Raw genomic sequence first — 43,439 nt, 5'->3', positions numbered from 1 at the left:
TGGGGCATCTACAGCGGCTACGAACTGTGCGAGAACACCCCGCTGCGCGAAGGCAGCGAGGAATACCTCGACTCGGAGAAGTACCAGCTCAGGCCACGCGACTGGGAAGCCGCCGAACGCGAGGGCCGCACCCTCGCCCCGCTCATCACCCGCCTCAACGCCATCCGGCGGGCCCGGCCGGCGCTGCGCCAACTGCGCAACCTCCGCTTCCATCGGACCGACAACGACGCCCTCATCGCGTACAGCAAGCGCTCGGGGTCCGACGTCGTCCTGGTGGTCGTCAACCTCGATCCGCACCACACGCAGGAGGCGACGGTCTCGCTGGACATGCCGCGACTCGGCCTGGACCGGGACGAGTCCGTGCCGGTGCGCGACGAACTCACGGGAGAGACCTACCACTGGGGCCGGACGAACTACGTGCGACTGGAGCCCGGCCGGGCCCCCGCGCACGTCTTCCACGTCCAGCGGTCGTCCACCGCGCCCCGGAACGGAGGGTCGACCACCTCATGACCGTCAACGAGCCCGTACCGGACACCTTCGAGGACACGCCCGCCAAGGACCGCGACCCGGACTGGTTCAAGAGGGCCGTGTTCTACGAGGTCCTGGTCCGCTCCTTCCAGGACAGCAACGGCGACGGCGTCGGCGACCTGAAGGGCCTGACCGCCCGACTCGACTATCTCCAGTGGCTCGGCGTGGACTGCCTGTGGCTCCCGCCGTTCTTCAAGTCGCCGCTGCGGGACGGCGGTTACGACGTCTCCGACTACACGGCCGTGCTGCCGGAGTTCGGGAACCTGGCCGACTTCGTGGAGTTCGTCGACGCCGCCCACCAGCGCGGCATGCGGGTGATCATCGACTTCGTGATGAACCACACCAGCGACCAGCACCCGTGGTTCCAGGAGTCCCGCAAGAACCCCGACGGCCCCTACGGCGACTACTACGTCTGGGCCGACGACGACAAGCAGTACCAGGACGCCCGGATCATCTTCGTCGACACCGAGGCGTCCAACTGGACGTACGACCCGCTGCGGGGGCAGTACTACTTCCACCGGTTCTTCTCCCACCAGCCGGACCTCAACTACGAGAACCCGGCCGTGCAGGAGGAGATCCTGGCCGCGCTCCGCTTCTGGCTGGACCTGGGCATCGACGGCTATCGGCTGGACGCCGTGCCCTACCTGTACGCCGAGGAGGGCACCAACTGCGAGAACCTGCCCGCCACGCACGCCTTCCTCAAGCGGGTCCGCAGCGAGATCGACGCGCTCTACCCGGACACCGTGCTGCTCGCCGAGGCCAACCAGTGGCCGGAGGACGTCGTCGACTACTTCGGGGACTACTCCACCGGCGGCGACGAGTGCCACATGGCGTTCCACTTCCCGGTGATGCCGCGCATCTTCATGGCGGTGCGCCGCGAGTCCCGCTACCCGGTGTCCGAGATCCTCGCCAAGACCCCCGCGATCCCGTCGGGCTGCCAGTGGGGCATCTTCCTGCGCAACCACGACGAGCTGACCCTGGAGATGGTCACCGACGAGGAACGCGACTACATGTGGGCCGAGTACGCCAAGGACCCCCGGATGCGCGCCAACATCGGCATCCGCCGCCGGCTCGCCCCGCTGCTCGACAACGACCGGCACACCATCGAGCTGTTCTCCGCCCTGCTGCTCTCCCTGCCGGGCTCGCCGATCATCTACTACGGCGACGAGATCGGCATGGGCGACAACATCTGGCTCGGCGACCGCGACGCCGTACGCACCCCCATGCAGTGGACCCCGGACCGCAACGCGGGCTTCTCCACCTGCGACCCCGGACGGCTGTCGCTCCCCACGATCATGGACCCGGTCCACGGCTACCAGGTGACCAACGTCGAGGCGTCGATGGCCTCGCCGTCCTCGCTGCTGCACTGGACCCGCCGGATGATCGAGATCCGCAAGCAGAACCCGGCCTTCGGCCTCGGTACGTACACCGAGCTGCCGTCCTCCAACCCGGCGGTGCTCGCCTTCCTCCGGGAGGCGCCCTCGAACGGGGAGGACGGGGACGACCTGGTGCTGTGCGTCAACAACTTCGCGCGGTTCGCCCAGCCCACCGAGCTGGACCTGCGCGAGTTCGCCGGGCGGCACCCGGTCGAGCTGTTCGGCGGGGTGCGATTCCCGGCCATCGGCGAACTGCCGTATCTGCTGACCCTCGGGGGCCACGGCTTCTACTGGTTCCGGCTCACCCGAGTCGCATCCCGCATCGGCCGCCGCGCGTGAGCGCGGGCCGAGGAAAGGACGCGTCACCATGCCGAACACCGCATCCCTGCGCCCGAGACCGGCGCAGCTCACCGAGCCCATGGCGTCGCTCGGCGAGTTGCTGCGGGACTGGCTGCCCAGGCAGCGCTGGTTCGCGGGCAAGGACCGGCCCGTCACCGACCTGGGTCTGCTGTCGATGACGGAGCTGTTCCCCGGCTGTCTGCATCTGCTGGTCCACGCCGGTCACGGCACGGTGCCCGCGCCCGGCGGCGCGCCACCGGCCGGCGACTGCTACCAGTTGCTGCTCGGCGTGCGCGAGCACCCCTCCCCGAGGCTGGGCCGGGCGCTGATCGGCCAGGTGAGCGACGGTTCGCTGGCCGGTATGACGGTGTACGACGCGTTGCGGGACCCCCGGATGGCCCAGTTGCTGCTGGAGCGGCTGCGGCATCCGGGCAAGGCGGGTCCGCTGCGCTTCGAGGCGGACCCGGCGCGGCCGGTGCCCGCCGGGCTGGCGCCGCGGCTGCTGGACGCCGAGCAGTCCAACTCCTCGCTGGTCTACGGCGACGAGTTCATCCTCAAGCTGTTCCGGCGCATCCAGCCCGGGGTCAACCCGGATCTGGAGGTGCCGGGGGCGCTGGCCCGGCAGGGGTGCGGCCGGGTGCCCGCGCCGGTGGCGTGGTTCCGCACCTCGCATCCGTGGCAGGCGACGCTGGGCGTGCTCCAGCCGTTCCTGCACGACGCCACCGACGGCTGGTCGCTGGCGCTGGACGCGCTGGCGGCCGGCGACGACTTCACCGCGCAGGCCCGCGAGCTGGGCCGGGCCACCGCCGATGTGCATCTGGCGCTGGCCTCGGCGTTCCCGTCCGGGGCCGGCGCGGAGAACGCGCGGACGGCGGCGGCGATGACCGAGCGGCTGACCGCCGCCGCGCACTGCGTCCCGGCGCTGCGCCCCTTCGTGCCGAAGCTGCGGTCCGCGTTCGCCGCGCTGACCACCTGCGACCTCGGGCCGCCCGCCCAGCGCGTCCACGGCGACCTGCACCTGGGGCAGGTGCTGCGGGCCGGCCGGGACTGGTTCGTCATCGACTTCGAGGGCGAACCCTCCCGCCCGCTCAGCGAGCGCCGCAGCGTCCACTCCCCCGTGCGGGACATCGCCGGCATGCTGCGCTCCTTCGACTACGCCGCCCGTCAGCGCCGGCCGTGGCGCCCGCAGTGGGCGCGCCGCTGCCGCGAGGCGTACTGCGCGGGCTACGCCGTCCGGGCCGGCTGGGACCCGCGCAAGAAGCACGGTCTGCTGCGCGCCTACGAGACGGACCGGGCCGTGTACGAGGTGCTGTACGAGGCCCGGCACCGCCCCGACTGGCTTCCCGTACCCATGGCGGCGATCGAACGACTCGCCGTGAGAGGAGACTGACATGGCCCTCCGCGACACCTCGCTCCCCGAGCCGTCCGGTCCGGTCCCGCACCCCGCCGGGCCGGCCGGTGCCGCGCCGCCGCTGGGCGCGGCCGACCGGGGGCGCCTGCTGGCGGGCGCCCACCACGATCCGCACGCGCTGCTCGGCGCCCACCCGGTGCCCGGCGGGATCGCCTTCCGGGTGCTGCGGCCCTGCGCCCGCGCGGTGAGCGTGGTCACCGGCGGCGAGCGGCACCCGCTGGTCCCGGAGGGCGACGGCCTGTTCTCCGGGGTGCTGCCGCTGCCCGAGATCCCGGCGTACACGCTGCTGGTGGAGTACGAGGAGGGCGAGCAGGAGACCCACGACCCGTACCGCTTCCTGCCCGCGCTCGGCGAACTCGACCTGCATCTGATCTCCGAGGGCCGGCACGAGCAGCTCTGGCGGGCGCTCGGCGCGGAGCCGATGGTCCACGAGGGCGTCACCGGCACCCGCTTCACCGTCTGGGCGCCCAATGCCCAGGGCGTGCGGGTCGCGGGCGACTTCACGTACTGGGACGGCACCGCGTTCCCGATGCGCTCGCTGGGCTCGTCGGGCGTGTGGGAGCTGTTCCTGCCGGGGATCGGCGAGGGCGCCACGTACAAGTTCGAGATCCACTCGCGGTACGGCCGGCGCTTCCTCAAGGCCGACCCGATGGCCCGGCGCACCGAGGAACCGCCGGACACCGCGTCGGTGGTGACGGCCTCGCACTACCAGTGGGGCGACGAGGAGTGGCTGCGGGGCCGGGGCGCGACGCCCGTGCACCAGGCGCCGTTCTCGGTGTACGAGGTGCACCTGCCGTCCTGGCGTCCGGGGCTGACCTACCGGCAACTGGCCGAGGAGCTGCCCGCGTACGTCAAGGACCTGGGGTTCACCCACGTCGAGCTGATGCCGGTCGCCGAGCACCCCTACGGGCCGTCCTGGGGCTACCAGGTCACCGGGTTCTACGCGCCGACCGCGCGCCTGGGCACCCCGGACGACTTCCGGTACCTGGTGGACGCGCTGCACCGGGCCGGGATCGGGGTGATCATGGACTGGGTGCCGGCGCACTTCCCGAAGGACGACTGGGCGCTGGCCCGCTTCGACGGGGACCCGCTGTACGAGCCCGGGGACGAGCGGCGCGCGACCCACCCGGACTGGGGCACGTACACCTTCGACTTCGCCCGCACCGAGGTGCGCAACTTCCTCGTCGCCAACGCCGTGTACTGGTGCGAGGAGTTCCACATCGACGGGCTGCGGGTCGACGCGGTCGCCTCGATGCTGTACCTGGACTACTCGCGCGACTGCGGGCAGTGGGAGCCCAATGTGTACGGCGGCCGGGAGGACCTGGCGGCGATGGCGTTCCTCCAGGAGATGAATGCCACCGTCTACCGGCGCTGCCCCGGGGTGGTGACCATCGCGGAGGAGTCCACCGCGTGGGGCGGGGTGACCCGGCCCACCGACGCGGGCGGCCTCGGCTTCGGGTTCAAGTGGAACATGGGGTGGATGCACGACTCGCTGGAGTACGTCGCGCACGAGCCGGTGCACCGCAAGTACCACCACCACGAGATGACGTTCTCGATGGTGTACGCCTACAGCGAGAACTTCGTCCTGCCGATCTCCCACGACGAGGTCGTGCACGGCAAGGGGGCGCTGGTGTCGAAGATGCCCGGCGACTGGTGGCAGCGGCGGGCGAACGTCCGGGCGTACCTGGGCTTCATGTGGGCCCACCCCGGCAAGCAGCTCCTGTTCATGGGGCAGGAGTTCGCGCAGGGCGCGGAGTGGTCGGAGAAGCAGGGCCCGGAGTGGTGGCTGCTGGACGACGGGTACCACTCGGCGGGCGACCACCGCGGGGTGCGGGACCTGGTCCGCGATCTCAACGCCCGCTACCGGGAGGTTCCGGCACTGTGGCAGCGGGACACCGATCCGGCCGGTTTCCGGTGGGTCGCGGTGGACGCCGCCGACGACAACGTCTTCGCGTTCCTGCGCCACGGCACCGACGGTTCCCCGCTGCTCGCGGTGTCGAACTTCTCGCCGGTGGTGCGGCACGAGTACCGGCTCGGCGTCGGCACGGACGCGGACGCCTGGCAGGAGGTCCTCAACACCGACGCCGCCCGGTACGGCGGCAGCGGTCTCACCGGCCCGGACCCGGTGAAGCCGGAGGACGGGAGCATCCGGCTGACCCTGCCGCCGCTGGCCACGGTGTGGCTGATGCCGTACGTCCCGTGAAGCCATGCGGCGCGGCCAGGTGTCCGACCGGCCCATGAGGGGCAGGCGGGGTCCTGCGACCGAGGAACCCCTCGTCGTCGCCGCAGGCTCACAGAAAGGGCGGCATCACGTGCGCACCGTCGGAGTGGAGGAAGAACTCCTCCTGGTCGATCCCGAGACCGGCGAGCCCCGGGCGATGTCCGCGGCGGTACTCGCGCGGGCCGCGCGGGAACCGGGCGATGAGGATGTCTTCGAGAAGGAACTGCACGACCAGATGCTGGAGTTCGCCACGCATCCGCAGGAGGACATGGAGAAGCTGCACGCGGAGATCGTCCGCTGCCGCGAGGAGGCCGCCCGGCACGCCGGGGGCATCGGCTGCGCGGTCGCGGCGCTCGCCACCTCTCCCCTGCCGGCCAGCCCCGCCGTGGGCGTTAGCCGGCGCTACCAGTGGATGACGGAGCAGTACGGCGTCGTGGTCCACGAGCAGCTCGTCATGGGCTGCCATGTGCATGTCGCCGTCGACTCCGACGAGGAGGGCGTCGCCGTCGTCGACCGGGTGCGGCCCTGGCTGCCGGTGCTCACCGCGCTCAGCGCGAACTCGCCGTTCTACCAGGGCAAGGACTCCAGCTACAGCAGTTACCGCAGCCGGGTCTGGCAGCGCTGGCCGTCGGCCGGGCCGACCGAGCTGTTCGGATCGGCGGAGACGTACCACCAGCGGGTCGCCGACATGGTCGCCACCGGCACCCTCCTGGACGAGAAGATGGTCTACTTCGACATCCGGCTCTCCGAGCAGTACCCGACCGTGGAGTTCCGGGTCGCCGACGTCTGTCTGCGCTCCGGCACCGCCGTGCTGGTGGCCACCCTGGCGCGCGCACTGGTGGAGACCGCCGTCCGGCAGTGGCGGGCGGGCGAGGAGCCGGCCGGCCCCAGCGTGAGCCTGCTGCGCCTGGCCGCCTGGCGGGCCGCCCGCTCGGGGCTGACCGGGGAACTGCTGCACCCCGCGACCATGCGCCCGGCGCCCGCCGAGACCGTCGTAGGCGCCCTGCTCGAACACGTCGAGGAGGCGCTGGCCGACAACGGCGACCTGGAGCGGGCCCGGAAGGGCTGCGCGGAGGTGCTGCGCGACGGCAACGGGGCCATGGTGCAGCGGGAGCTGCTGGAGCGCACGGGCAGCCTGCGGGACATCGTCACGGAGTGCGTGCGCCTCACCCAGGAGTGAGCGCCCCAGGGCCCGCGGGGCGCCGGAAAGTGCTCCCGGGCCGCCCTGGGCTCCCGCGGCTCCCGGGCGGCCCGGTCAGAGCATCAAGGCGATGGCGTACGCCAGGAAGCCCGCCGCGATGAGGACGACGAGGCCCAGGATCACCGCCAGGGGTGCCTTGGCCCAGCCCTTCGTGGGGTTGTGCGTCTCCTGGGGGCCCGCCTCGGGAAGGCTGCTCTCCGCGGGCGGGGTCTCGCCGGGCGGCACACCGCCGCCCGGCTCCAGGCCGGTGGTGCGCTCGGGTTCGGGGTCGGGGTTCGTATAGCTCATGCCCTACGGGTCCCCCGATCGGGCCGGGATCACCGGGCCGGGCACACTTCTGCCGTCCCGCCCCCCGGCCGGGCCCTCCTCGGCTAGATTCGAGCACCGCCGACGGACGGTATGCGTCGGCCGTCGCCGCCGCCCGTACCCGTCAGGAGCAGTGCATGCGCGAAGCTCTCGCTCCCTCCGCCGCCCCGCCGCTGACCGGCGGGCTCGCCGACTCCCTGTTCGAGACGGCGGCCCGGACGCCCGACCTGCCGCTGCTGGCCCGCCGCCCCGACCCGGCCGCGGCCCGCTGGGAGGAGGTCACGGCCGCCGAGGTCCGCGACGAGGTGGTCGACCTGGCCAGAGGGCTGATCGCCTCCGGAATCCAGCCGGGCCGGCGCGTCGCGATCATGGCACGGACCCGCTACGAGTGGACGGTGCTCAGCTACGCGCTGTGGGCGGTGGGCGCCGAGGTGGTGCCGATCTACCCTTCCTCCGCCCGCGACCAGGTCGAATGGATTCTGCGGGACGCCGGGTGCGTGGCCGTCGTGGTCGAGGACGAGCAGGGCGTGATGACCGTCGGCTCGGTGTGCGCGACCCTGCCGTCGCTGCGCCATGTCTGGCAACTGGACGCGGGCGCCCTGGCCGAGCTGACCGCACGCGGCGCGCCGGTCCCGGCGCCCACCGTGGACTCCCTGCGCCGCATCGTCCTGCCGGACGCCACCGCGGTGGTCGCCTACACCTCCGGCACCTCCGGCCGCGCGCTGGGCTGCGCCCTGAGCCACCGGGGCCTGGCCAGTCCCTGCGACATCCTGCTGGCCGGCTGGGGCCACACCGCCGCGCCCCAGGGGGAACAGGGCTCCGTCCTGGCCTTCCTGCCGTTCTCCCATGTGTACGGGCTGATGATCCAGAGCCTGTGCGTGCGCGGCGGCCTGCTCATGGGGCACGAGCCGGAGATGAACGAGGCGGCGCTCGTCCCGGCGCTGCGCTCCTTCCGGCCGACGTACTTCTACGCCGTCCCCTCGGTACTGGAGAAGATCTACAAGAACTTCCTGCGCGCGGCCCAGCAGGCCGGCCGGGGCGCGCTGTTCGAACGGGCCGCGGCGACCGCCCGGGACTTCGCCGCGGCCCTGGAGCGCCGGAAGCTGGGCACCGGGCCGGGGCCCGGCCTCGACCTGCGGCTCCAGCACGCCCTGTACGAGCGGACGGTCTACCGCGGGCTGCGGGAGGCGCTGGGCGGCCGGGTGCGCCGCGCGACCTGCGGCGGCTCCCCGCTCAGCCGCGAGCTGTCGCTGTTCTACGAGGGCATCGGCATCTACGTGCACGACGGCTACGGGCTGACCGAGACCAGCGGCGGGGTGACGATGCAGCCGCTGGGCCGGGAGAAGTCCGGCACCGTCGGCACGGCGCTGCCCGGCACCGAGATCCGGGTCGCCGACGACGGCGAGATCCTGGTGCGCGGTCCGTCGGTCTTCCAGGGCTACCTCGGGGACGCCGCCGCCACCCGGTCCGCGCTGCGCGGCGACTGGCTGGCCACCGGCGACCTCGGCCACCTGGACGACGAGGGCTATCTCACGATCACCGGCCGCAAGAAGGACATCATCATCACCTCCGGCGGCAAGAGCGTCGCCCCGGCCGCGCTGGAGCAGCGCCTGCGGACGCACCCGCTGGTCCACCAGGCGGTCGTGGTCGGCGACAACCGGCCCTGCGTCGGTGCGCTGATCACGCTGGACCCGGAGTTCCTCACCCACTGGCGGGCCGCCCTCGCGCTCCAGGGCGACGCCCCGGCGCGGGAGGCCCGGGAGGAGAACGCGCTGCGCGAGGAGATCTCCCGCGCGGTGGCCGTCGCCAACAGCGCGGTGTCGCGGTCGGAGTCGATCCGGGTCTTCCGGGTGCTGCCCCGGCCGTTCGACGTGGCGGGCGGGCTGCTGACGCCCTCGATGAAGCTGCGCCGGGACGAGATCGTCCGGACCTACGCCTTCGAGATCGACGCGATGTACGCGGCACGCTCCCGCCCCCGGGAGCGGACCGCGGCCGACGAGACGGATGTATGGGACGACTCGGACAATGTCTTCCTGCGCTGACCGCCCCGCGCCGTGTCACCCTCGCCCATCTCTTCGAGGTCCCGTGCGGACAGGCGCGTAGGCTCTGCCCGCACGGGAACTAGCAGACGAAGGGGGCGCACGGGAAAGGACGAGACAGCCGGGCTGATGCCGGGCCGGGAAGGCGAAATGGCAGCCGAGTCGCGTTGGGACAGGACACTGGCTTCCGAGGAGATCACGAACCGCACCGCCAGCTTCAACGGGGAGCTGCACAATGTGACCGGTGCGCGGCTGGTCGCGGAGGAATTCCTCTACGACCTCGCGCGGGTGTCACCACCGACGGCCCCCGAGCACTGGGACGACATCCTGCTGGTCGTCACCGAGCTGGCGGCCAACGCGGTGCAGTACGCTCCGGGACCGTTCCGGCTGCGGCTGCGCCGCACCTTCGACGGGGTGCACGTGGCCGTGCACGACACCAATCCGACCCCGCCGACGCCACGGCCGTTCCATCCGAACCACGGCGGCGGCGGCATAGGGTGGCATCTGATCCACACACTGTGCGACCAGGTCAGCGTGATCCCCGACGAGCAGGGCAAGGACATCCACGTCTTCCTGCCCTGGTGACCGCCCCGGCCGGCCGGGCCCGGGGCGGCCCCTTGCGGAGAGAAGCCGCGCTCAGGACGCTGAGGCGGTCCGGGGCGGCAGGGTGGCGTAGTACTCGCCGACGGCCGCGAGGTACTCCGGGTCCATCGTCTCGCTGTCGGTACGGAACCGGGGCGCGGCCTTCACCTCGGCCCGGGTGCAGGAGACCGTGACCTTGCGGGCGGCGGTGTCGATGTCCGTGACCACCCCGACCGGCACCAGCACGCTGCGGCCGAAGACCCAGACGCCGGTGTCGACGACCAGGTGGCGCATCCCGAAGTGGTCGGCCTGGCGGTCCACCTGGCCGATGGTTCCGTCGGGCGCGACGACGGTGCAGTCCGTCAGGTCCTCTCCCTCGACGTGGCGGCTGTCCGGCGCGTACGACCAGATTCTGTCCATCGGCACAGTGCTCCTTCCCTCCCGGGCGGTGACGGGTCGTGGTCCGGGGCCCGGCCACCGCGGCCGGCCCGGTCTTACACAGCAGCAACTACCCTCCCGGCGCACCGCCATTCGGCGGGCGCCGCCCCACCTGCCGGACCCGGGCACGCGGCCCGCGTGTCGACAGCGTAAACCAGGTCGCCTACCCTGTTTACCGCGATCCATGCGGGGCCCTACCCGGACGCGGGAGGGCCGGACCCGGGCGGGTGCCGTCTTTTTGTTCCCTACTGCGCGCGTGCGTTAGCCTTCGGCGTATTTTCTCATCGGGCAGCTCCGCTGAACTGCGGAAATGCACGCACGACATACCAGGGCCGGCACCGTCGGTCCGGTGGTTCCGAGTCCTCGGTGGCGAGGGCTCCTGGGGAGCGGAACGAGGGTGCGCATGACCAGCGACAGCACCGGGACCGTCGACGCGGTGCCGGGCGACCAGGAGCTTCGACGACTCCTGGCCGGTTTGACGGCCGTCCGCGACGGCGACTTCGGCACCCGGCTGCCGGACGACGCCGACGGCCTGCTGGGCGACATCGCCAAGGTCTTCAACGGCATGGTGGACCAGTTGTCCGTGTTCACCTCCGAGGTCACCCGGGTGGCCCGCGAGGTGGGCACCGACGGCCGGCTCGGCGGGCAGGCGAAGGTGCCGGGGGTCTCGGGCACCTGGTCCGACCTGACCGACTCCGTCAACGCCATGGCGGGCAACCTGACCACTCAGGTCCGGGACATCGCCCAGGTGGCCACGGCGGTAGCCCGGGGCGACCTGTCCCAGAAGATCGACGTCGACGCCCGCGGCGAGATCCTGGAGCTGAAGAACACCATCAACACGATGGTCGACCAGCTCTCCGCCTTCGCCGACGAGGTCACCCGCGTCGCCCGCGAGGTCGGCACCGAGGGCCGGCTCGGCGGCCAGGCGGACGTCCAGGGCGTCCGCGGCACCTGGCGGGACCTGACCGACTCGGTGAACTTCATGGCGGGCAACCTGACCAACCAGGTCCGCAACGTCGCCCAGGTCGCCACCGCCGTGGCCAAGGGCGACCTGTCGCAGAAGATCACCGTGGACGCCCGCGGCGAGATCCTGGAGCTGAAGAACACCATCAACACGATGGTCGACCAGCTCTCCGCCTTCGCCGACGAGGTCACCCGGGTGGCCCGAGAGGTCGGCACCGCCGGCAACCTGGGCGGGCAGGCACAGGTGCGGGGCGTCTCCGGCACCTGGAAGGACCTCACGGACAACGTCAACGTGATGGCGTCCAACCTGACCCACCAGGTCCGCTCCATCGCCCAGGTCGCCACCGCCGTGGCCAAGGGCGATCTGTCGCAGCGGATCACGGTGGAGGCCAAGGGCGAGGTCGCCGCCCTCGCCGAGGGCATCAACACCATGGTCGACACCCTGTCGGCGTTCGCCGACGAGGTGACCCGGGTGGCCCGCGAGGTCGGCACCGAGGGCCGGCTGGGCGGCCAGGCGCACGTGCCCAACGTGGCCGGCACCTGGAAGGACCTGACCGACAACGTCAACTCCATGGCCAACAACCTCACCGGCCAGGTGCGCAACATCGCGCTGGTGACGACCGCCGTGGCCCGCGGCGACCTGTCGAAGAAGATCGACGTCGACGCCCGCGGCGAGATCCTCGAACTGAAGACGACCATCAACACGATGGTCGACCAGCTCTCCGCCTTCGCCGACGAGGTCACCCGGGTCGCCCGCGAGGTCGGCACCGAGGGCCGGCTCGGCGGCCAGGCCGAGGTCGAGGGCGTCTCCGGCACCTGGAAGCGGCTGACGGAGAACGTCAACGAACTGGCGGGCAACCTGACCCGGCAGGTCCGGGCCATCGCCGAGGTCACCAGCGCGGTCGCCGAGGGCGACCTGACCCGCTCCATCAACGTGGAGGCGTCCGGCGAGGTCGCGGAGCTGAAGGACAACATCAACGCGATGGTGGAGTCGCTGCGCGAGACCACCCGGGCCAACCAGGAACAGGACTGGCTCAAGACCAACCTGGCGCGGATCTCCTCCCTGGTGCAGGGCCACCGGGACCTGCCCGTGGTCGCCGAGCTGATCATGGACGAGCTGGTGCCGCTGGTCTCCGCCCAGTACGGCGCCTTCTACCTCGCCGAGGACGGCCCGAGCGGCCCCGAGCTGCGGCTCGTCGGCTCCTACGGCTCCCCCGACGACGAGCGGCCCACCCGGATCCCCTTCGGCCGCACCCTGGTCGGACAGGCCGCGCGCAGCCGCCGCACCATCATGGTGGACGAGCTGCCGCCCGACTACGTCACCATCTCCTCCGGCCTCGGCCAGGTGGTGCCCTCCGCCCTGGTGCTGCTGCCGATCGTGGTCGAGGGACAGGTCCTCGGCGTGATCGAGCTGGCGTCGGTCACCCCCTTCACCCAGATCCACCGGGACTTCCTGACCCAGTTGATGGAGACCATCGGCGTCAACCTCAACACCATCGTCGCCAACGCCCGCACCGACGAACTGCTCGCCGAGTCGCAGCGGCTGACCGCCGAGCTCCAGGCCCGCTCCACCGAGCTGCAGGTGCAGCAGGACGAGCTGCAGCGCTCCAACGCCGAGCTGGAGGAGAAGGCGTCGCTGCTGGTCGCGCAGAACCGGGACATCGAGGCGAAGAACCTCCAGATCGAGCAGGCCCGGCAGGAGCTGGAGGCCCGCGCCCAGCAGTTGTCGCTGGCCTCGAAGTACAAGTCGGAGTTCCTGGCCAACATGAGCCACGAGCTGCGCACCCCGCTCAACAGCCTGCTGATCCTCGCCCAGTTGCTCGCCCAGAACCCCTCGCGCAACCTCACCCCCAAGCAGGTCGAGTACGCGGGCATCATCCACTCGGCGGGCTCGGACCTGCTCCAGCTCATCAACGACATCCTGGACCTGTCCAAGGTCGAGGCCGGCAAGATGGACGTCGCGCCCGAGCGGGTCACGCTGCGCCAGCTCATCGAGTACGTGGAGGCCACCTTCCGGCCGATGACCACGCAGAAGGGCCTGGAGTTCACGGTGGCCACCGCGCCCGGCGCGCCGGCGGACCTGCTCACCGACGACTCCCGGCTCCGCCAGGTGCTGCGCAACCTGCTGTCCAACGCGGTGAAGTTCACCGAGCGCGGCGGGGTCGAGCTGCGGGTGGAACCGGCCGCGGACGAGGAGGTCCCCCAGGGCGTGGTCCGGGGCGGCGCCGTGGTGGCGTTCCGGGTCCGGGACACCGGCATCGGCATCCCCGAGCAGCACCTGGAGACCATCTTCGGCGCGTTCCAGCAGGCCGACGGCACCACCAGCCGCAAGTACGGCGGCACCGGCCTGGGGCTGTCCATCACCCGGGAGATCGCCCAGTTGCTGGGCGGCGCGGTGAGCGTGGACAGCACGCCGGGCCAGGGCAGCACCTTCACGCTGTTCCTGCCGGTCTCCCGCCCGGACTTCGAGGAGCTGCTGGGCCGCGGCCGGGACACCGAGCGCGCCGCCGCCGAGCTGGACGCCGGCGCCCCGGCCCGGCCGGTGCCGGTGCCGGAGCTGTCGGCGGGCAAGGGGCAGCGCCCCCGGCGGCTGCTGGTGGTGGAGGAACGGCCGCGCGGGCTGCTGACCCTGGTCGCCGAGAGCGTCGTCACCGACCTCACGCACGGCCGGGACGACGCCGGCTCCCGCCCCCCGCTGGACGTGATCACCGCCGTCGGCGCCCAGGAGGCCGCGGGCGCCCTGGCCGCCGACCCCTGCCACTGCGTCGTCCTGGAGCTGGGCATGCCCGACGGTGAGGCGTCCCGCTTCCTGCGGGCGCTGCGCGGCGACTCGGCGCTGGCCAGCGTGCCGGTGCTGGTGCACAGCGGGCACCGGGTGGACGAGGCGCTGGAGGAGGGCCTGCGCGCCGAGGGGACCGGCGGGGCGCTGGAGTTCCTCTCCAGCCTGGACGAGCTGCGCGAGCGGATCGCCCTGCACCTGTCCGCCGAGGAGCCCGGCGACGTCCTGTCTCTGGTCCGCTCCGAGGAACCGCAGCGCCTGGTGCCGCCGCTCACCCAGGAGCCGGCCGCCGGCCGCACGGTCCTGGTCGTCGACGACGACGCCCGCAACCTGTTCGCGCTGAGCGGCATCCTGGAACTGCACGGCCTGCGGGTGCTGCACGCCGACAACGGCCGCAAGGGCATCGACACCCTGCTGAACAACCCCGACATCGCGCTGGTGCTGATGGACGTGATGATGCCCGAGATGGACGGATACACGGCCACGGCGGAGATCCGCGCGATGCCCCAGTACGCCGAGCTGCCGATCATCGCGGTGACGGCGAAGGCCATGCCGGGCGACCGGGAGAAGTCCATCGCCGCCGGGGCCAGCGACTACGTCACCAAGCCGGTGGACACCGGCGACCTCATGGACCGCGTACGACGGTGGCTGCCGGCATGAGTGCGCCCGTCACCGTTCCGTACCCCGGCGGGCCGTCCGGCGCGCACCGCAGTCGAGGAGCAGTCACCCCGTGAGCATCTCCGAGCAGCCCCAGGACCCGGCCGACGGCAAGCTCCCCGGCGCGGAACTCGCCGGGGTCTCCCCCGAGTCGCCGGTCGGGCGGCTGGCGGCCACCGTGGACCGGCTCAGCCGGGAGGTCAGCCGGGCCCAGGCCGAGGCCGAGGGCCGGGCCCTGATCGAGCTGGCCAAGGGCATCCTGGTCGAACGCCTCGGGTGCGGTCCGGCGCAGGCCGCCCGGCAGCTCACCGAGCTGTCCGAGCAGGCCCAGATGACGCCGCTGGAGTTCGCGGTCGACGTCATCAACCAGGCCGCCCGGGACCGGATGTCGGAGGTGACGGACGCCTTCCTCGCGGCCACCGCCGCCGCGGAGAGCGAGGAGCAGGCCGCCGAGTCGGCCGCCGTACGGCTGCGGGCGGCCGAGAGCGGCGCGCTGGCCGCCGACGACACCCAGGCGGTCGCCGACGCGCTGCTGGAGCAGGCGCTGCGCCCGCTCGGCGCGGTGGCGGTGGCGATCTGGTCGGCGGGCTCGGACGGCTCGCTGGCGCTGGCCGGCAGCGCGGGGTTCTCCCCGGCCGAGGCGCTGCGCTGGCGGTACGTCCCGCCGGACGTGGCCACGGTGGCGCGGCGCGGCCTGACCGAGCGCGACGGGCAGTGGATCAGGTCCCTGGCGGAGACCGGGCTGCCCACCCTCGGCCGGCAGCGCTACCCGGAGGGCGGCCGGGCCGCGCTGCCCGCCGGGACGGGCGGACGGGTGCACGGCGTCCTGGAGATCGCCTGGCCCGATCCGCTCCAGCGGCAGCCGCCGCAGGTGGTCCGGCAGGTGGAGGCGCTCGCGGAGCTGTGCGCGCACACCCTGGAGACGGCCACCGGGGCCGGTCCCGGCGCCGGTGCCGAGCCGCGGGTGCTGCCGGACGCCGCGGAGCTGATGGACCTGGCGGACGGGCTGCATGACCCCGCGCTGGTCCTGGTGCCGCACCTGGACGGCTCCGGGAACCTGGTGGACTTCCGCATCCAGCACGTCAACGACCGCTTCCTGGACCCGGCCGGCCGGCCCCGGGCCGTGGTGGGCGGCGCGCTGCTGCTCCAGGCGTACCCGATGGCGGCCGGGGAGAGCGAGCTGTTCCAGCGCGTGGAGCGGGTGTACGCCACCGGGGAGCCGTTCCGGGCCCGGCGGATGAACCTGACCGCCCTGGTGGACCAGGTGCCGCTGTCGGCGGTCGCGGACATCAGCATCAGCCGGCACGGCAGCGCCGTCCTGCTGATCTGGCGCATCGAGGACGAGACGGCCCGGCTGGCGAGCCTGCTCCAGCACGCCCAGCGCCTGGGCCGGATCGGCGGGTTCGAGGAGAACCTGCTGACCGGGGAGATCACCTGGAACGGCCAGTTGTTCGACCTGTACGGCCGGCCGCAGTCCAGCACGCCCGTGCCGCTGGAGCAGTTGCCCGCGCACGCCCACCCGGACGACGCGGTCACCATCGGCCGGTTCGTGCGCACCCTGCTGCACCGCCGGCGGCCCGCCTCGGCGGCGTTCCGGCTGGCCCGCCCGGACGGGGTGACCCGGCACATCCGGGTGGTCGCCGAGCCGGTCCTGGACACCGACGGCCGGCCGCTGCTGGTCCGGGGCGCCTATCAGGACATCTCCGCGCAGCACTGGACGGAGGTGGCGCTGGCGGCGACCCGCGACCAGTTGGCGCACACCGAGCAGCAGGCCCACGAGCGCAACCGGCTGACCCTGCAGTTGCAGCACGCCATCATGCCGCCCGCGCAGGGGCCGCTGAAGCTGGACGGCCTCCAGGTCGCCGTGCGCTACCGGCCGGCGGAGACCGAGCAGTTGGTGGGCGGCGACTGGTACGACGTGGTGGTGCTGCCCAACAAGCTGGTGCTGCTGTGCGTGGGCGACGTGGCCGGGCACGGCATAGAGGCCGCGACCAGCATGGTGGTGCTGCGCAACGCGCTGCGCGGCCTGGCGGTGACCGGCGCGGGGCCGGGCCAGCTCCTGTCCTGGCTGAACATCGTGGCGCACCATCTGACCGGCGCGGTCACCGCCACCGCCGTGTGCGGGCTGTACGACCCCGCCCGGCGCACGCTGACCTGGGCCCGCGCGGGGCATCTGCCGCCGGTGCTGGTCCGCGACCGGCAGGCGGCGCCGCTGCCGCTGGTCAAGGGCCTGCTGCTGGGGGCGGTGCCGGAGGCGGTGTACGAGGAGGCGGAGATGCAGCTCGCGGCCGAGGACACGCTGCTGATGTACACCGACGGTCTGATCGAGCGCCGCGACCGCTCGGTGGAGGAGTCGCTGGCCCATCTGCTGACCACCGCGCGGAACGCGCCGAGCACCCTGGACCAGCAGTTGGACCGCCTGCTGACGTACAGCAGGTCCGACACGGACGACGACACCTGTCTGGTGGGCGTGCGCCTCGCGTGACGACCGGGACGCATGACGGGCCGGATCGGGGGTAAGCGCGCGGGCGCAGGCCACGAACGCGCACCGGAAGGAGGCGCACACCATGAGATCTTGATCACTGCGCACGCCGGAAAGAGGCGTGCGTCGAAGTGGCCTACGGGGGTAAGCAGCCCTGGCTGTCCGCATTCGTTGGAGGTACACGTGCCCATTGCCCAGGATCCACTGTCCGTCGAGGTGACCCTGCCTCGCGAGGACGTGGCACTGCTCACGGTCGAGGGCTATCTGGACGTCGACACCGCGACGGAGTTCCAGCACCATCTGGCCAATCAGCTCCACCATGGCAGGCGGCACTTCCTGCTTGACCTGTCGGCGGTTCCGTTCATGGACTCCTCCGGCATGAACATCATTCTCCGCGTGTACCAGGAGGCCCGGGAGCTGCCGGGCAGCGTGCACATCATCCGGCCCGCCTCCGCGGTGCGGCGAATACTGGATCTCACCGGTGTCAGCATCACCGTCCCGGTCTCCGAGAGCGTCGAGGAGGCGCTCGCCCGCGTCGACGGGGAGCCGGGCCGGACCGGGCAGGAGCCTGATCCCGCCGAGTCGCGGGGGGAGTGAGGACCCGGTCCGTCCCTCCTCGGACGCCGGCCGCGGCGGCTCCCGCCGTGCCTGCCGTCCCGCGCACCCGCCCCGGGGGAGCGGGTGCCCCACGCGGTGTCGTACGAGGTCGGCGGGTCGTTACAGTTGACGCCCGGCAGAGTTACGTCGTCGGCCCGTTGCCGCAGAGGTGCGCCCGACGCAGTGCGGATGAGGAGTGGATCAGGTGCCGGAGCACGCAGCGGACGGGACTTTCGTCAACCCGACGGGCGAGGTGCGGGACTTCCTGCGCCGTCGACGCGAGCAGATCGCTCAGCGGTGGGCGGACGAGCCCCTGTTCCGGACGGTGTTCACCGTCTCCCGGGACGAGGCGGTGGAGGCGGCCAAGGCGGTCGTCAACGCCATGGCCGAGGTGGCGGACGCCGCCCGGGTGGACGACCCGGACGCCGCGGGGTTCTCCTCGGTGCGCGATCAGCTCGGGCGGATGGGCACGGCCCGCTCCCGGGCGGGGCTGAGCGCCGGGCAGATCTCCAGCGAGCTGGCCTCGCTGCGGCTGCCGCTGGAGAACCCGCTGCTGGCCGACCTCCAGGAGGCCCCCGAGGGGCATGTGCGGGCGTGTATGACCACGCTGACCGTGCTCATCGGGACGCTGCGGGTCGTGGTGATGCAGACCGCGCTGCGCGAGGGACAGGCCCTCATCGACCGGCAGCGGCTGCAGTTGCTGGAGGTGGCCACGCCGGTCATCAAGCTGTGGGACGGCATCGTCGCGGTGCCGCTGATCGGCACCCTGGACAGCGCCCGCAGCCAGGTGGTCATGGAGACCCTGCTGGAGTCCATCGTCGAGCAGCAGGCCCGGTACGCGATCCTGGACATCACCGGTGTGCCGACGGTCGACTCGCTGGTGGCCCAGCACCTGATGAAGACGGTGGCGGCGGCCCGGCTGATGGGCGCCGAGTGCGTGGTCTCCGGCATCCGGCCGGCCATCGCGCAGACCATCGTCCACCTCGGCCTGGACCTGGGCACCGTGGTGACCCGGACGGGTCTGGCCGACGCCCTCGCCTACGCCCTGCACAAGCTCGGAGCCGGCATCGTGCTCGACGCGGATCAGCGGTGAACGAGATGTTCCCCGGTGCCGCGACCGGGCGCGTGCCCGTGCTGAGACTGGGCGAGGTACTCCTCGTCACGATCCAGGGCGACCTGCACGACAGCACGGCCGAGCAGCTCCAGCAGGACCTCTCCGAGACCATCGCCCGCAGTGGCGCCACCGGTGTGATCATCGACATCTCCGGGGTGGAGATCGTCGACTCCTTCCTCGGCCGGGTGCTGGCCGAGATCGCCGCGCAGTCCAGCCTGCTGGCGGCGCGGACCGTGGTGGTCGGCATGCGCCCCGCGGTCGCCATCACCCTGGTCGAGCTGGGCCTGACACTGCCGGGGCTGCGCACCGCGCTCAGCACCGAGCAGGCCATGGAACTGCTGACCGGCTCCCCCCGCCTCGGCGGCCGGCGCCAGGAGAGTGCGTGATGCACACTGCCGAGGGCGTCGAGGCCCGGCTGCCGATCCGTTCGGACATGGACCTGGTGTGGGTGCGCCAGCATGTGCGGCAGGCGGCGGCCCAGCTCGGCTTCGGCCTGGTGGACCAGACGAAACTGGTGACCGCGGCCAGCGAGCTGGCCCGCAACACCCTGGTGTACGGCGGCGGCGGCACGATGGAGGCCCAGCACCTCGTGGACGGCTCCTCGCACGGGCTGCGGCTGGTCTTCAGCGACCAGGGCCCCGGCATCGCCGACGTGGAACAGGCCCTCAGCGACGGCTACACCTCGGGCGGCGGCCTGGGCATGGGCCTGGGCGGCGCGCGCCGGCTGGTCCACGAGTTCGCGATCGACACCGCCCCGGGGGCCGGTACCACGGTCCGGGTGACCTCGTGGACGGGGCGGGCGCCCCGGCCGCGCGAGGAGTACTGATGCCGAAGCTGTGGGAGGTCCCGGTCCACGACTCCACCCGGGTGCGCGACGCCCGGGTGGCGGCCGAGCAGGCGGCGTCGCTGGCGAAGCTGGACGAGCGGCGCGGCGCGACGGCGGCGCTGGTCGCCACCGAGCTGGCCACCAACCTGCTCAAGCACGCGGGCGGCGGGCGGGTGCTCATCGACGTGGTCGCGCCGCCCGTGCTGCGGGCCGACCGGGACCCGGAGCCGGTGGTGCAGATCGCGGCGGTCGACCACGGACCGGGGATCGCGGACGTGTCCGCCGCCCTCGGGGACGGTTTCTCCACCGCCGACTCGCTCGGCGCGGGCCTGGGCACCTGTCTGCGGGTCGCCGACGACTTCGCGCTGCACAGCGTGCCGGGCCGGGGCACGGTGGCGCTGGCCCGCGTCGGCGCCGCCGCCGCCCGCACCCGTGCCCCGGAGGCCGGCGGGGTGGCCGGGGTGCGGGCCGGCGGGGTGAACGTGCCCTTCGGCGAGGCGGAGTACTCCGGGGACGCCTGGGCGTGGGTGCGGGCGGCGGACCGGGTGACGCTGATGCTGGCGGACGGGCTGGGGCACGGCCCGGAGGCGTCCCGTGCCTCGGCGGCCGCGGTCGACGCGCTGCGGGAGGCCGCCCACGTCCCGCCCGCCGAGGTGCTGCGGCGGCTGCACGGAGCGCTGGGCGGCACCCGGGGCGCGGCGGTCGCGGTGGCCCAGGTCGACCTGCGCGCCGGACGGCTCGCGTTCGCCGGGATCGGCAACGTGGGGGCGCGGCTGTGCGCGGACGGGACCTGGCGGGCGCTGGTGTCCAGGCCCGGCATCGTCGGCGTGCACCGGCCGACGACCCTGCGCGAGGAGGTGACGGACTGGGCGGCGGACCGGGTGCTGATCCTGCACAGCGACGGGCTGCCCAGCCGCTGGACGCCGTCGCCCGAGGCGTGCCGTCCCGATGTCGACCCGGCCGTGACGGCCGCGGTGACGGTGCGTGACGCCAGCAGCTCCGCGCGCCCGGTGCGGGACGACACCGCCGTGGCCGTGCTGACCTCGACCCCGCCGGAAAGATCATGAAGCATACGTGGCAGATCTCCACCGTCACCGACGCGGCGCGGGCCCGGATCGCCGCCGCGCGACTGGCCGCGGCGTGCGGGGCGCCGCCGCTGGAGCGGACCCGGCTGACGGCGGCGCTCAGCGCCCATCTGCGGCAGTGCCTGACCAAGGGCGGCACCTGGCGGCTGGTCCTGACGCTATGCGCGGACGGCGGGCAGGGCCTGCTGGAGGCGGAGGTCGCGCCGACGCACGACGCCGACGCGGCCGGTGAGCCGCCGTGGCGGACGACGCTGCTCTGCCCGGAACCGGCCGGCTCCGGCGCGGCGGGCGCGGTGTCCGAGGACCCGGACGCGCTGGCGGAGGCGCTGCTCGGCGCCGACGAGGACACCGCAGTGGTGCTGCGCGAACTCACCGAGCAGGAGGAACTGGTCGCCTTCCACCGGGAGGAGCTCCAGCAGACCAACCAGGGCGTCGTGGCGCTGCACGCCGAGCTGGACGCGGCCGGCCGGGCGCAGCGGGAGGCGTTCGCCGCGGAGCGCAAGGCGCGCACCGAGGCGGAGGACGCGCGCCGGCGGCTGACCTTCCTGGCCGACGCCAGCGCGGTGCTGACGACCTCGCTGAACCACCACGAGATCGTCCGCCGCCTGCCTGACCTGCTGGTGCCGCAGTACGCGGGCAGCGTCGACGTCTGGCTGTTCGACGACGAGGACCCGCGGGAGACGACACCGCACCCGGCGCCGGCGGTGGCCGCCGCCCGCACCGGCCGGCCGCAGTACGCCGCCGACCGTCCCGGCGGGCTGCCCGGCGTGGACGACCACCCGCCCTCGGCGCTGCACCCGGGCCGGCCGCTGCTGTGCGTCCCGCTGCCGAGCCGGCAGGCGCCGCTGGGCGTGCTGACCCTGACGCCGCCCGGCGAGCGCTGGGACCCGGACGACGCGGTGATGCTGCTGGAGCTGACCCGGCGGGCCAGCATCGCCATCGACAACGCCCGCCGCTACGAGCACAACCGGGACATCGCCGAGACCCTCCAGCGGGCCCTGCTGACCGAACTGCCGACCACCCGGGGGCTCGGCCTCGCCGCGCGCTATCTGCCCGCCACCCACGGGCTGAACATCGGCGGCGACTGGTACGACGCCTTCCGCCAGCCCGACGGCGGGGTGATCGCCGTGGTCGGCGACGTGACCGGGCACGGGCTGCACGCGGCGGTCATGATGAGCCAGTTGCGCACCGCGCTGCGCGCCTACGCCGTCGACGGCGGCAGCCCCGGCAAGCTCCTGACCCGGCTGCACAACTTCCTGCACCACCTCCAGCCGGACCTGTACGCCACCGCCGTCATCGCCCGGTTCCACCCGGACGACCCGACGATGACCTGGGCGGCGGCCGGTCATCCGCCGCCGGTGCTGCGCGGGGCGGACGGGCGGGTGCGGGTCCTGGACGCCAAGCCCGGCGCGATGCTGGGCATCCCGCTCAAGCAGGAGATCGCCGACCACACCGTACGGCTGTCCCCCGGATCGACGCTGGCGCTCTACACGGACGGTCTGGTCGAGCGGCGGGCCCGGGGCATCGACCCGGGCATCGAGCGGCTCGCGGACGCCCTCGGCACCTTCGGTCCGGCGGAGCTGGACATCGATCTGGGCGGCGCGGCGGACGGCATCCTGCATCCGCTGCTGAGCGACTCGGAGCGGGACGACGACGTCTGTCTCCTCCTGTGCCACTTGCGCGGCGGCGGCTGACGGACCCCGCGCGGTCCCCCCGACGGCCGCCGCCGAGTGGCGGGGCCCGCCGCCGCGCGATGAGATCGGTGGGTGCGAAGCAGCGATCCAGGGGCAGGCGAAGGACGTATTCGGCAGACCGCCCGGAGCCGCAGAAAGGGATGAACACCGTGACACGACCCAGGATCCTGGTGGTCGGCGCAGGTTTCGCCGGCGTGGAATGCGTCCGCCGCCTGGAGAGGCAGCTCACTCCCCAGGAAGCCGACATCACGCTGGTGACTCCGTTCGCCTACCAGCTCTATCTGCCTCTGCTGCCCCAGGTCGCCTCCGGTGTGCTGACACCGCAGTCGGTCGCCGTGTCGCTGCGGCGCAGCAGCAAGTACCGCACCCGGATCATTCCCGGCGGCGCCATCGGCGTGGACCTGAAGTCCAAGGTCTGCGTGGTGCGCACCATCACCGACCGGATCGTCAACGAGCCGTACGACTACATCGTGCTGGCTCCCGGCAGCATCACCCGTACCTTCGACATCCCGGGCCTGACCGATCACGCCTTCGGCATGAAGACGCTGGCGGAGGCCGCGTACATCCGGGACCACGTCATCTCCCAGTTGGACCTGGCCGACGCCAGCGACGACCCGGCGGAGCGCGCCTCCCGGCTGCAGTTCGTGGTGGTCGGCGGCGGCTACGCGGGCACCGAGACCGCGGCCTGTCTGCAGCGGCTCACGCACGCCGCCGTCAAGCGCTATCCGCGGCTGGACCCGAGTCTGATCAAGTGGCACCTGATCGACATCGCGCCGCGGCTGATGCCCGAACTGGGCGAGAACCTCGGCCGCAGCGCCCAGGAGGTGCTGCGCCGGCGCGGCATCGAGATCTCCCTCGGCGTCTCCATCGAGAAGGCCGGCCCGGAGGAGGTCACCTTCACCGACGGCCGGGTGGTGCCGACCCGCACTCTGATCTGGACGGCCGGAGTGGTCGCCAGCCCGCTCATCGGCACGCTCGGCGCGGAGACCGTCAAGGGGCGGCTCGCGGTCACCGCCGAGATGTGCCTGCCGAACCACGACGGGGTGTTCGCCCTCGGTGACGCGGCGGCCGTGCCCGACCTCGGCAAGGGCCAGGAGGGGGCGGTCTGCCCGCCGACCGCGCAGCACGCGATGCGGCAGGGCCGGCACGTCGCCGACAACGTCATCGCCTCCTTGCGCGGGCAGCCGCAGCGGCCGTACGTCCACAAGGACCTGGGGCTGGTCGTCGACCTGGGCGGCACGGACGCGGTGTCCAAGCCGCTCGGCGTGGAGCTGCGCGGGCTGCCCGCGCAGGCGGTGGCCCGCGGGTACCACTGGTCGGCGCTGCGCACCGGAGTCGCCAAGACCCGGGTGATGACCAACTGGCTGCTGAACGCGGTGGCCGGCGACGACTTCGTGCGCACCGGCTTCCAGGCCCGCAAGCCCGCCAAGCTGAAGGACTTCGAGTACACGGACGCGTATCTGTCCCCGGAGCAGGTGCGGGAGCAGGTCGAGGGGGCCGGTCTCCGGACCTGACCCGGCACCGGGGGTCCGCTCGCGGCATGACATGCTGAGAAGTGGATCTCGGCGTTCGAGCAGGGGAGAGTACGGCGGCGTGAGAGCAGCGGGACGCTCGGTGCGGACACGACTGCGGGACCGCGTCGCGGCGTCCGACCCGGGACTGCTGAGGCTGGTCGCCGGGCTGCGGACGGTGGGCGCCATCGCGCTCGCGCTGGCCGTGCTCGCCCTGCTCGGCTCGGACGTCACCCATCTGGTGGCGGGGGCGATGGCGGCGATGGTCGCCACCTTCGCCATCCGCGAGAAGCAGCCCGGCGCGCAGGCGGTCACGCTGGCGCTGGGCCTGCCGGTGGCGCTGGCCTCGGTGTCCCTGGCCGCGCTGCTCAGCTCCCGGGTGGTGGCCGGCGATGTCTTCTTCGTCGTACTGATCTTCTGTGCCGTCTACGGCCGCCGGTTCGGTGACCGGGGCACCGCGCTGGGCCTGATCGGTTTCCAGCTCTACTTCGTCTCCCTGTTCGTCGGCGCGAGCGTCGGCGCGCTGCCCGAGCTGTACCGGGCCGTGGCCCTGGCGTTCGGGTGCAGCGCGCTGGTGCGGTTCGCGATCGTGCCCGCGAAGCCGGCCGGCGTCCTCCAGCGGCTGCGGCAGGCGTTCCGGGCCCGGCTGGCACAGTTGATCTCCGCCCAGTTGGCGCTGCTGGACGCCGGGCCCGACGACATCGACAAGGCGCTGGAGGACCTGCGGGAGGGCACGGCCCGGCTGCACGAGACGGCGCTGATGATCCAGAGCCGCCTGGAGGAGGGCACCCCGGACGCGTCCACGGCCCGGCTGGTGCAGCGCCGTATCGCGGACGCCGAGATCGCCGCCGAGCGGCTCGGGCTGCTGCTGCTGGGCGCGCGCAGCGCCCGCCGGGCCGACACCCTCACCCTGCACCTGCCGGGCGCCCCCGCCCCGACGGTGCGGCGACTGCCGGGCGCCGACGAGGCGACGGAGCTGCTGCGCCGGGACCTCGGGGCGCTGCGGGCGCTGGTGCTGCGACCGCCCGCCGAGGCCCGCGGCACGGCCCTGTCCCACCTGCGCAACCGGCTGCTCGGCTACCGCGAGGAGGAGAACCTCCCGGCGGCGACACCGGCCGTGCAGGACGTCTTCCGGGGCATCGGCGAGACCGCGCGGGCGGTGCTGGGTCTGCGGGTCGCCCTGGACGGGCCGCAGGACGAGTCGGACGACTCCCCCGCGACCGCCCGCTCGCGCGAGGAACTGGACGCCGAGGACGCCGCGATCGACGCCGGTGAGGAGGAGATCCCGGCGGCCGAGCCGACGGGGCTGCGGCGGCCGACGACCCGGGCCGCGGTGCAGGTGGCCGTCGGGTCCTCGCTGGCCATCGTGGGCGGCGAGCTGCTGTCCACGCAGCGCTGGTACTGGGCGGTGCTGACCTGCTGGATCGTCTTCCTGAACACCGCCTCCACCGGCGAGATCCTGGTCAAGGGCTACCGGCGGCTGCTGGGCACGGTGTTCGGGGTGGTGGCGGGCATCGTGCTGGCCGGGCTGGTCGGGCAGCACACCTGGACGGCGTTCGCGCTGGTCCTGGTCTTCATCTTCGCGATGTTCTACACCGCGCCGCTGTCGTACACCCTGATGTCGTTCTTCGTCACCGCCATGCTGGGGCTGCTCTACACCCTGCTGCACACCTACAGCATGTCGGTGCTGCTGCTGCGGGTGGAGGAGACGGCGCTGGGCGCGGCCTGCGGGGTCGTCGCGGCGGCGCTGGTGCTGCCGGTGCGCACCGACCGCCGTACCGACGAGCTGCTGGGCACGGTGCTGGAGAAGCTGGTGGACGTCACCGAGGGGGCGGTGGAGCAGCTCAGCGGTGGCCCGGCGGCGGATCTGCTGGACCGGGCCCGCGATCTGGACCAGGCGCTGGGGGATCTCCGGGCCGCCACCCAGCCGCTGACCCATCCGATCACGCCGCTGCGCACGCGGCGGGACACCGCCCGTTACGTGGTGGCGCTGCTGGAGACCTGCGCGTACCACGCGCGGTCGCTGGCGGCGACGGCGGAGCTGCTGCCGACCCATCCGTCGATCGCGGCCGACCCGAGGCTGCGGGGGGCGGTGCGGCGCACGGTGCGCAACATCGAGGCGATCGCGGCGCGGGTCGCGGACGAGCGGGCCGCCACCGAGGTGGAGACCGGTCCCAGCATCGCCTCGCTGCTGGAGCCGGACGCCGGCGGCGTCCCGCGCTACGGCAGGATCACCGGCCGGGTGCTGCGGCATCTGGAGCGGCTGGACGAGGCGGTCACCGGCCTCGCCCGGCCGCTGGGCGTGCCCGTCGCGGCGCCGCGGCGCTGAGGCGGGCCGGGGCGGGTCAGAAGTCGGTGGGCAGGCCGCTGGCCTCGGCGATGCCGCGCAGCTCCTCGTTCTGCCGGTGGCGTTCCTTGAGGTAGTCGGCGATCTCGCCGAGCCGGTCGGGATCGGAGGCGGTGGCCGCGTCGGTCACCACGCGGACCGGGCCGGTCTCCTCGGTACTGATCTCGATCACCTCGTTGTCAAGGCGGCCGGTGACGGCGGTGGCGATGACGAGGGCGGCCTCGTCGCGGATCTCCTGGGGCAGTTCGTCGGCGCCCTGCCCGTCGAGGGAGAAGTCGATGGTGGGGAGCTGGTGCTCGTCGATCGCCCGCAGCACCGGTTCCACCACGCTGAGCAGCAGCCGGTAGTCCTCGGTGTCCATGCGGATGCGCAGGAGGTCGAGGTAGACGTCCACGGGACGGCCGTCCGGCGGAATCTCGTGTTCGTTCATCCGCACCGTGTTCCCCCTTCCGCTCGGATCAGACGCGCCGCCACCGGGCCAGCGCGAAGGAGAAGACGCCGAACAGCACCAGCCCGGCCGCGACCAGTGCCAGCAGCCAGGGGCCGAGCGGGGTGTCGGCGAAGGAGCGCAGGGTGTCGTCGAGGCCCTTGGCCTTGTCGGCCTGGTAGTCGACCGCGGCCCGTACGGCGAAGACGCCGGCCGTGGCGAAGACCAGTCCGCGTGCCACTCCCCCGGCGACGCCCGTGACGTCCACCAGCTTCCGGGACCACGGGGCCATCTCGCCCGTCTTGAGCTTCTTGCGGAAGCTGCGGCGGGCCGCCTGTACGCCGATCACCACTCCGGCGATCACGATGGCCGCGCCGGCCGCGCCGACCAGCCACCGTCCGGCGGGCACCTCCATGACCCGGGCGGTGACGTCCCGGGACTGCTGGTCGCTCGATCCGCCGGAGCCGTGCGAGGGGCTGGCGGCGAACGCGAGGACCGAGTAGGCGACGAAGCCGTAGAACACGCAGCGGGCGGCGGCCGACAGCCGCTTCTTCGCCTTGTGGCCGTCGGCGCCGACGGAGCCGAACAGGGCCTCGGACAGCCGCCACAGGGCCATGCCGACCAGGCCGATGCCCAGCGCCCACAGCAGCACCGAGCCGAACGGCTTCGCGGCGAGTTCCTCCAGCGCGCCGGAGCGGTCCGCCTCGCGTCCGCCACCGCCGCCGAAGGCGATCTGCAGCGCCAGCAGCCCGACCAGCAGGTAGATCACCCCGCGTGCGGTGAGGCCCGCGCGGGCCGCGCCCTCCCTGGCCGATCCGTGGGCCAGCCGCCGGGCCTTGTTCCGGCCGGTCGTTCCCGTCAGCACTCGTGTGGCCATGTCCTGGCTCCCCTCCCGGTGTGTCGCGGATCGGATGCCCCGGCCGGGGCCCGGCACACCCCCGGCCGGGCCGCCGCTCCGGCCCGGCGTTCCGGTTCCGGACACGCCGCTGCCGTGGCTGTGGGGTCACAGCCACGGCAGGCGGGGGGCCTCCTCGGTGCCGGCCGTGTACGGCCGGCCGGCGCGGCGTCAGTCGCCGACGGCGACGGGGGCGGGTTGTCCGGGGCCGGGCGCGACGGCGAGCCAGTGGCGCGCCGCCTCCAGGGCCAGGCGTACGTCGCGGGTACCGGTGGACACGCACAGCGTGTACGCCAGGTCCCGGGCCCGGGGGCTCGGTCCTCCGTCGGCGGGCTCGCCGGCCAGGGCCGTCTCGTACTCGTCGACGAGCCGGCGCAGTACGGCGGGGTGGGGCCTCAGCATCGCTCTCGTTTCCTCCTTCACACCGACGCGGGCCGGCCGGGGCCGCCGCGCCGGTTCGGCCGCTGGCCCAGCGCCTCGTCGCGCACCCGGGCGCAACTGCGGCTGATCAGGCGGGAGACGTGCATCTGCGAGATGCCGAGCCGGTCCGCTATCCGGCTCTGTGTCATGTCCTCGAAGAAACGCATGTAGAGGATGGCGCGTTCGCGCTCGGGCAGCTTGCGCAGCCCTTCCTTGGCGGACTCGCGGTCGACGACGGTGTCGAACGAGGCGTCCGAGGCGCCGAGGGTGTCGGCGAGGCTGTAGCCGTCGTCGCCGGCCGACAGCTCGGCGTCCAGCGACAGGGTGCTGAAGCTCTCCAGCGCCTCCAGGCCGGCGCCGACCTCTTCCTCGGTGAGCCCGGTGTGGGCGGCGATGTCGGCCACCGAGGGTTCCGGGCTGCCGGGGTTCTGGGTGAGTTCGCGCCGGGCGACGCGGACCTTGTTACGCAGTTCCTGGACCCGGCGCGGGACCCGCAGGGCCCACATCCGGTCCCGGAAGTGCCGCTTGACCTCACCCGTGATGGTGGGTACGGCGTAACTCTCGAAGGCGCCCCGCTCCGGGTCGAAACGGTCGATGGCCTTCACCAGTCCCAGGGCCGCCACCTGCCGCAGATCCTCCACGGACTCCCCGCGGTCGCGGAAGCGGCCGGCGATCCGGTGGGCCATGGGCAGCCAGGCGGTGACGAGTTCGTCGCGCACCGCGTCGCGCTCGGGCCCGTCATCGAGGGTGGCGAGCCGGGCGAAGAGCGCCGCGGTGTCGGGTGCGTCGTCGTGCCGGCGCCGGGCGGACCCGGGGGCCTGCTCGGGGGACGGTTCGGTGGCGGTCGTGGGCTCGGCGGTGGCGGGACGGTCGGTGGGCGTGTCGATGAGCATGCGGATTCGCTCCTGAACGGTGGTCTCAGGGGACTTACCGCGGGAACGACGCCGGCCGGATCACATGGGTCCGAGCGGCCATGCCGCTCCCGCTGCTGCGCCTCCGGTCCGAAGCACGAAACTGCGACTGCCCTCACTTGGGGGGAACAAACTCCGCTTTTCCAAAAGTAACTAGGACAGCGGAACGAGAACGCTTATGCACTTGCCTCCGGAGGGCAGATCGCACACGTGGACGTCGCGGGCCAGCCGGCAGACGATCGGCCAGCCCCGGCCGCCCACCCGGCGGCGCCCCTGCGGGTCGGTCCGGTCCACGGCGACCGGCAGCCGGTCGCTGCGGTCGCTCACCGAGACCCGTATCTCGGGGCCGGTGACGTCGACCCGGAAGTCGGTGATGCCGCCGCCGTGCAGGATGGCGTTGGTGGTCAGCTCGGAGGCCACCAGCACGGCGTCGGACAGGGCGTTGGCGTCGTAGCGGGCGCGGCCCTGGCGGCAGCACTCGGCGACCGCGCGTTCCACGGCCCGGCGGGCCTCGGCGGGTTTGGGCGGCCGCGGCAACTGGCGCCGGCCGGTGCCGGCCCGCTCCGCGGCGGTATCAGTGGGGTGCCATTCGCACATCCGTCAGCTCCCTGGTCGATGGGCCAAGCCGGATACGGGCCGCGCTGTCGCGGCCTGCCATGAGAACCGGCTGACCTCTCCCCGCACCCCCAAACCTCCGGGCCCCCGTACGGCCCAACGGCCATTTCATGGGCGAGCGGGGGTACGCGAGTGGCATGACGGATGTTGTGGACTCGGACGAACTGCTGCGGCGGATGCGACGTGCGCGGGCCTGCGCGGCCCAGGAGGAGCAGACCTGGCGGGCCCGGCGGGAGGAACTGGACGGGGCCGATCCGGCGGCCGCCCGGGAGGCGGAGGTGCGCTCGCTGGCCTACGAGGCCGTCGTCCACGTCCTGGACGAGGTGCTGACCCCGGGCAACCGCACCCGGCGGAGCTGACCGGCCGGTCCGGCCGGGCGGGCGGCGGCGCGGTCCGATTGCGCGGGCGGCGACGGGGAAGCCGCACCGGCATGGCTGTCGATCACACCCGCGCACCCGTCCTGGAAGCCCTCGCCGAGTACCGCCGCGAGGGGCGGCTGCCGTTCACGCCCCCGGGGCACAAGCAGGCGCGCGGCGCCGATCCGGCGACGCGTGAGGTGCTGGGCGACGCGGTGTTCCTCGGGGACGTGCTGGCGACCGGCGCGCTGGACGACCGGCTCACCCGGGGCCGGGTGCTGGAGCGCGCCGAGGAGCTGATGGCCGACGCCGTCCACGCCGACCACGCCTTCTTCTCCACCTGCGGCAGCTCGCTGTCGGTCAAGGCGGCGATGCTGGCGGTCGCCGGGCCGCACGAGAAGCTGCTGATCGGCCGGGACGCCCACAAGGCGGTGGTCTCCGGCCTGCTGCTGGCGGGCATCGAGCCGGTCTGGGTCGAGCCGCGCTGGGACCCCGACCGGCACCTGGCGCACCCGCCGTCCGCCGAGGAGTTCGACCGGGCCTTCGCCGCCCATCCCGACGCCAAGGGCGCGCTGATCACCAGCCCGACGCCGTACGGGGCCGCCGCGGACCTGCGGGCGGTCGCCGAGGTCTGCCACCGGCGGTCGCGGCCGCTGATCGTGGACGAGGCGTGGGGCGCGCACCTGCCCTTCCACCCGGATCTGCCGTCGTGGGCGATGGACGCGGGCGCCGACATCTGTGTGACCAGCATCCACAAGATGGGCAGCGGCCTGGAGCAGGGTTCGGTCTTCCACCTCCAGGGCGACCTGGTGCCGCCGGAGCTGCTCGGGATGCGCGCCGACCTGCTCGGCACCACCAGTCCGTCGTCGCTGATCTACGCGGGGCTGGACGGCTGGCGCCGGCAGATGGCGCTGCACGGGCGGGAGCTGATGGGCGCCACGCTGGAGCTGGCGGCCGAGGTGCGGGCGGCGATCGAGGAGATCGACGGCCTGCACGTCAACGACCGGGCGGACTTCTGCGGGCCGGGCCGCGCCGACGACTTCGACCCGCTGCCCGTGGTGATCGACCTGTCGGGGCTCGGCGTCTCCGGCTATCAGGCGGCCGACTGGCTGCGCGAGCACCGGGGCCTGATCGCCCACATCACGGACCACCGGCGGATCGGCGCGCAGCTCACCCACGGCGACGACCGGGAGACCGCCGGGGAGCTGCTGGCCGCGCTGAAGGACCTCGCCCGGGTGGCGCCCTCGCTGCCGGCCGCGCCCGAGGTGGCGGTGCCGGTGCCGGACGAGCTGCGGATGGCGCAGGTCGCACTGCCCCGGGACGCGTTCTTCGGGCCGACCGAGGACGTGCCGCTGGAAGGGGCGGCGGGGCGGGTCGCGGCGGAGATGATCACGCCGTATCCGCCGGGCATCCCGGCCGTGCTGCCGGGCGAGCGGCTGACCGAGCCGGTGCTGCGGTACCTGAGCACCGGTCTGGCCGCCGGGATGTATCTGCCGGACCCGAGCGACCCGTCGCTGAAGACGGTCCGGGTGGTGGCGGAGTGAACGCGCGGGCAACACGGCCGTAACCCGCGTGAAACACGTCACGAATCCGGGTCCGGCGTTTCCGGAACCGCCCGAAATGGTTTAGCGTTCATCCATACGTGGTGACGGGGTCGACCTCCGCGGTCCCCCGGTACCACCGCTTACGGCCCTGGCTGGCTTCCCCCGTCCAGCCAGGGCTTTCTCATGCCCGCACCCGGCCCGCTCCCGCTCTCCACCGGCGGCCGGCGTGCCCGGCGAGACGGCAGCCGCTGAAATGGGCACAGGGTAAGCACCGGAACCGAACCGTCGGCGAGGAGCCCCGCCTCATGACCAAAGCGATAAAACTGCTCACCGCCCTCCCCCCGCCGCAGCGTGCGCGGCTGACCGCCCTCGCCCGGGAGGTCTCCTTCCCGGAGGACGCCAAGATCTTCGAGGCCGAGGCTCCCGCCGACCGCTTCTGGGTCATCCGCTCCGGCGCGGTCTCGCTGACCCAGAGCGTCACCCCGGTGCAGCAGGTCACGGTCGCCAGCCTCGGCGCCGGCGATCTGCTCGGCTGGTCCTGGCTGTTCCCGCCGCACCGGTGGGACTTCGGCGCGGAGGCGTTCAGCCCCGTGCGCGCCTACGAGTTCGAGGCGGCCCGGGTGCTCGCGCTGTGCGAGGAGGACCCGCGGCTCGGCCTCACCCTGGTCCGGTCGGTCGCCGAGATCCTCGCCCACCGGCTGGAGATGACCCGCGGCCAGCTCATGGAGCAGTACGCGCTGCACCGGCGCGGCTCCCTGTGAGGGCTCAGACCCGGTAGCGGCGCAGCCCCGGCACGGCGAGGGCCAGGCCCAGCATCACCGCGACGACCAGCAGTCCGCCGCCGGTCACGGCCGTGCGGGCGCCGAACGCCGAGCCCGCGGTGCCGTGCAGCACGTCGGCCAGGCGGGGGCCGCCCGCCACGACGACCGTGAAGACGCCCTGCATCCGGCCGCGCATCTCGTCGGTCGCGGCGGAGAGCAGGATCGCCCCGCGGAACACCATCGAGACCATGTCGGCGACCCCGGCCAGGGCCAGGAAGACCACCGCGAGCCACAGGTTGCCGCTCAGCCCGAACCCCGCGATGGCCGCGCCCCAGGCGACGACCGCGCCGATCACCATCCAGCCGTGCCGCCGGGCCCGCGAGAACGTGCCGGAGAACAGGCCCCCGGCCACCGCCCCGATCGGGATCGCCGCGAACAGCAGCCCGAGGGCGAGGCCCTCGCCCCAGGGGGCGTACGTCTCGGCGGCGAGCTGCGGGAACAGGGCGCGGGGCATGCCGAGGACCATGGCGACGATGTCGGCGAGGAAGGAGAGCAGCAGCACGGTGTGCCCGGCGATGTAGCGGAAGCCCGCCACCACCTCCCGGACGCCCGCGCGCCGCTTCGCGCCCGTCAGCGGCGCCAGCGCGGGCAGCCGGTACACCGCCCAGACGGTGACGCACAGGGCGAGGGCGTCGATGAGGTACAGCTCCGGCAGGCCGATGACCGGGATGAGCACACCGGCGAGCAGCGGGCCGACGACCTGGCCGGTCTGCATGACGGTGGAGCCGAGGGCGTTCGCGGCGGGCAGTTCGTCCTCGGGGACCAGCCGGGCGATGGAGGCGCTGCGGGCGGGGGCGTTCAGGCCCCAGAACGCCTGCTGGAGGGCGAGCAGCACCATCAGGACGGCCACCGACTCCAGGCCGGTGACGGCCTGGACCCAGAACAGCAGCGAGGTCACGGCTATGCCAGTGTTGGTGATCAGCAGCAGTTTGCGGCGGTCCATGGTGTCGGCGACCGCGCCGCCCCACAGCGCGAACACGATCAGCGGCAGCAGTCCGGCGAGGCTGGCCGCGCCGACCCAGGCCGAGGAGCCGGTGATGTCGTAGATCTGCTTGGGCACGGCGACGGCGGTGAGCTGGCTGCCGACGGCCGTGACGATGGTCGAGCTCCACAGCCTGCGGTAGGCGGGGCGGCGCAGCGGGCGGGTGTCCATCGCCCAGCGGCGCCAGCCCCGGCGCGGGGCCGGTTCGCTGCCGTCGGCGTCGGGGGTCTCGGCCCGGGGTGCGGTACTGCTGTCGCTGGTGTCCACGCGTTCCTACTTGGTCGCTACATCTTTCGATTCGGGGTTCACTATCCCAGGACGCGGCGGGAGGGGGGTGCGACGGGCGTCAGCTTCCGGCGAGCAGCGAGACACCGAGGGCGATCATGGTGACGGCGACCAGGCCGTCCAGCACCCGCCAGGCGGCGGGCCGGGCCAGGAACCGGCCGAGGAAGCGGGCGCCGAAGCCCAGCGCGGCGAACCAGACGAGGCTGGCGAGGGCCGCGCCCAGGCCGAAGGTCCAGCGCAGCGGGCCCCGGTCGGCGGCGACCGAGCCCAGCAGGAACACGGTGTCGAGGTAGACGTGCGGGTTGAGCCAGGTCAGCGCCAGGCAGGTGAGCACCGCCCGGCGCCGGGAGCCCGCCGCCTCGCCCTCCGCCCGCAGCGCGCCGCCCGGCCTGATCACCCGGCGGGCGGCCAGGGCGCCGTAGCCGAGCAGGAAGAGGCCGCCGATCCAGCCGACCGCGGTGAGCGCGCCCGGCCAGGCGACCACCAGCGCGCCGACCCCGCCGACGCCGAGGGCGATCAGCACCACGTCGGACAGGGCGCAGATGCCGACCACCGCGAGGACCGCGTCGCGGCGGACCCCCTGGCGCAGGACGAAGGCGTTCTGGGCGCCGATGGCGACGATCAGCGAGAGGCCGGTGCCGAAGCCGGCGGCCGCGGCGGTCAGGGCGTTGGTCATGCCCCCGACGCTAAGCGGACGATCACCGGGCGTACAGCTAAAGATTCTTACGTACCCTTAGCGTTCGTGATGACGACGGCGCTGGGTGACCTCCCGCTGGACCAGGTGCGGACGCTGCTGGCGGTGGTGGACGAGGGGACGTTCGACGCCGCCGCGGCGGCGCTGCACGTGACGCCCTCGGCGGTGAGCCAGCGGGTGAAGGCGCTGGAGCAGCGCACGGGCCGGGTGCTGCTGCTGCGCACCAAGCCGGTGCGGCCGACCGAATCCGGCGCGGTGCTGGTACGGCTCGCCCGGCAGGTGGCCCGGCTGGAGCGGGACGCCCACGCCGAGCTGGGGCTGAGCGGCGCCGGGGAGCCGACCCGGGTCTCGGTGGCCGTCAACGCGGACTCGCTGGCGACCTGGTTCCTGGACGCCCTCACCCGGGTGCCGCGCGAACCGGCGCTCTGCTTCGACCTGCGCCGCGAGGACGAGGACCACACGGCGGCCCTGCTCCGGGAGGGCGCGGTGATGGCGGCGGTGACCTCCTCTCCCGACCCGGTGCCGGGGTGCTCGGTGCGGCCGCTGGGGCGGATGCGGTACCTGCCGGCCGCGGCACCGGACTTCGCCGCCCGGTGGGTGACGGGCCGGCCGCTGCGGGAGGCGCTCGCCGGGGCGCCGGTGGTGGTCTTCGACCGGCGGGACGACTTCCAGGACGGGTTCGTGCGCCGGCTCGGCGGCGGGCGGGGCGCGGCGAGCCCCGCGCGGCACTACGTCCCCACCTCGGAGGGTTTCGCCCAGGCCGTCACCGCGGGCCTGGGCTGGGGCATGATCCCCGAACCCCAGGCCGTCCCGCTGCTGCGCGCCGGACGGCTGGCCGAACTGGCGCCCGGCCGCGTGGTCGACATCCCCCTGTACTGGCAGCAGTGGAAGCTCGACTCCCCCGCCCTGGCCACGGTCGCCGACGCGGTCGCCGAGGCGGCGGCGCACGCCCTGCGGAGTCGGTGAGCCGGCCGACGAACCGCGCGCCGCACGGAAGATCCGCCTGTTTCACACCGCTGTCGGGCGGCACCCGGAAAGGAGCAAGCCGTTCCGAGGACGCGATACGACGATCGCAGGTGACATTTGATGGACAACTGGCGTGAATTCGCAGCCTGCCGTGACGAGGACCCCGATCTCTTCTTCCCGATCGGCACCTCGGGCCCGGCCCTGCTGCAGACCGAGCAGGCGAAGGCGGTGTGCCACCGCTGCCCGGTCCGTGACCAGTGTCTGCAATGGGCGCTCGACACGGGTCAGTCCCTCGGCGTCTGGGGCGGGACCAGCGAGACCGAGCGCCGCGCGCTGAAGCGGCGGACAGGCGCCCGCCGCCGTTCGGGCTGACCGGGACCGCGGAACGAGGCGGTGGCCGCCCCCCACGGGGCGGCCACCGCCTCGTCGGCTTCAGTCACCCCCGCGGCGCAGCGTGCCCCACGGGCGCTCCTGGTGGTCCACCACGTCCCGGGCCTCCTGGATCACGGCGTCGTCGATCCAGTACAGCGGCTCGGCGTCGGTCACCAGCGGCTCGTTGTCCGGGCCCCGGCCCGTCTCCCGCCCGGTGAGCACCCACGCCCGCACGCCGGGGCCCTTGTCGTGGGGCAGATGGGCGTAGTCGTACAGCCGCCGGGCCACCCAGACCCGTACCGGGCGGTCCCCCCACCACTCCTCCACGTCGAGGGGGTTGGCGGAGAGGCCGGGCATCGCCACGCCCGTGAGTTCGTCGGTGCTGGACAGCTTGCGGAGGTCGGTCCCCGGGCCCCGGGACCAGCGGACGTACAGATCCTTGTGCCCTTCGACCAGGTCGACGACCTCGCCCAGTGTGCGCGCGAGCGGCAGCTCGTCCGGTGCGCTCATGTCCGATACCTCCTCATTGCCTTCAGGCCGACGGAGTACCCCCGCGACCGGCGGAGATTCGGGAAGCGGGCCGGCGGCATAGGCTCGGCGGAAGTACGCCGACCGTGGAAGGGGTCCGACCGTGAGCCTCCGGGTGCGCCGCGTCTACGAACCGTCCGAGCCGGACGACGGGGTACGGGTCCTGGTGGACCGGCTGTGGCCGAGGGGCCTGGCCAAGGACGCCGCCGACGTGGACGAGTGGCCCAAGGCCCTCACCCCGTCGACGCAACTGCGCCGCTGGTTCCACGCGGACGAGGGCTCCTACCGGGAGTTCGCCGAGCGGTACGCGGCGGAGCTGGCCGAGCCGGCGGCGGCCGAGGCCCTGGACGGGGTGCGCGAGCTGGTCCGCGAGGGCCCGGTGACCCTGCTGACCGCGTCCAGGACGCCTGAGCGCAGCCACGCCGCCGTGCTGGTCGACCTCCTCGGCGAGGAGAAGAACAGGAGCGGAGGCAAGGGCGAAGGCGGAGGCAACGGCAGCAGCGGCGGCAAGGGCAGGGGCGAAGACACGGGCAAGGGCAAGGGCTGAGCCGCGGGCCCGCTCATGCCGTCTGCCGGGCCGCCGCCCGGCCCGCCGCCCGCCCCGAGAAGAGGCAACCCCCGAGGAAGGTGCCCTCCAGCGCGTTGTAGCCGTGCACCCCGCCGCCGCCGAAGCCCGCCACCTCGCCGGCCGCGTACAGGCCCTCGACCGGCCGGCCGTCGGCGCCGAGCGCGCGGGAGTCGAGGTCGGTCTGGATGCCGCCGAGGGTCTTGCGGGTGAGGATGTGCAGCTTGACCCCGATGAGCGGGCCGGCGGCCGGGTCCAGGACGCGGTGCGGGGCGGCGACCCGGCCGAGGCGGTCGCCGAGGTAGCGGCGGGCGTTGCGGATGCCCTGGACCTGGGCGTCCTTGCCGAACGGGTTGGTCATCTGCAGGTCGCGGGCCTCGATCTGGCGGCGGATCGCGGCGGCGTCCAGCAGCGGCTCGTCGGTGAGCGCGTTCATGCGGTCGACGAGCTGTTCCAGGCCGGGCGCGATGACGAAGTCGGCGCCCTCGCGCAGGAAGGCGGCCACCGGTCCGGGGGCGCCCTTGCCGAGGACCCGGGTGCGCAGGAAGGCGGCGCGGTCCTTGGCGGTGATGTCGGGGTTCTGCTCGGAGCCCGACAGCGCGAACTCCTTCTCGACGATCCTGCGGGTCAGGATGAACCAGGAGTGGTCGTACCCCGCGATCTTCTCGTCGGTGCGCAGGTGCCTGAGGGTGCTCAGGGTGTCGTAGCCGGGCAGGCAGGGGTCGGGCAGGCGGCGGCCGAGCGCGTCGAACCACATCGAGGAGGGTCCGGGCAGGATGCGGATGCCGTGGCCGGGCCAGATGGGGTCCCAGTTGCGGACGCCCTCGGTGTAGTGCCACATCCGGTCGCGGTTGACCAGGCGGGCCCCGGCGGCGGCGCTGATGCCGAGCATCCGGCCGTCGACGTAGGCGGGGACACCGGTGATCATCCGGGCGGGCGGGGTGCCCAGGCGGGCGGGCCAGTGGCGGCGGACCAGGTCGTGGTCGGCGCCGATGCCGCCGGAGGTGACGATCACGGCCTGGGCGGTCAGCTCGAACTCGCCGGCCGGGTCGCGGTTGGAGGCGACGCCGCGGGGCGCGGTGTCCTCGGCGAGGACCGTGCCGCGGACGCCGCGTGCGGTGCCGCCCTCGACGATCAGTTCGTCGACGCGGTGGCGGTGGTGGAAGGTGAGCAGCCCGTCACGGGCGGCCTGCCGCGCGTACCGCACGAAGGGCTCCACCACGCCGGTGCCGGTGCCCCAGGCTATGTGGAAGCGGGGCACGGAGTTGCCGTGGCCGTGGGCGGTGAGGTCGCCGCGCTCGGCCCAGCCGACGGTGGGCAGCAGCTTGATGCCGTGTCCGTCCAGCCAGGACCGCTTCTCGCCGGCCGCGAACTCGACGTAGGCGCGGGCCCAGCGCACCGCCCAGGAGTCCTCGTCGTCGGTGCGGTCGAAGGCCGCGCTGCCCCGCCAGTCGTTCCAGGCCAGCTCGAAGGAGTCCTTGACGCCCATGCGGCGCTGCTCCGGGGAGTCCACGAGGAACAGCCCGCCGAACGACCAGAACGCCTGTCCGCCGAGGTTGGCGGCGTTCTCCTGGTCGACCAGGGCGACCCGGCGGCCCCGGGCGGTCAGTTCGTGCGCGGCGACCAGTCCCGCGAGGCCCGCTCCGACGACGATGACGTCGGCGTCCATGGCGATCGTCCCTTCCTCGTACCGTGATGCGTGGTGGTGTGCCGGGCCGCCGCGCGGTGTCTCATCGCGTCGCCCCGCCGCCCTCGGTGAGCAGCGCCCCGCCGCCCTCGGTGAGCAGCGCGGTCAGCATCCGGGCGAGCCGGTCCCGGGCCCGCTCGGTGTCCCGGTCCAGCAGCAGTCGGGCGGTGATCCCGTCGTAGGCGGCGACCACCGCGTGCGCGGCCCCCTCGGCGTCGCCGAGCACGGCGGGCAGCGGGGTGTGCCGGTGGACGCGGGCCAGCTCGCCGGCGATCGCCCGCCGCAGCTCGGCCCGGTGTTCCAGCAGGGTCCGGGCGACCTCCGGGGAGCGGGCGGCGTGCACCAGGAAGTCCGTCTTGACCAGCAGCCAGTCGCGGTCCAGGAGCAGCACCTCGGTGATCCGGTTCACCGCGGCCGGCACGTCCGGGTCGGGGCCGTCGGCGGCGAGGGCGGCGGTGACCTGCTCGGCGATCAGGTCGGCGCGCTGCCGGTAGAGGGCGAAGAACAGCTCGTCCAGGGTGGCGAAGTTGGAGTAGAAGGCGCCCCTGCTGTACCCGGCGGCCTCGCAGACCTCCTCGATGGAGACCCGGCCGAACCCCTTGGCGGCGAACACCGTGAACGCGGCGTCGAGCAGATTGGCCCGGGTGCGGGCCCGGCGCCTGGTCGTCTCCCCCGCCCGCACGGTCATGATCCGCCCTCCGTTCGATGCGCGACCGTATCGGATACGGCGGTGTATCGGAAGGGAGCCGGCAGCGCCGGAATCCGGTGGGAACACACTTTCGAATACGGAGTACGCTGGAGTCATGACCACGCACCTCCAGGGCTCCCTCTTCGACCAGACCGACCAGGTCCGGCTCGGCCCGCTCGACGGGACCCACCGGACCGTGCTGGGCCGCGGCGCCTGGATCGACGTCCTGCCGGGGTGGCTGACCGGGGCGGACACCCTCTTCACGCACCTCGCGGCCGAGGTCCCCTGGCGCGCGGAGCGGCGGGCCATGTACGACCAGGTCGTCGACGTCCCCCGGCTGCTGGCGTTCTACGGCGCCGGTGACGCCCTGCCGCACCCGGTGCTCGCCGAGGCACGCGCCGCGCTCACCGCCCGGTACGCCGGGGAACTGGGCGAGCCGTTCACCACCGCCGGGCTCTGCCACTACCGGGACGGCCGGGACAGCGTCGCCTGGCACGGCGACCGGATCGGTCGGGGGGCGCGCGAGGACACCATGGTCGCGATCCTCTCCGTGGGCGCGCCCCGGGACCTGCTGCTGCGCCCGGTGGGCGGCGGCGACACCGTGCGCCGCCCGCTGGGCCACGGCGACCTGATCGTGATGGGCGGCTCCTGCCAGCGCACCTGGGAGCACTGCGTACCGAAGTCCGCGCGGGCCGTGGGACCGAGGATCAGCGTCCAGTTCCGCCCGCACGGCGTCCGCTGAGCCCTCCCCCGCACGCGCCGTCCCGGTGGGCGGTGCCGGCGGCGGCCCCCGTCTGGTTGGCTGTCCCCGCGGGGGCCGGCGCGGGGACAGGGGAGAGCGATGAGCGCGGACGTACGGCAGGTCGGCGACGGCACCTATCTGGTGCACGGCGGCCACACCAACTGGGTGATCCTCACCGAGGGGGACGCGGTGACGCTGGTGGACACCGGCTACCCCGGGGACCGGCGGGCGCTGCTCGACTCGCTGGCCCGGGTGGGCGCCGCACCGGAGGCGGTGACGGCCGTGCTGATCACCCACGCCCACAACGACCATCTGGGCTCGGCCGAGTACCTGAGCGCCGCCCACGGCACGCCCGTCCATCTGCACGAGGCGGAAGTCCCGCACGCCCGGGGCGACTTCCTCCAGCAGGTCTCCGTACCGACGGTGCTGCGCAACAGTTGGCGGCCCGGCGCCCTGCCGTGGATCGCGCACGTCGTACGGTCCGGCGGCGCCGCCCGGCACCCGGTCACCGATCCCCGGGCGTTCCCGGGGCCGGGCGCCCTGGACCTGCCCGGCCGCCCGGTGCCGGTGCACACCCCCGGGCACACCGACGGCCACTGCGCCTACCACCTGCCCGACCGGGGGGTGGTCGTCTCCGGTGACGCCCTGGTCACCGGCCACGCCCTCGCCCGCACCGGAGGGCCGCAGCTCCTGCCCGGCATGTTCCACCACGACCGGGCCCGCACCCTGGCCTCGCTCGACGTCCTCGGACGCCTCGACGCCGACGTGCTGCTCCCCGGCCACGGCCCCGTCCACCGGGGACCGGTCGCGGACGCCGCCCGGCGGGCACGGGAGCGGGCCCTTCGCGGCGGGTAGGCGAGCGGGCCCTCTAAAGTCGGGACCATGGCCTTGCACATCAGCGCCACCAACCCGGAGCACCCCGCGCTCCTGCTCGAACTGCCCTGGCACCTGCCGCTGGAGGAGTGGCCCGAGAAGTACCTCGTGCCGCTCCCCCGCGGCATCTCCCGGCACGTGGTCCGCTACTCCCGGGCCGGCGACGAGGTGATCGCCGTCAAGGAACTGGCCGAACGACCCGCACTGCGCGAGTACGAACTGCTGCGCGACCTGGACCGGCTGGGCATCCCGGCGGTGGACGCCCTGGGCGTGGTCACCGGCCGGACCGACGAGGCGGGCGAGCCGCTGGAGCCGGTGCTGATCACCCGGCACCTCGGCGGGTCCATGCCGTACCGGTCGATGTTCGAGACCACGCTGCGCCCGGCGACCATGCACCGGCTGATGGACGCCCTCGCGGTGCTGCTGGTACGGCTGCACCTGGCCGGGTTCGCGTGGGGCGACTGCTCGCTGTCCAACACCCTGTTCCGCCGGGACGCGGGCGCCTACGCCGCCTACCTGGTGGACGCCGAGACCGGCGAACTGCACGCCAGGCTCAGCGACGGGCAGCGCGACTACGACCTCGACCTGGCCCGCGTCAACATCAGCGGCGAGCTGCTCGACCTGGAGGCGTCCGGGGGGCTCCACCCGTCCGTCGACGCCATCGAGTTCGGCACGGAGATCTGCGCCCGCTACCGGGACCTGTGGCGGGAGCTGACCCGCACCTCCGTCTACCCGGCGGGCAAGTACCACTACATAGAACGCCGGATACGCCGGCTCAACGACCTCGGCTTCGACGTCGCCGAGATGCAGATCGAGCACGCCTCCAACGGCGACACGGTCACCTTCGTGCCCAAGGTCGTCGACGCCGGGCACCACCAGCGGCAACTGCTCCGGCTGACCGGCCTGGACGCCGAGGAGAACCAGGCGCGGCGGCTGCTGAACGACCTGGAGTCCTGGATGGCCACCCAGGACGACTACGACCCCGACGACCCCCTGGGCGCCCGCCCGGAGGTGCTCGCCCACCGCTGGGTGCGGGAGGTGTTCCGGCCGACCGTGCGGGCGGTGCCGCGCGAGCTGCGCGGCACCATGGACCCGGCGGAGATCTACCACGAACTGCTGGAGCACCGCTGGTACCTGTCCGAGCGGGCCCAGCACGACATCGGCCTGGACACCGCCGTCCAGGACTACGTCGACCACGTCCTGCCCAAGGCCCGCGAGACGCTCCAGCCGATCCCGGCGGAGTGACTCAGGCGTGCGGCACCACCGCCACCGGGCAGCCCGCGTGGTGCAGCACCCCGTGGGCCACCGAACCGATCCGGGCGCCGACGGCCGTACGGCGGGCGCGGCGCCCGACGACCATCAACTGGGCGCGCCCGGCCACCGACAGCAGCACCTGCCCGGCGCTGCCCATCTCCACGTGCTCCACCACGTGCACGTCCGGGAAGCGGTCCCGCCACGGTGCGAGCGCCGCCTCCAGCGCCTGCCGCTCGTACGGCTCCAGGCCCCCGGCGTCGTCCAGCAGCTTCAGCGAGGCCGGGCTGTAGGCGAACAGCGGCGGCAGGGTCCAGGCCCGCACCGCGCGGACGGCGGCGCCCCGGGCGGCGGCGGCCTCGAACGCGAACCGCAGCACGTCGGCGCTGTCCTCCGGCTCGCCCTGCTGGCCCACCACGATCTCGTGCCCGGCCACCTCGTCCGAGGACCGGTTCCCGGCGCGGACCAGCACCACCGGCCGCGTGGCGGCGGCGATCACCTGCTGTCCGACGGAGCCGAGCAGGAAGCCGACGACGGGGCCGTGCCCGCGCGAGCCCAGCACCAGCGTCCCCGCGTCGGCCGCCGCGGCGAGCAGGGTGTCGACGTCGTCGCCCTCCAGCACCTCGGTGGACACGTCCAGACCCGCGTGGCGTCCGGTGACGGCCGTCACCGCCTGGGTCACCGACTCCCGTACCCACCGCTCCTGGGTGTCCCGGTCCTCCGCCTCGGGCCGTGGCTCGAACCGCCAGGCGTGCACCACCCGCAGCGGTGTCCCGAGCCGGACCGCCTCCCTGGCCGCCCAGGCCAGTGCCGCGAGGCTCTCCTCCGATCCGTCCACCCCTGCCGTGATCGGGCGCGTCATGCGGTTCCTCCTGAGTCCGGATGCCGTACGTCGGCACCAGTCTTCCCCACGTCAGCGATGTGATCGGCCCGCGGGGGCGGAGATCCGCTTCCGGCGGCATGTGGCAGGCCGTGATGGCCAGGCCCGTCTCGGCGGCCAGGGCGGCGAGTTCCGTCTTGCGCTTCGCCGGTCACTTCCTCCCCCGCCACTGATGGATACAACGTATGCAACACAGGGACTGGTGCCCGACGGCATGACGGTCCCCTTTTCCGAGCACCCTCCCCTCGGCGCACATTTCGAACCCAGGTACCGAACAGGCCCGGGGATCGCGGTCGGCAGCCGACGGACCCCTTGGCCGGAGGACACCCGGTTGCCACTGTCGAGGAGGCTGAGTGGACCGAGGAACAGGCCACCGCCGAACGGTTGGAGGAGGCCACCCGGAGACCGTCGGCCGGCAGTGCCGAGACCACGCATGTGAGG

Annotated in this window: 38 protein-coding genes and 1 pseudogene; 26 read left to right on the top strand and 13 right to left on the bottom strand. The window is 73.4% G+C overall.

Going from position 1 to position 43,439, the window contains the following annotated elements:
- The 5 genes from ACFY32_RS16445 to ACFY32_RS16425 form a co-directional block, all read left to right on the top strand.
- Window positions 1–510 (top strand): DUF3459 domain-containing protein (locus ACFY32_RS16445; protein WP_390674521.1); only part of this gene is annotated, 510 nt, incomplete at its 5' end.
- Window positions 507–2,243, top strand: a complete 1,737-nt coding sequence (gene treS, locus ACFY32_RS16440; RefSeq protein WP_390674520.1) for a maltose alpha-D-glucosyltransferase — start codon at window positions 507–509, stop codon at window positions 2,241–2,243. The genes ACFY32_RS16445 and treS, both read left to right, overlap by 4 nt.
- A 28-nt stretch (window positions 2,244–2,271) precedes the next feature.
- Window positions 2,272–3,633, top strand: a complete 1,362-nt coding sequence (locus ACFY32_RS16435) for a maltokinase (protein ID WP_390674519.1) — start codon at window positions 2,272–2,274, stop codon at window positions 3,631–3,633.
- Between the two features lies 1 nt (window position 3,634).
- Complete coding sequence (gene glgB, locus ACFY32_RS16430; RefSeq protein ID WP_359198985.1) at window positions 3,635–5,857, top strand: 1,4-alpha-glucan branching enzyme; 2,223 nt, start codon at window positions 3,635–3,637, stop codon at window positions 5,855–5,857.
- Between the two features lie 109 nt (window positions 5,858–5,966).
- Window positions 5,967–7,055, top strand: coding sequence for a glutamate--cysteine ligase (locus tag ACFY32_RS16425; protein ID WP_359198988.1), 1,089 nt, complete (start codon window positions 5,967–5,969; stop codon window positions 7,053–7,055).
- Between the two features lie 75 nt (window positions 7,056–7,130).
- Here ACFY32_RS16425 and ACFY32_RS16420 read toward each other — a convergent pair whose 3' ends face one another.
- A complete protein-coding gene (locus ACFY32_RS16420; protein ID WP_390674518.1) occupies window positions 7,131–7,364 on the bottom strand; it encodes a DUF6480 family protein in 234 nt (77 codons plus the stop codon).
- Between the two features lie 155 nt (window positions 7,365–7,519).
- On the opposite strand from ACFY32_RS16420, the gene ACFY32_RS16415 reads away from it, so the two are divergent.
- Window positions 7,520–9,424 (top strand): AMP-dependent synthetase/ligase, encoded by a 1,905-nt coding sequence (locus ACFY32_RS16415; protein ID WP_390674517.1) that lies wholly within the window; start codon window positions 7,520–7,522, stop codon window positions 9,422–9,424.
- Window positions 9,425–9,571: 147 nt separating this feature from the next.
- Window positions 9,572–10,006, top strand: coding sequence for an ATP-binding protein (locus tag ACFY32_RS16410; RefSeq protein WP_359198997.1), 435 nt, complete (start codon window positions 9,572–9,574; stop codon window positions 10,004–10,006).
- Between the two features lie 51 nt (window positions 10,007–10,057).
- Here the strand turns inward: ACFY32_RS16410 and ACFY32_RS16405 are convergent, their stop codons facing one another.
- Complete coding sequence (locus tag ACFY32_RS16405; protein ID WP_359199000.1) at window positions 10,058–10,423, bottom strand: PRC-barrel domain containing protein; 366 nt, start codon at window positions 10,421–10,423, stop codon at window positions 10,058–10,060.
- A gap of 421 nt (window positions 10,424–10,844) precedes the next feature.
- Between ACFY32_RS16405 and ACFY32_RS16400 the strand changes: the two genes are divergently transcribed.
- The 10 genes from ACFY32_RS16400 (at window position 10,845) to ACFY32_RS16355 (ending at window position 26,478) form a co-directional block, all read left to right on the top strand.
- Window positions 10,845–14,843, top strand: coding sequence for a HAMP domain-containing protein (locus tag ACFY32_RS16400; protein WP_390674516.1), 3,999 nt, complete (start codon window positions 10,845–10,847; stop codon window positions 14,841–14,843).
- A 70-nt stretch (window positions 14,844–14,913) separates the two neighbouring features.
- Window positions 14,914–17,325, top strand: coding sequence for a SpoIIE family protein phosphatase (locus ACFY32_RS16395; protein WP_390674515.1), 2,412 nt, complete (start codon window positions 14,914–14,916; stop codon window positions 17,323–17,325).
- Between the two features lie 180 nt (window positions 17,326–17,505).
- Window positions 17,506–17,919, top strand: a complete 414-nt coding sequence (locus tag ACFY32_RS16390) for an STAS domain-containing protein (protein ID WP_390674514.1) — start codon at window positions 17,506–17,508, stop codon at window positions 17,917–17,919.
- A 205-nt stretch (window positions 17,920–18,124) separates the two neighbouring features.
- Entirely contained in the window at window positions 18,125–19,012 is an 888-nt protein-coding gene (locus ACFY32_RS16385; protein WP_390674513.1) for an STAS domain-containing protein, read from the top strand.
- Between the two features lie 5 nt (window positions 19,013–19,017).
- The gene (locus ACFY32_RS16380) at window positions 19,018–19,419 is read left to right on the top strand and encodes an STAS domain-containing protein (RefSeq protein ID WP_390674527.1); all 402 of its coding nucleotides are present in this window, start codon (window positions 19,018–19,020) and stop codon (window positions 19,417–19,419) included.
- Entirely contained in the window at window positions 19,419–19,859 is a 441-nt protein-coding gene (locus ACFY32_RS16375) for an anti-sigma regulatory factor (protein WP_390674512.1), read from the top strand. Before ACFY32_RS16380 ends, ACFY32_RS16375 begins: the two co-directional genes overlap by 1 nt.
- Window positions 19,859–20,926, top strand: coding sequence for an ATP-binding SpoIIE family protein phosphatase (locus ACFY32_RS16370; protein WP_359199014.1), 1,068 nt, complete (start codon window positions 19,859–19,861; stop codon window positions 20,924–20,926). Before ACFY32_RS16375 ends, ACFY32_RS16370 begins: the two co-directional genes overlap by 1 nt.
- Entirely contained in the window at window positions 20,923–22,638 is a 1,716-nt protein-coding gene (locus ACFY32_RS16365; protein ID WP_359199017.1) for a GAF domain-containing SpoIIE family protein phosphatase, read from the top strand. Before ACFY32_RS16370 ends, ACFY32_RS16365 begins: the two co-directional genes overlap by 4 nt.
- Before the next feature lie 140 nt (window positions 22,639–22,778).
- Window positions 22,779–24,152: an NAD(P)/FAD-dependent oxidoreductase gene (locus tag ACFY32_RS16360; RefSeq protein ID WP_359199020.1), complete on the top strand. Its 1,374-nt coding sequence runs from the start codon at window positions 22,779–22,781 to the stop codon at window positions 24,150–24,152.
- Between the two features lie 79 nt (window positions 24,153–24,231).
- Complete coding sequence (locus ACFY32_RS16355) at window positions 24,232–26,478, top strand: FUSC family protein (protein ID WP_390674511.1); 2,247 nt, start codon at window positions 24,232–24,234, stop codon at window positions 26,476–26,478.
- 16 nt (window positions 26,479–26,494) lie between these two features.
- On the opposite strand, the gene ACFY32_RS16350 is transcribed toward ACFY32_RS16355, so the two are convergent.
- The 5 genes from ACFY32_RS16350 to ACFY32_RS16330 form a co-directional block, all read right to left on the bottom strand.
- Window positions 26,495–26,926 carry a hypothetical protein gene (locus ACFY32_RS16350; protein ID WP_359199025.1) on the bottom strand — a complete coding sequence of 144 codons (432 nt, stop codon included), beginning with the start codon at window positions 26,924–26,926 and terminating at the stop codon, window positions 26,495–26,497.
- Between the two features lie 28 nt (window positions 26,927–26,954).
- On the bottom strand, window positions 26,955–27,800 hold the full coding sequence (locus tag ACFY32_RS16345; protein WP_359199028.1) for a DUF1206 domain-containing protein: 846 nt from the start codon (window positions 27,798–27,800) through the stop codon (window positions 26,955–26,957).
- 189 nt (window positions 27,801–27,989) lie between these two features.
- Complete coding sequence (locus ACFY32_RS16340; RefSeq protein ID WP_359199031.1) at window positions 27,990–28,220, bottom strand: DUF5133 domain-containing protein; 231 nt, start codon at window positions 28,218–28,220, stop codon at window positions 27,990–27,992.
- Between the two features lie 17 nt (window positions 28,221–28,237).
- Window positions 28,238–29,131, bottom strand: coding sequence for an RNA polymerase sigma factor SigF (locus tag ACFY32_RS16335; RefSeq protein ID WP_359199034.1), 894 nt, complete (start codon window positions 29,129–29,131; stop codon window positions 28,238–28,240).
- A 171-nt stretch (window positions 29,132–29,302) separates the two neighbouring features.
- Window positions 29,303–29,746 (bottom strand): ATP-binding protein, encoded by a 444-nt coding sequence (locus tag ACFY32_RS16330; protein ID WP_359199037.1) that lies wholly within the window; start codon window positions 29,744–29,746, stop codon window positions 29,303–29,305.
- A gap of 155 nt (window positions 29,747–29,901) precedes the next feature.
- Between ACFY32_RS16330 and ACFY32_RS16325 the strand changes: the two genes are divergently transcribed.
- From ACFY32_RS16325 to ACFY32_RS16315, 3 genes are all read left to right on the top strand, one after another.
- On the top strand, window positions 29,902–30,123 hold the full coding sequence (locus ACFY32_RS16325; RefSeq protein WP_359199040.1) for a hypothetical protein: 222 nt from the start codon (window positions 29,902–29,904) through the stop codon (window positions 30,121–30,123).
- Window positions 30,124–30,194: 71 nt separating this feature from the next.
- Window positions 30,195–31,664: an aminotransferase class I/II-fold pyridoxal phosphate-dependent enzyme gene (locus tag ACFY32_RS16320; RefSeq protein ID WP_390674510.1), complete on the top strand. Its 1,470-nt coding sequence runs from the start codon at window positions 30,195–30,197 to the stop codon at window positions 31,662–31,664.
- A gap of 305 nt (window positions 31,665–31,969) precedes the next feature.
- Window positions 31,970–32,425 carry a cyclic nucleotide-binding domain-containing protein gene (locus ACFY32_RS16315; RefSeq protein WP_359199046.1) on the top strand — a complete coding sequence of 152 codons (456 nt, stop codon included), beginning with the start codon at window positions 31,970–31,972 and terminating at the stop codon, window positions 32,423–32,425.
- A 4-nt stretch (window positions 32,426–32,429) separates the two neighbouring features.
- On the opposite strand, the gene ACFY32_RS16310 is transcribed toward ACFY32_RS16315, so the two are convergent.
- Entirely contained in the window at window positions 32,430–33,734 is a 1,305-nt protein-coding gene (locus ACFY32_RS16310) for an MFS transporter (RefSeq protein ID WP_359199049.1), read from the bottom strand.
- A gap of 79 nt (window positions 33,735–33,813) precedes the next feature.
- Entirely contained in the window at window positions 33,814–34,428 is a 615-nt protein-coding gene (locus ACFY32_RS16305; protein WP_390674509.1) for a LysE/ArgO family amino acid transporter, read from the bottom strand.
- 69 nt (window positions 34,429–34,497) lie between these two features.
- Here ACFY32_RS16305 and ACFY32_RS16300 point away from each other — a divergent pair, with 69 nt between their 5' ends.
- Window positions 34,498–35,412 carry a LysR family transcriptional regulator ArgP gene (locus tag ACFY32_RS16300; RefSeq protein ID WP_359199054.1) on the top strand — a complete coding sequence of 305 codons (915 nt, stop codon included), beginning with the start codon at window positions 34,498–34,500 and terminating at the stop codon, window positions 35,410–35,412.
- Window positions 35,413–35,532: 120 nt separating this feature from the next.
- The gene (locus ACFY32_RS16295) at window positions 35,533–35,784 is read left to right on the top strand and encodes a WhiB family transcriptional regulator (protein ID WP_359199057.1); all 252 of its coding nucleotides are present in this window, start codon (window positions 35,533–35,535) and stop codon (window positions 35,782–35,784) included.
- Window positions 35,785–35,844: 60 nt separating this feature from the next.
- On the opposite strand, the gene ACFY32_RS16290 is transcribed toward ACFY32_RS16295, so the two are convergent.
- On the bottom strand, window positions 35,845–36,294 hold the full coding sequence (locus ACFY32_RS16290) for a DUF6098 family protein (RefSeq protein WP_359199060.1): 450 nt from the start codon (window positions 36,292–36,294) through the stop codon (window positions 35,845–35,847).
- 121 nt (window positions 36,295–36,415) lie between these two features.
- Between ACFY32_RS16290 and ACFY32_RS16285 the strand changes: the two are divergent.
- Window positions 36,416–36,772 (top strand): annotated as a pseudogene (locus ACFY32_RS16285) (DUF488 domain-containing protein); the annotation flags it as partial.
- Window positions 36,773–36,872: 100 nt separating this feature from the next.
- Here ACFY32_RS16285 and ACFY32_RS16280 read toward each other — a convergent pair.
- A complete protein-coding gene (locus tag ACFY32_RS16280; protein ID WP_390674508.1) occupies window positions 36,873–38,546 on the bottom strand; it encodes an FAD-binding dehydrogenase in 1,674 nt (557 codons plus the stop codon).
- 61 nt (window positions 38,547–38,607) lie between these two features.
- The gene (locus ACFY32_RS16275; protein ID WP_390674507.1) at window positions 38,608–39,252 is read right to left on the bottom strand and encodes a TetR/AcrR family transcriptional regulator; all 645 of its coding nucleotides are present in this window, start codon (window positions 39,250–39,252) and stop codon (window positions 38,608–38,610) included.
- Window positions 39,253–39,367: 115 nt separating this feature from the next.
- On the opposite strand from ACFY32_RS16275, the gene ACFY32_RS16270 reads away from it, so the two are divergent.
- From ACFY32_RS16270 to ACFY32_RS16260, 3 genes are all read left to right on the top strand, one after another.
- A complete protein-coding gene (locus ACFY32_RS16270; RefSeq protein WP_390674506.1) occupies window positions 39,368–39,994 on the top strand; it encodes an alpha-ketoglutarate-dependent dioxygenase AlkB in 627 nt (208 codons plus the stop codon).
- Window positions 39,995–40,093: 99 nt separating this feature from the next.
- Window positions 40,094–40,849 carry an MBL fold metallo-hydrolase gene (locus ACFY32_RS16265; protein WP_390674505.1) on the top strand — a complete coding sequence of 252 codons (756 nt, stop codon included), beginning with the start codon at window positions 40,094–40,096 and terminating at the stop codon, window positions 40,847–40,849.
- A 27-nt stretch (window positions 40,850–40,876) separates the two neighbouring features.
- Window positions 40,877–42,112 (top strand): DUF4032 domain-containing protein, encoded by a 1,236-nt coding sequence (locus ACFY32_RS16260; protein ID WP_359199072.1) that lies wholly within the window; start codon window positions 40,877–40,879, stop codon window positions 42,110–42,112.
- Between the two features lies 1 nt (window position 42,113).
- On the opposite strand, the gene ACFY32_RS16255 is transcribed toward ACFY32_RS16260, so the two are convergent.
- The gene (locus ACFY32_RS16255) at window positions 42,114–42,980 is read right to left on the bottom strand and encodes a universal stress protein (protein ID WP_359199074.1); all 867 of its coding nucleotides are present in this window, start codon (window positions 42,978–42,980) and stop codon (window positions 42,114–42,116) included.
- Window positions 42,981–43,439 lie beyond the last annotated feature (459 nt).

The sequence above is a fragment of the Streptomyces sp. NPDC000134 genome (genome assembly GCF_042899225.1).
Taxonomy (GTDB): Bacteria; Actinomycetota; Actinomycetes; order Streptomycetales; family Streptomycetaceae; genus Streptomyces.
Note: the sequence above shows the minus strand (reverse complement) of the source record. Positions and strands in the feature narration are given on the sequence as shown.

Excerpts from the sequence above, each read along its gene's own strand:
- treS (WP_390674520.1), top strand. The coding sequence starts at position 507 with ATGACCGTCAACGAGCCCGTACCGGACACCTTCGAGGACACGCCCGCC.
- ACFY32_RS16435 (WP_390674519.1), top strand. The coding sequence starts at position 2,272 with ATGCCGAACACCGCATCCCTGCGCCCGAGACCGGCGCAGCTCACCGAG.
- glgB (WP_359198985.1), top strand. The coding sequence starts at position 3,635 with ATGGCCCTCCGCGACACCTCGCTCCCCGAGCCGTCCGGTCCGGTCCCG.
- ACFY32_RS16420 (WP_390674518.1), bottom strand. The coding sequence starts at position 7,364 with ATGAGCTATACGAACCCCGACCCCGAACCCGAGCGCACCACCGGCCTG.
- ACFY32_RS16415 (WP_390674517.1), top strand. The coding sequence starts at position 7,520 with ATGCGCGAAGCTCTCGCTCCCTCCGCCGCCCCGCCGCTGACCGGCGGG.
- ACFY32_RS16410 (WP_359198997.1), top strand. The coding sequence starts at position 9,572 with ATGGCAGCCGAGTCGCGTTGGGACAGGACACTGGCTTCCGAGGAGATC.
- ACFY32_RS16405 (WP_359199000.1), bottom strand. The coding sequence starts at position 10,423 with ATGGACAGAATCTGGTCGTACGCGCCGGACAGCCGCCACGTCGAGGGA.
- ACFY32_RS16400 (WP_390674516.1), top strand. The coding sequence starts at position 10,845 with ATGACCAGCGACAGCACCGGGACCGTCGACGCGGTGCCGGGCGACCAG.
- ACFY32_RS16380 (WP_390674527.1), top strand. The coding sequence starts at position 19,018 with ATGTTCCCCGGTGCCGCGACCGGGCGCGTGCCCGTGCTGAGACTGGGC.
- ACFY32_RS16375 (WP_390674512.1), top strand. The coding sequence starts at position 19,419 with ATGCACACTGCCGAGGGCGTCGAGGCCCGGCTGCCGATCCGTTCGGAC.
- ACFY32_RS16370 (WP_359199014.1), top strand. The coding sequence starts at position 19,859 with ATGCCGAAGCTGTGGGAGGTCCCGGTCCACGACTCCACCCGGGTGCGC.
- ACFY32_RS16365 (WP_359199017.1), top strand. The coding sequence starts at position 20,923 with ATGAAGCATACGTGGCAGATCTCCACCGTCACCGACGCGGCGCGGGCC.
- ACFY32_RS16360 (WP_359199020.1), top strand. The coding sequence starts at position 22,779 with ATGAACACCGTGACACGACCCAGGATCCTGGTGGTCGGCGCAGGTTTC.
- ACFY32_RS16350 (WP_359199025.1), bottom strand. The coding sequence starts at position 26,926 with ATGAACGAACACGAGATTCCGCCGGACGGCCGTCCCGTGGACGTCTAC.
- ACFY32_RS16345 (WP_359199028.1), bottom strand. The coding sequence starts at position 27,800 with ATGGCCACACGAGTGCTGACGGGAACGACCGGCCGGAACAAGGCCCGG.
- ACFY32_RS16340 (WP_359199031.1), bottom strand. The coding sequence starts at position 28,220 with ATGCTGAGGCCCCACCCCGCCGTACTGCGCCGGCTCGTCGACGAGTAC.
- ACFY32_RS16335 (WP_359199034.1), bottom strand. The coding sequence starts at position 29,131 with ATGCTCATCGACACGCCCACCGACCGTCCCGCCACCGCCGAGCCCACG.
- ACFY32_RS16330 (WP_359199037.1), bottom strand. The coding sequence starts at position 29,746 with ATGTGCGAATGGCACCCCACTGATACCGCCGCGGAGCGGGCCGGCACC.
- ACFY32_RS16325 (WP_359199040.1), top strand. The coding sequence starts at position 29,902 with ATGACGGATGTTGTGGACTCGGACGAACTGCTGCGGCGGATGCGACGT.
- ACFY32_RS16320 (WP_390674510.1), top strand. The coding sequence starts at position 30,195 with ATGGCTGTCGATCACACCCGCGCACCCGTCCTGGAAGCCCTCGCCGAG.
- ACFY32_RS16315 (WP_359199046.1), top strand. The coding sequence starts at position 31,970 with ATGACCAAAGCGATAAAACTGCTCACCGCCCTCCCCCCGCCGCAGCGT.
- ACFY32_RS16305 (WP_390674509.1), bottom strand. The coding sequence starts at position 34,428 with ATGACCAACGCCCTGACCGCCGCGGCCGCCGGCTTCGGCACCGGCCTC.
- ACFY32_RS16300 (WP_359199054.1), top strand. The coding sequence starts at position 34,498 with ATGACGACGGCGCTGGGTGACCTCCCGCTGGACCAGGTGCGGACGCTG.
- ACFY32_RS16295 (WP_359199057.1), top strand. The coding sequence starts at position 35,533 with ATGGACAACTGGCGTGAATTCGCAGCCTGCCGTGACGAGGACCCCGAT.
- ACFY32_RS16290 (WP_359199060.1), bottom strand. The coding sequence starts at position 36,294 with ATGAGCGCACCGGACGAGCTGCCGCTCGCGCGCACACTGGGCGAGGTC.
- ACFY32_RS16280 (WP_390674508.1), bottom strand. The coding sequence starts at position 38,546 with ATGGACGCCGACGTCATCGTCGTCGGAGCGGGCCTCGCGGGACTGGTC.
- ACFY32_RS16275 (WP_390674507.1), bottom strand. The coding sequence starts at position 39,252 with ATGACCGTGCGGGCGGGGGAGACGACCAGGCGCCGGGCCCGCACCCGG.
- ACFY32_RS16270 (WP_390674506.1), top strand. The coding sequence starts at position 39,368 with ATGACCACGCACCTCCAGGGCTCCCTCTTCGACCAGACCGACCAGGTC.
- ACFY32_RS16265 (WP_390674505.1), top strand. The coding sequence starts at position 40,094 with ATGAGCGCGGACGTACGGCAGGTCGGCGACGGCACCTATCTGGTGCAC.
- ACFY32_RS16260 (WP_359199072.1), top strand. The coding sequence starts at position 40,877 with ATGGCCTTGCACATCAGCGCCACCAACCCGGAGCACCCCGCGCTCCTG.
- ACFY32_RS16255 (WP_359199074.1), bottom strand. The coding sequence starts at position 42,980 with ATGACGCGCCCGATCACGGCAGGGGTGGACGGATCGGAGGAGAGCCTC.